Source organism: Pseudomonas mosselii (assembly GCF_005796105.1).
Classification (GTDB): Bacteria; Pseudomonadota; Gammaproteobacteria; order Pseudomonadales; family Pseudomonadaceae; genus Aquipseudomonas; species Aquipseudomonas mosselii_C.
Genome location: NZ_VAUO01000010.1, coordinates 57672 through 113923, shown reverse-complemented (window position 1 = coordinate 113923; position 56252 = coordinate 57672). Strand labels below are relative to the sequence as shown.

The 56252-nt window shown below is 63.3% G+C and carries 54 protein-coding genes (1 of these 54 only partly in view); 32 read left to right on the top strand and 22 right to left on the bottom strand.

Annotated features, from left to right (window positions below; all coding sequences use genetic code 11):
- From tusC to FEM01_RS19280, 5 genes are all read left to right on the top strand, one after another.
- A protein-coding gene (tusC, locus tag FEM01_RS19300) for a sulfurtransferase complex subunit TusC (RefSeq protein ID WP_138221073.1) crosses the window boundary here: on the top strand, positions 1-259 show its 3' portion. Its footprint begins 101 nt before the window's first position; 259 of the gene's 360 nt are visible here — the last part of the coding sequence; its start codon lies off the left edge, out of view; its stop codon occupies positions 257-259.
- Positions 259-555: a sulfurtransferase complex subunit TusB gene (tusB, locus tag FEM01_RS19295; protein ID WP_138221072.1), complete on the top strand. Its 297-nt coding sequence runs from the start codon at positions 259-261 to the stop codon at positions 553-555. Before tusC ends, tusB begins: the two co-directional genes overlap by 1 nt.
- Positions 552-887 (top strand): TusE/DsrC/DsvC family sulfur relay protein, encoded by a 336-nt coding sequence (locus FEM01_RS19290; protein ID WP_138221071.1) that lies wholly within the window; start codon positions 552-554, stop codon positions 885-887. The genes tusB and FEM01_RS19290 overlap by 4 nt, the downstream gene beginning before the upstream one ends.
- A 20-nt stretch (positions 888-907) precedes the next feature.
- Positions 908-1900 carry a glycosyl transferase family protein gene (locus FEM01_RS19285; protein ID WP_431188614.1) on the top strand — a complete coding sequence of 331 codons (993 nt, stop codon included), beginning with the start codon at positions 908-910 and terminating at the stop codon, positions 1898-1900.
- Between the two features lie 89 nt (positions 1901-1989).
- On the top strand, positions 1990-2952 hold the full coding sequence (locus FEM01_RS19280) for a glutathione S-transferase family protein (protein ID WP_138221069.1): 963 nt from the start codon (positions 1990-1992) through the stop codon (positions 2950-2952).
- Positions 2953-3021: 69 nt separating this feature from the next.
- Here the strand turns inward: FEM01_RS19280 and cysG are convergent, their stop codons facing one another.
- The 6 genes from cysG to FEM01_RS19250 form a co-directional block, all read right to left on the bottom strand.
- Positions 3022-4416, bottom strand: a complete 1395-nt coding sequence (gene cysG / locus FEM01_RS19275) for a siroheme synthase CysG (protein WP_138221068.1) — start codon at positions 4414-4416, stop codon at positions 3022-3024.
- A gap of 1 nt (position 4417) precedes the next feature.
- Positions 4418-5698 carry a serine--tRNA ligase gene (gene serS, locus FEM01_RS19270; protein WP_138221067.1) on the bottom strand — a complete coding sequence of 427 codons (1281 nt, stop codon included), beginning with the start codon at positions 5696-5698 and terminating at the stop codon, positions 4418-4420.
- A 30-nt stretch (positions 5699-5728) separates the two neighbouring features.
- Positions 5729-6103, bottom strand: a complete 375-nt coding sequence (gene crcB / locus FEM01_RS19265) for a fluoride efflux transporter CrcB (RefSeq protein WP_138221066.1) — start codon at positions 6101-6103, stop codon at positions 5729-5731.
- Complete coding sequence (locus FEM01_RS19260; RefSeq protein WP_138221065.1) at positions 6100-7425, bottom strand: replication-associated recombination protein A; 1326 nt, start codon at positions 7423-7425, stop codon at positions 6100-6102. The genes crcB and FEM01_RS19260 overlap by 4 nt, the downstream gene beginning before the upstream one ends.
- A gap of 12 nt (positions 7426-7437) precedes the next feature.
- A complete protein-coding gene (gene lolA, locus FEM01_RS19255; RefSeq protein WP_138221064.1) occupies positions 7438-8061 on the bottom strand; it encodes an outer membrane lipoprotein chaperone LolA in 624 nt (207 codons plus the stop codon).
- Positions 8062-8122: 61 nt separating this feature from the next.
- Positions 8123-10558, bottom strand: coding sequence for a DNA translocase FtsK (locus FEM01_RS19250; RefSeq protein ID WP_138221063.1), 2436 nt, complete (start codon positions 10556-10558; stop codon positions 8123-8125).
- Positions 10559-10910: 352 nt separating this feature from the next.
- Between FEM01_RS19250 and aat the strand changes: the two genes are divergently transcribed.
- The 3 genes from aat (at position 10911) to infA (ending at position 12682) form a co-directional block, all read left to right on the top strand.
- On the top strand, positions 10911-11591 hold the full coding sequence (gene aat / locus FEM01_RS19245) for a leucyl/phenylalanyl-tRNA--protein transferase (RefSeq protein ID WP_138221062.1): 681 nt from the start codon (positions 10911-10913) through the stop codon (positions 11589-11591).
- A gap of 61 nt (positions 11592-11652) precedes the next feature.
- Positions 11653-12360 (top strand): arginyltransferase, encoded by a 708-nt coding sequence (locus FEM01_RS19240; RefSeq protein WP_138221061.1) that lies wholly within the window; start codon positions 11653-11655, stop codon positions 12358-12360.
- Between the two features lie 103 nt (positions 12361-12463).
- Positions 12464-12682 (top strand): translation initiation factor IF-1, encoded by a 219-nt coding sequence (gene infA / locus FEM01_RS19235; RefSeq protein ID WP_002553999.1) that lies wholly within the window; start codon positions 12464-12466, stop codon positions 12680-12682.
- A gap of 110 nt (positions 12683-12792) precedes the next feature.
- On the opposite strand, the gene clpA is transcribed toward infA, so the two are convergent.
- The gene (gene clpA / locus FEM01_RS19230) at positions 12793-15063 is read right to left on the bottom strand and encodes an ATP-dependent Clp protease ATP-binding subunit ClpA (RefSeq protein WP_138221060.1); all 2271 of its coding nucleotides are present in this window, start codon (positions 15061-15063) and stop codon (positions 12793-12795) included.
- A gap of 30 nt (positions 15064-15093) precedes the next feature.
- On the bottom strand, positions 15094-15468 hold the full coding sequence (gene clpS / locus FEM01_RS19225) for an ATP-dependent Clp protease adapter ClpS (protein WP_138221059.1): 375 nt from the start codon (positions 15466-15468) through the stop codon (positions 15094-15096).
- A 230-nt stretch (positions 15469-15698) separates the two neighbouring features.
- Between clpS and cspD the strand changes: the two genes are divergently transcribed.
- Positions 15699-15959 carry a cold shock domain-containing protein CspD gene (cspD, locus tag FEM01_RS19220; RefSeq protein WP_138221058.1) on the top strand — a complete coding sequence of 87 codons (261 nt, stop codon included), beginning with the start codon at positions 15699-15701 and terminating at the stop codon, positions 15957-15959.
- Positions 15960-16025: 66 nt separating this feature from the next.
- Here the strand turns inward: cspD and icd are convergent, their stop codons facing one another.
- A complete protein-coding gene (icd, locus tag FEM01_RS19215; protein ID WP_138221057.1) occupies positions 16026-17282 on the bottom strand; it encodes an NADP-dependent isocitrate dehydrogenase in 1257 nt (418 codons plus the stop codon).
- Positions 17283-17822: 540 nt separating this feature from the next.
- Here icd and FEM01_RS19210 point away from each other — a divergent pair.
- The 12 genes from FEM01_RS19210 to FEM01_RS19160 all read left to right on the top strand — a co-directional run bounded on the left by FEM01_RS19210 (position 17823) and on the right by FEM01_RS19160 (position 30953).
- Entirely contained in the window at positions 17823-20048 is a 2226-nt protein-coding gene (locus FEM01_RS19210) for an NADP-dependent isocitrate dehydrogenase (RefSeq protein ID WP_138221056.1), read from the top strand.
- Between the two features lie 189 nt (positions 20049-20237).
- On the top strand, positions 20238-20678 hold the full coding sequence (locus FEM01_RS19205) for an NUDIX hydrolase (RefSeq protein ID WP_138221055.1): 441 nt from the start codon (positions 20238-20240) through the stop codon (positions 20676-20678).
- Positions 20679-20736: 58 nt separating this feature from the next.
- Positions 20737-21861: a tRNA 2-thiouridine(34) synthase MnmA gene (gene mnmA / locus FEM01_RS19200; protein WP_138221054.1), complete on the top strand. Its 1125-nt coding sequence runs from the start codon at positions 20737-20739 to the stop codon at positions 21859-21861.
- Entirely contained in the window at positions 21858-22484 is a 627-nt protein-coding gene (gene hflD, locus FEM01_RS19195) for a high frequency lysogenization protein HflD (protein WP_138221053.1), read from the top strand. Before mnmA ends, hflD begins: the two co-directional genes overlap by 4 nt.
- Positions 22485-22687: 203 nt before the next feature.
- Positions 22688-24058 carry an adenylosuccinate lyase gene (gene purB, locus FEM01_RS19190; protein WP_138221052.1) on the top strand — a complete coding sequence of 457 codons (1371 nt, stop codon included), beginning with the start codon at positions 22688-22690 and terminating at the stop codon, positions 24056-24058.
- Between the two features lie 81 nt (positions 24059-24139).
- Positions 24140-25309, top strand: coding sequence for a cupin domain-containing protein (locus FEM01_RS19185; RefSeq protein ID WP_138221051.1), 1170 nt, complete (start codon positions 24140-24142; stop codon positions 25307-25309).
- On the top strand, positions 25299-25736 hold the full coding sequence (locus FEM01_RS19180) for a GNAT family N-acetyltransferase (RefSeq protein WP_138221050.1): 438 nt from the start codon (positions 25299-25301) through the stop codon (positions 25734-25736). Before FEM01_RS19185 ends, FEM01_RS19180 begins: the two co-directional genes overlap by 11 nt.
- 202 nt (positions 25737-25938) lie before the next feature.
- Complete coding sequence (locus FEM01_RS19175; RefSeq protein ID WP_138221049.1) at positions 25939-27882, top strand: DNA topoisomerase III; 1944 nt, start codon at positions 25939-25941, stop codon at positions 27880-27882.
- A gap of 118 nt (positions 27883-28000) precedes the next feature.
- The gene (locus FEM01_RS24525) at positions 28001-28129 is read left to right on the top strand and encodes a hypothetical protein (protein WP_276610951.1); all 129 of its coding nucleotides are present in this window, start codon (positions 28001-28003) and stop codon (positions 28127-28129) included.
- Positions 28122-28682, top strand: coding sequence for a helix-turn-helix domain-containing protein (locus tag FEM01_RS19170; RefSeq protein WP_138221048.1), 561 nt, complete (start codon positions 28122-28124; stop codon positions 28680-28682). The genes FEM01_RS24525 and FEM01_RS19170 overlap by 8 nt, the downstream gene beginning before the upstream one ends.
- A gap of 10 nt (positions 28683-28692) precedes the next feature.
- On the top strand, positions 28693-30042 hold the full coding sequence (locus tag FEM01_RS19165; RefSeq protein WP_138221047.1) for a glutamine synthetase family protein: 1350 nt from the start codon (positions 28693-28695) through the stop codon (positions 30040-30042).
- A gap of 131 nt (positions 30043-30173) precedes the next feature.
- The gene (locus tag FEM01_RS19160) at positions 30174-30953 is read left to right on the top strand and encodes a TSUP family transporter (RefSeq protein WP_138221046.1); all 780 of its coding nucleotides are present in this window, start codon (positions 30174-30176) and stop codon (positions 30951-30953) included.
- On the opposite strand, the gene nudC is transcribed toward FEM01_RS19160, so the two are convergent.
- Positions 30921-31751 (bottom strand): NAD(+) diphosphatase, encoded by an 831-nt coding sequence (nudC, locus tag FEM01_RS19155; RefSeq protein WP_138221045.1) that lies wholly within the window; start codon positions 31749-31751, stop codon positions 30921-30923. The two genes, FEM01_RS19160 and nudC, sit on opposite strands and share 33 nt — an antisense overlap.
- Positions 31752-31784: 33 nt before the next feature.
- Positions 31785-32597: a crotonase/enoyl-CoA hydratase family protein gene (locus tag FEM01_RS19150; protein WP_138221044.1), complete on the bottom strand. Its 813-nt coding sequence runs from the start codon at positions 32595-32597 to the stop codon at positions 31785-31787.
- A gap of 151 nt (positions 32598-32748) precedes the next feature.
- Here FEM01_RS19150 and nhaB point away from each other — a divergent pair, with 151 nt between their 5' ends.
- Complete coding sequence (gene nhaB, locus FEM01_RS19145) at positions 32749-34251, top strand: sodium/proton antiporter NhaB (RefSeq protein ID WP_138221043.1); 1503 nt, start codon at positions 32749-32751, stop codon at positions 34249-34251.
- A 28-nt stretch (positions 34252-34279) separates the two neighbouring features.
- On the opposite strand, the gene FEM01_RS19140 is transcribed toward nhaB, so the two are convergent.
- The 7 genes from FEM01_RS19140 to glnT form a co-directional block, all read right to left on the bottom strand.
- The gene (locus FEM01_RS19140) at positions 34280-34984 is read right to left on the bottom strand and encodes an SDR family oxidoreductase (RefSeq protein ID WP_138221042.1); all 705 of its coding nucleotides are present in this window, start codon (positions 34982-34984) and stop codon (positions 34280-34282) included.
- A 91-nt stretch (positions 34985-35075) separates the two neighbouring features.
- A complete protein-coding gene (locus FEM01_RS19135) occupies positions 35076-35981 on the bottom strand; it encodes a LysR substrate-binding domain-containing protein (protein ID WP_138221084.1) in 906 nt (301 codons plus the stop codon).
- Between the two features lie 148 nt (positions 35982-36129).
- On the bottom strand, positions 36130-37431 hold the full coding sequence (locus tag FEM01_RS19130) for an ammonium transporter (protein ID WP_138221041.1): 1302 nt from the start codon (positions 37429-37431) through the stop codon (positions 36130-36132).
- Between the two features lie 442 nt (positions 37432-37873).
- Positions 37874-39199, bottom strand: a complete 1326-nt coding sequence (locus FEM01_RS19125; RefSeq protein ID WP_138221040.1) for an FMN-binding glutamate synthase family protein — start codon at positions 39197-39199, stop codon at positions 37874-37876.
- Positions 39200-39214: 15 nt separating this feature from the next.
- The gene (locus FEM01_RS19120) at positions 39215-39889 is read right to left on the bottom strand and encodes a protein glxC (protein ID WP_138221039.1); all 675 of its coding nucleotides are present in this window, start codon (positions 39887-39889) and stop codon (positions 39215-39217) included.
- A 28-nt stretch (positions 39890-39917) separates the two neighbouring features.
- Positions 39918-40823 (bottom strand): class II glutamine amidotransferase, encoded by a 906-nt coding sequence (locus FEM01_RS19115; protein ID WP_138221038.1) that lies wholly within the window; start codon positions 40821-40823, stop codon positions 39918-39920.
- Positions 40824-40950: 127 nt separating this feature from the next.
- Positions 40951-42285, bottom strand: a complete 1335-nt coding sequence (gene glnT / locus FEM01_RS19110; protein ID WP_138221037.1) for a type III glutamate--ammonia ligase — start codon at positions 42283-42285, stop codon at positions 40951-40953.
- Between the two features lie 289 nt (positions 42286-42574).
- Here glnT and FEM01_RS19105 point away from each other — a divergent pair, with 289 nt between their 5' ends.
- The 8 genes from FEM01_RS19105 (at position 42575) to yddG (ending at position 50926) form a co-directional block, all read left to right on the top strand.
- Positions 42575-43168, top strand: coding sequence for a helix-turn-helix domain-containing protein (locus FEM01_RS19105; protein ID WP_138221036.1), 594 nt, complete (start codon positions 42575-42577; stop codon positions 43166-43168).
- Between the two features lie 188 nt (positions 43169-43356).
- The gene (gene nspC / locus FEM01_RS19100; RefSeq protein ID WP_138221035.1) at positions 43357-44454 is read left to right on the top strand and encodes a carboxynorspermidine decarboxylase; all 1098 of its coding nucleotides are present in this window, start codon (positions 43357-43359) and stop codon (positions 44452-44454) included.
- A 35-nt stretch (positions 44455-44489) separates the two neighbouring features.
- Positions 44490-45734, top strand: a complete 1245-nt coding sequence (locus tag FEM01_RS19095) for a saccharopine dehydrogenase family protein (RefSeq protein WP_138221034.1) — start codon at positions 44490-44492, stop codon at positions 45732-45734.
- A gap of 158 nt (positions 45735-45892) precedes the next feature.
- Positions 45893-46381, top strand: coding sequence for a signal peptidase II (locus FEM01_RS19090; RefSeq protein ID WP_138221033.1), 489 nt, complete (start codon positions 45893-45895; stop codon positions 46379-46381).
- 127 nt (positions 46382-46508) lie between these two features.
- Positions 46509-47702 carry an MFS transporter gene (locus FEM01_RS19085; RefSeq protein WP_138221032.1) on the top strand — a complete coding sequence of 398 codons (1194 nt, stop codon included), beginning with the start codon at positions 46509-46511 and terminating at the stop codon, positions 47700-47702.
- A 158-nt stretch (positions 47703-47860) separates the two neighbouring features.
- Positions 47861-49081, top strand: coding sequence for a putative DNA modification/repair radical SAM protein (locus FEM01_RS19080; protein ID WP_138221031.1), 1221 nt, complete (start codon positions 47861-47863; stop codon positions 49079-49081).
- On the top strand, positions 49072-49929 hold the full coding sequence (locus tag FEM01_RS19075; protein ID WP_138221030.1) for a TIGR03915 family putative DNA repair protein: 858 nt from the start codon (positions 49072-49074) through the stop codon (positions 49927-49929). Before FEM01_RS19080 ends, FEM01_RS19075 begins: the two co-directional genes overlap by 10 nt.
- Positions 49930-50032: 103 nt before the next feature.
- Positions 50033-50926: an aromatic amino acid DMT transporter YddG gene (gene yddG / locus FEM01_RS19070; RefSeq protein ID WP_138221029.1), complete on the top strand. Its 894-nt coding sequence runs from the start codon at positions 50033-50035 to the stop codon at positions 50924-50926.
- Here the strand turns inward: yddG and FEM01_RS19065 are convergent.
- On the bottom strand, positions 50916-51395 hold the full coding sequence (locus FEM01_RS19065) for a VOC family protein (RefSeq protein WP_138221028.1): 480 nt from the start codon (positions 51393-51395) through the stop codon (positions 50916-50918). The genes yddG and FEM01_RS19065 overlap by 11 nt on opposite strands.
- 171 nt (positions 51396-51566) lie before the next feature.
- Between FEM01_RS19065 and FEM01_RS19060 the strand changes: the two genes are divergently transcribed.
- Positions 51567-52382, top strand: coding sequence for a protein phosphatase 2C domain-containing protein (locus tag FEM01_RS19060; RefSeq protein WP_138221027.1), 816 nt, complete (start codon positions 51567-51569; stop codon positions 52380-52382).
- 133 nt (positions 52383-52515) lie between these two features.
- Here the strand turns inward: FEM01_RS19060 and FEM01_RS19055 are convergent, their stop codons facing one another.
- Complete coding sequence (locus tag FEM01_RS19055) at positions 52516-53853, bottom strand: OprD family porin (protein ID WP_138221026.1); 1338 nt, start codon at positions 53851-53853, stop codon at positions 52516-52518.
- A 337-nt stretch (positions 53854-54190) separates the two neighbouring features.
- Here FEM01_RS19055 and FEM01_RS19050 point away from each other — a divergent pair, with 337 nt between their 5' ends.
- Positions 54191-54514 carry a DUF2790 domain-containing protein gene (locus tag FEM01_RS19050; RefSeq protein ID WP_138221025.1) on the top strand — a complete coding sequence of 108 codons (324 nt, stop codon included), beginning with the start codon at positions 54191-54193 and terminating at the stop codon, positions 54512-54514.
- Positions 54515-54520: 6 nt separating this feature from the next.
- On the opposite strand, the gene FEM01_RS19045 is transcribed toward FEM01_RS19050, so the two are convergent.
- Positions 54521-55441 (bottom strand): alpha/beta hydrolase, encoded by a 921-nt coding sequence (locus FEM01_RS19045; protein WP_138221024.1) that lies wholly within the window; start codon positions 55439-55441, stop codon positions 54521-54523.
- A gap of 74 nt (positions 55442-55515) precedes the next feature.
- Positions 55516-56244: a hypothetical protein gene (locus FEM01_RS19040; RefSeq protein ID WP_138221023.1), complete on the bottom strand. Its 729-nt coding sequence runs from the start codon at positions 56242-56244 to the stop codon at positions 55516-55518.
- Between the last annotated feature and the right edge of the window lie 8 nt (positions 56245-56252).

Genomic DNA, 56252 nt, shown 5'->3' with positions numbered 1-56252 from the left:
TCCGCTGGGCATGCTGTTCCTGGACGACGGCGTGTTCCAACTGACCGCAGCCCAGCAGCCCGATGCCCTGCAACAGAAGAATCTGACCGCCAACCTCCAGGCCCTGCCGATGTTCGGCGTCGAGGCGCTGTTCGCCTGTGGCCACAGCCTGGCCCTCAGGGGCCTCAGCGGCGAGGCACTGAGCTTGCCGGTCGAGGTGCTCGATGAGACCGCGCTCAAGGCGCTGATTGCCCGTTTCGACCAGGTGGTGACGCTCTGATGACAACCCTGCATATCATTGCCCACTCGCCTTTTGGCGACGAACGCCTGGCCAGTTGCCTGCGCCTTCTGGGACCCGATGACGCGCTGCTGTTGTGTGGTGATGCCACCTACGCGCTGCGGCCCGGCAGCGCGCCGCTGCATGCGTTGCAGGCAGCCAGGCTCGGTGATCGCCTGTACGCCCTGGACGAAGACCTGCGAGCCCGGGCCCTCGAAACGGCCCAGGTCAAGGCGCTGGACTATCCCGCATTCGTCGAACTCACCCTACACTACGACAAGGTCAACAGCTGGCTATGAACACCCTGACTGTCGGCGATCGCTCAATCGCCCTGGACAAGGACGGCTTCCTGGTCGATTTGCAGGACTGGTCCCACGAGGTCGCCGAATCCCTTGCCGCCCGCGAGCACATTGCCCTGAGCGCCGAGCATTGGGAGATTCTCGAACTGCTGCGCCAGTTTCACGCGCAGTACCAGCTGTCGCCAGCCACCCGCCCGCTGATCAAGTACACTGCGCTCAACCTGGGTGTGGAAAAGGGCAATAGCCTGCATCTGAATCGCCTGTTCAATGGCACCCCCGCCAAACTCGCCGCGAAGCTCGCGGGCCTGCCCAAACCGACCAACTGCATATGACCCAGTCACTTCCACGCCCATTGACCCTGGAAACCCCAGCCGAACACCCCTTCGCCGAATTCGTGCGCATCCTGGGCAAAGGCAAGCGCGGTGCGCGCGGCCTAACCCGCGAGGAAGCCCGCGCGGCCATGCGCCTACTGCTCGAGGGCAAGGTCGAGGACACCCAACTGGGCGCCTTCCTGATGCTGCTGCGACACAAGGAAGAGAGCGCCGACGAACTGGCCGGCTTCACCGAGGCCCTGCGTGCCCAGCTCACGGCACCGCGCATTGCGGTGGACCTCGACTGGCCGAGCTACGCCGGCAAGAAGCGCCACCTGCCCTGGTACCTGCTGGCGATCAAGTGCCTGGCCGGCAACGGCGTGCGCATTTTCATGCACGGTGGCGGCGCACACACGGCCGGGCGGATGTACACCGAGCAACTGCTGGGCCTGCTGGACATACCGGTGTGCCGCGACTGGGCCGCAGTCGAGCAAGCACTGCAGCGCGGCAACCTGGCGTTCGCCCCACTGCTGGACTGGGCACCGCAGTTGCAACGCATGATCGATCTGCGCAACACCCTGGGCCTGCGCTCTCCCATCCACTCCCTGGCTCGTGTACTCAACCCGCTGTCCGCCCGCTGCGGCCTGCAAAGCATCTTTCACCCCGGCTATCAGGCCGTACACCGCGAGGCCAGCCGCCTGCTCGGCGACCACGCCGTGGTGATCAAGGGCGACGGGGGCGAGATTGAGGTCAATCCAGATGTCATCAGCCACCTCTACGGCACCTCGCAAGGCGAGGCCTGGGACGAGGAATGGCCGGCTCTGAGCGCCCAGCGCCATGTAAAACCGGCAAGCCTCGAACCTGAGCACCTGTTGGCGGTATGGCGTGGTGAGTCCGAGGACAGCTACGGTGAACTGGCCGTGGTAGCGACCATGGCCCTGGCGCTACGCGGGCTGGGCCAGGACCGTGAGCACGCCTTCAGCAACGCGCGCGCGTACTGGGCTAATCGCCAAACCATCGAATTAAGCGATTAAAAGACCCCAGTCTTTGCGCTATTTATTCGAACGTTTTTCTCTAGACTGGGCTCCAACGACAAACAACTTTTGTTCCAAGGAGCTTCAGCATGGGCCTTTTGATCGAGGGCCACTGGCACGATCAGTGGTATGAGAACGGCAAGGACGGTGCCTTCAAGCGTGAAAACGCACAGCGTCGTAACGCACTGCCCGCCCCCGAGGCAGGTCGCTACCACCTGTACGTATCGCTGGCGTGTCCATGGGCCCACCGCACCCTGATCTTGCGCGCCATCAAGGGCCTGGAACCGCTGATCGATGTGTCGGTGGTGAGCTGGCTGATGGGCGAGCACGGCTGGACCTTCGACCGGCAGAACGGCTCCACCGGCGACCACTTGGACGCCTTGCAGTACCTGCACCAGCGCTACACCCAGGACGACCCGCACTACACCGGCCGTGTGACCGTGCCGGTGCTGTGGGACAAACAGGAAAAACGCATCGTCAACAACGAGTCGGCCGAGATCATCCGTATCTTCAACTCGGCCTTCGACGAACTGACCGGCAATACCCTGGACCTCTATCCCGCCCCGCTGCGCGCGACCATCGATGCGCTCAACGAGCGCATCTATCCGGCAGTGAACAACGGCGTGTACCGCGCCGGATTCGCCACCACGCAAGACGCCTACGAGGCGGCGTTCGACGATGTATTCAACGAACTGGATCACCTCGATGCCCTGCTCGGCCAGCAGCGTTACCTGGCCGGTGAATACCTGACCGAGGCCGACATACGCCTGTTTACCACGCTGGTGCGCTTCGATGCGGTGTACCACGGCCACTTCAAGTGCAACCTGCGCCGCCTGAGCGACTACCCGAACCTCTCCAACTGGCTGCGCGAGCTGTATCAGTGGCCAGGTGTTGCGGATACGGTGGACATGCAGCATATCCAGAAGCACTACTACATGAGCCACAAGACCATCAACCCGACCGGTATCGTGCCCAAGGGCCCGCTGCAGGACTTCAACCAGCCGCATGATCGCGAGCGGTTGCCGGGCAAGGGAATCTGGCAGGCCGACTGAGCGGCATGCACGCATCAATCGCGCCTGCCGTGCCGGGGGCGCGATGGGCCGCACAGCGGCCCATGCGGTTCAACTGTCTTGCTGCATCCCTTCGAACCACGCCAGCTTGTCACGCAATTGCACCACTTCCCCGACGATCACCAGGGTCGGCGCATGCACTTCATGCTGGGCCACCAACGCTGGCAAATCCGCCAACGTCCCGGTGAACACCCGCTGGTTGCGGGTTGTGCCCTGCTGCACCAGCGCCGCTGGCGTGCTAGCCGCGCGCCCATGGCGGATCAGCTCGGCGCAAATGGTCGGCAAGCCCACCAGGCCCATGTAGAACACCAGGGTCTGCGCAGGCGCCACCAAGTCGTTCCAAGGCAGGTTGCTGGTGCCGTCCTTCAGGTGCCCGGTTACGAAACGCACCGACTGGGCGTAGTCACGGTGGGTCAGCGGAATTCCACCATAGGCCGAGCAGCCGCTGGCGGCGGTGATGCCCGGTACGACCTGGAACGGGATACCCTGTTCGGCCAGTTCCTCGATCTCCTCGCCACCACGGCCGAAGATGAACGGATCGCCCCCCTTCAGGCGCAACACGCGCTTGCCCTGCTGGGCAAGGTCCACCAACAGGCGGTTGATCTGGTCTTGCGGTACGGCGTGGTCAGCACGGCGCTTACCGACATAGATACGCTCGGCATCACGCCGGCACATCTCGATGATGGCCGGAGCCACCAAGCGGTCATACAGCACCACGTCAGCTTGCTGCATCAAGCGCAAGGCGCGGAAGGTCAGCAGGTCAGGATCGCCCGGGCCTGCACCGACCAAGTACACCTCACCGCCTTGCTGCACAGGCGCACCGTCGACCATCGCTTGCAACAGGCGCTCGGCCTCAGCGCCCTGCCCAGCCAACTGGCGCTCGGCAATCGGGCCCTGGAACACGCTCTCCCAGAAGCCGCGACGCTGGTTGACGTCCGGGTACAGGCCCTTGACCTTTTCGCGAAAGCGCGCGGCAAGCCCCGCCAATTCTCCGTAGGCCGCAGGAATCCAGGCCTCCAATTTGGCGCGGATCAGCCGTGCCAGTACCGGCGCGTCGCCACCGCTGGACACCGCCACCACCAGAGGTGAACGGTCGACGATAGCTGGAAAGATCACCGTGCACAGGGCCGGCGCATCCACCACGTTGACCGGCACGCTCAGCGCTTGGGCGTCGGCAGAAACCAGGGCGTTGAGCGCAGGATCGTCGGTGGCCGCGATGACCAGACGGCAGCCTGCGACATCGCTGGACTGGTATCCGCGCACCAACACTTCGCCCCCAACCTCGCGGGCCAAGGCGGCGAGCTGGTCGTCGACCTGCGGCGCCACCACGCGCAGCGCAGCCCCGGCATCGGCCAGCAAGCGCGCCTTACGCAGCGCGATCTCGCCACCGCCGACGACCAGCGCGCGCGCCCCCTGCAGCTTGTGGAATAGCGGCAGGTAGTCCATATCAGCGAATCACCTCAAGGCCGCCCATGTAGGGTTTGAGCACGTCCGGCACGCGGATCGAGCCGTCGGCCTGCTGGTAGTTCTCCAGCACCGCCACCAGCGTACGCCCAACCGCCAGGCCCGAGCCGTTCAGGGTATGCACCAACTCTGGCTTGCCGGTTTCCGGGTTACGCCAGCGCGCCTGCATGCGACGGGCCTGGAAGTCGCCGCAGTTGGAGCAGGAGCTGATCTCACGGTATTTATCCTGGCTCGGGACCCACACTTCCAGGTCGTAAGTCTTCACCGCGCCAAAGCCCATGTCGCCGGTGCACAAGGCCAGCACGCGGTATGGCAGCTCCAGCAGTTGCAGTACGCGCTCGGCGTTGGCAGTGAGGCCTTCGAGGGCTTCCATGGATTTGGACGGCTCCACCACCTGAACCATCTCGACCTTGTCGAACTGGTGCTGGCGGATCATGCCCCGGGTATCTCGGCCCGAAGCACCAGCCTCACTACGGAAGCATGGGGTGTGGGCGACGTACTTGATCGGCAACTGCTTGGCGTCGAGGATCTGCTCGGCCACCAGGTTGGTCAGCGACACCTCGGCGGTCGGGATCAGGTAGAAGTCAGCTTCACCCTCACGGCTGATCTTGAACAGATCTTCCTCGAACTTCGGCAACTGGCCAGTGCCTTGCAGGGCTGGAGCTTGTACCAGGTACGGGGTATAGGCTTCCTCGTAACCGTGCTCGCCGGTGTGCAGGTTGATCATGAACTGCGCCAGTGCGCGGTGCAGGCGAGCGATAGGGCCGCGCAACACGGCAAAACGTGCGCCGGAGAGCTTGGCGGCGGCTTCGAAATCCAGTCCACCACTGATCTCGCCCAGGGCGACATGGTCCTTGATCTCGAAATCGAAAGCTTTTGGAGTGCCCCAGCGGCGCACTTCGACGTTGTCGTCTTCGCTGGCCCCCACCGGCACGCTGGCGTCCGGCAGGTTGGGAATGGTCAGCAGGATGCCGTCCAGCTCGGCCTGGATCGCGTCCAACTCGGTCTTGCCAGCAGCCAGCTCGTTGGCCATGCGCTCGACGTCAGCCATCAGCGGGACGATGTCCTCGCCCTTGGCCTTGGCCTGGCCGATGGACTTGGAGCGGGCGTTACGCTCGGCCTGCAGCTGCTCGGTGCGGGTCTGCACCGCCTTGCGGCGCTCTTCCAGTGACTCGATGCGCGCGACATCCAGGCTGAAGCCACGGGAGGCCAGGCGATCCGCCACTTCCTGAAGTTGGCCGCGTAACAGTTTGGAATCGAGCATATCGTTCTCTCGTTATGTGTAGGTGTTGGTTCAGAATCGGGTCAGCGAAAGGCCCGCCCAGGTGGCGAGCAGCCCGCCCATTACGCTGATCGCGCTATAGCCCAAGGCTAGCGGGACTTGCCCGCTTTCCAGCAAGCGCACGGTATCCAGCGAAAAGGAGGAAAACGTCGTCAGGCCGCCAAGAAAGCCCACGATCAGCCCGGCGCGCAGCTCGACCGGCACCAGGGGTTTGTGCAGGAACAGGCCGTACAGCAGGCCGATCAGTAGGCAGCCGACCAAGTTGACCGCCAGCGTACCCAGATAGAAGTGCCGTGGCCAGTGGGCGGTGACCCAATTGGCCGTGGCAAAGCGCAGCAAGGTGCCGGCGATACCGCCAGCGCTCACAGCAGCGATCAGTGCAATCACGGTTTTCTCCGCTGACGGGGGCTATTGCGGTCGAGTTCACTCAGATGGCGCAGTTTCTCGCCAATCTTCAGCTCAAGGCCACGTGGCACCGGTTGGTAATACTGGCGCGGTTCGAGCTGCTCGGGGAAATAGTCCTCGCCGGCAGCGTAGGCATCGGGTTCGTCATGGGCGTAGCGATACTCCTCGCCATAGCCCAGTTGCTTCATCAGTTTGGTCGGCGCGTTGCGCAAGTGCAGCGGCACCTCCAGCGAGCCGTGCTCGGCGGCCTCGCGCATGGCCGCCTTGAAGCCCATGTACACCGCGTTGCTCTTGGGTGCACAGGCGATATAGGTAATCGCCTGAGCCACGGCCAGCTCACCCTCGGGGCTGCCCAGGCGTTCCTGCACGTCCCAGGCCGCCAAGCACAGGCTCAGTGCGCGCGGGTCCGCGTTGCCAATATCCTCGCTGGCCATGCGTACCACCCGACGAGCGATATACAACGGGTCGCAGCCACCATCGAGCATGCGCGCGTACCAGTACAACGCGCCATCGGGGTTAGAGCCACGCACCGACTTGTGCAACGCCGAAATCTGGTCGTAGAACGCCTCGCCGCCCTTATCGAAGCGCCGACGGCTATCACCGAGCAGGCTTTGCAACAGCTCGACGCCGATATCACCGCCGTCCTCGGCCAGGTCAGAGGCGTTTTCGAGGAAGTTGAGCATGCGCCGGCCATCGCCATCGGCGGCGGCCATGAGCATCTTAAAGGCGTCATCGCCCAGTCGCAGGTTACGCTTGCCCAGGCCGCGCTCCTCGCTCAGGGCGCGCTCCACCAGCTTGCGCAGGGCCGCTTCGTCGAGGCTCTTGAGCACATAGACCCGGGCCCGCGATAGCAGTGCGTTGTTGAGTTCGAACGAAGGGTTCTCGGTGGTGGCACCGATGAAGATCAGCGTGCCGTCTTCCACATACGGCAGAAAAGCGTCCTGTTGCGACTTGTTGAAGCGATGCACCTCGTCGACGAACAGAATGGTACGCCGGCCATACTGACCGGCCTGCTGCTTGGCCACCTCGACGGCCTGGCGGATTTCCTTGACCCCCGCCAGCACCGCCGAGACCGTTTCGAAGTGCGCATCGCAAAACTGTGCCAGCAGCCGCGCCAGCGTAGTCTTGCCCACCCCTGGAGGCCCCCAGAAGATCATCGAATGCAGCGCACCCTGCTCCAGCGCCTCGCGCAGCGGCTTGCCGCGCGCCAGCAGGTGCTCCTGCCCGACGTACTCATCCAGGTTGGACGGACGCAAGCGGGCGGCCAGGGGCTGGGCGACAGGTTCGCTTCGAAACAGGTCCATCACAGGCTCCGGTTACTCCTTGATGACATCCGCACCTTTGGGAATGTCAAAGGTGAATCGGCTTTCCGGTACAGGCGCGTTGGCCTTGACGCCGTTGAACAGGATGTTGGTGCGCTGACCAACGCTATCGACCAGTTGCATCTCGTTGATCAGGCCTTTGCGGAACGACACGCGCAGCGAGTCGAACAGGGTGTCCTTGGTCTTGGGCTTCAAGGTGAAGTCCATGACCTCGCCCTGCTCCAGCGAGCTGATGTCGAAGCTCTGGCTGATCTTCGACACGTCACCGGACAGCAGCAGCGCCGGGGTCTGGTTCAGGCGCACATCGAGTTTCTTGATGGTGGCTTGTTCCAGGTCTGGGTCCCATAGGGTGACGTTCTTGCCGTCCGACACCACCACCTGCTCTTGGGGCGCGTCGGTGTGCCAGTAGAACAGGCCCGGGCGCTTGACGGTCATCTTGCCCGACGTCTCCTGCAAGCTGGTGCCGCTGGCATCGATGGTCAGCTGGGAGAAATTGGCCTCGATGGTCTGTGACTTCTCGAGCAGTTGGGTCAGGCGCTGGACATCCTTTTCCCCGGCGTGGGCCGACAGGCTGGCCGCGGCCAGGGCAGATACCAACAGCATGCGGATCATGCGCATGGAAATCCTCGTAGAACAGTGAATGGGCCGGGTGCCGTGGTTGCACCCGGCAGGGAAATAGTCAATCGCGCGGGCCGCCTGGGGCAATCACTTCCCGCGAGCCGTTGCTGTTCATGGGGGTGACTACACCGGCCATTTCCATGGCTTCGATCATGCGAGCGGCGCGGTTGTAGCCGATCTTGAGCTTGCGCTGCACCGCCGAGATCGACGCCCGGCGGCTTTCCAGTACGAACTGCACGGCTTCGTCGTACAAGGCGTCGCTTTCGGAGTCATCACCGTCACCGCCACCAGCGCCGCCCTCGAAGCCGCTACCGGCCTCCTCGACGCCATTGAGGATATCGTCGTTGTAGTCTGGGGCGCCACGCAGTTTCCAGGCTTCGACGACGCGGTGGACCTCGTCGTCGGAGACGAACGCACCGTGCACACGGATCGGCAGGCTGGTGCCCGGTGGCATGTAGAGCATGTCACCGTGGCCCAGCAACTGCTCGGCGCCGCCTTGGTCGATGATGGTCCGCGAGTCGATCTTGCTCGATACTTGGAACGCCATGCGGGTCGGAATGTTGGCCTTGATCAGGCCGGTGATCACATCCACCGACGGACGCTGGGTAGCCAGGATCAAGTGGATACCGGCGGCACGGGCCTTTTGTGCGATACGTGCGATCAGCTCTTCGACCTTCTTGCCGACGATCATCATCATGTCGGCGAATTCGTCCACCACCACCACGATGGTCGGCAGGGTCTTCAGGGTGGGCGGCTCGTCGTCCATGCTCTCGCGACGGTACAGCGGATCGTGAATGACCTCGCCAGCCTCCTGGGCGTCCTTGATCTTGCGGTTGAAGCCGGCCAGGTTACGCACACCCATGGCCGCCATCAGCTTGTAGCGCCGCTCCATCTCGGCAACGCTCCAGCGCAGGGCGTTGGCCGCGTCCTTCATGTCAGTGACCACCGGGCACAGCAGGTGCGGGATGCCTTCGTAGATCGACAGTTCGAGCATCTTCGGATCGATCATGATCAACCGAGCGTCTTCCGGGCCGGATTTGAACAGGATCGACAGGATCATGGCGTTCACGCCCACCGACTTACCGGAACCGGTGGTACCGGCCACCAGCAGGTGCGGCATTTTCGCCAGGTCGGTGATCACCGGCTTGCCGCCGATGTCGTGGCCCAAGGCGAGCGTGACCGGGGACTTCTGCTCATCGTACTGCGGAGTGGACAGCACTTCGGAGAAACGCACCATCTGGCGGTTCTCGTTGGGAATCTCGATCCCCACGGTGGTCTTGCCGGGGATCACCTCGACCACTCGCACGCTGGTCACGGCCAGGGAACGGGCCAAGTCCTTGGCCAGGTTGGCGATACGGCTGACCTTGACGCCTGCGGCGGGCTGGATCTCATAACGGGTGATCACAGGGCCCGGGTGGATAGAGTCCACCGACACCTCGACACCAAACTCCTTGAGTTTGATTTCCAGCAGTTGACCGACGCCTGCGAGCGACTCGGGCGAGTACTCGATCTTCTTCTGCTCGGCAGGATCGAGGATAGAAATCGACGGCAGGGTGCCCTCGACGGCGCTGTCGACGAACAATGGCGCCTGTTTTTCCTTCATCACCCGCTTGCTCGGCTCAACCACGGCAGCCGGGGTCGGCGGCACGATGGCCGGTGCAGCCGGCTGCACCCGAGGTACGACGGGCTCGCGCGGCGCCACGGGCCGAACCGGTGGTTCGTCCCGCTCGACGGCGCGTTCGCGTGCTTGCGGCTTGATCGGCTCGCGTTTCTCGGCGGCCATGGGCGCTACGTCCAGCATCGGCTCGTCCACTTCACGCAGCTGTGCCACCAGGCGTTTGCGCTCGTTGCGCGCCTCCCACCAGCGATTGGCCGCACCTTGCACCAGCTCGAACAAGTCGAGGGTGATCTTGCCGGTCAGGTCCATCACCTTGAACCAGGACAGATCGGTGAACACCGTCAGGCCGAACAGGAACAGGGCGATGAACATCAGGGTACTACCCTGCACATTCAGCAGGCTACGTGCCAGATCGCCAAGACTCTCGCCCAACGCCCCGCCAGCGGAAAACGGCATGCTCGCGGGCGGATGGAAGTGAATGTGCGCCAGCGCAGCCCCCGACAACACCAGGAACACAAGGCCGATCAGCCGCCAGGAAAACAGCCAGCCGCTCCACTGCCAGGGTTGATGCCGCTCGCGAAAAATCTGCCAGGTCTTGATGGCCAGCAGCAGCGGGAAGATGTAGGCGAAATAGCCGAGCACCATGAACAGGATGTCGGCGAAGTAGGCCCCGGCACGCCCCGCGGCGTTCTGTACCTGCTCGACGTTGCTCGTGTGGCTGAAGCCTGGGTCGGAGGTATCGTAGGTGACCAGTGCCATCCACAGGTACAGGCACAGCGCACCAACGGCGATCAGCGCGCCTTCCTTGAGGCGATAATGCAGCTGCTGCCGCCACAGGGGCACAGGCAAGGGAGCTGGAGTTGCGGTGGATTTCTTCAAAACGCGTCTATTCCTGCGCGAATAGTGATTGACCGGTGACTGGCCAACAAATCACTACTTTTAACATTACTGCCCGCCAGCCGCCATGGCGGCACGCCGTCAGGGGCGTGAACGGGGGCTACTTTCATATAGCTGCAATTTGAGCACGCATTTTCTTTCGTGACAAAGGCTTATGCTGTATTTTTGCACAGGTGTGACAGCAAATCCGGCAGATGGTGCCTGGCGATTGATCAATACACCGGCACAGCGGATGCCTTCGCAGGCCAACCTGCAACCGATCCTGCTGGCGATTGACCCTGAAATGCGCACGCGCCATGCTGGTCGCCCTCCCCTCCCCCACCGCTTAAGACCCATGCTGACCTGGCTGACCCGCGACTCACTGACCTTCCCACCATTGGCAAAGGCCTTGCACGACCCCAACGGCCTGCTTGCCGTCGGCGGCGACCTGACGCCCGAGCGCCTCATCGCCGCGTATCGGCATGGCTGCTTCCCGTGGTATCAGGACGGTCAACCGATCCTCTGGTGGTCGCCAGACCCGCGCACCGTGCTGCTGCCCCACGAGCTGCACGTCTCACGCTCGCTGGCCAAGCTGATGCGCCAGGGCCGCTACCAGGTCAGTTTCGACCGCGACTTTGCCGCCGTCATCGACGCCTGCGCTGCGCCGCGCACCTACGCCGACGGCACCTGGATCACTGACGATATGCGCGCCGCTTACTGCGAGCTGCACCGTCGCGGCATCGCTCATTCAGTGGAAGTGCGCCAGGACGGCGAGCTGGTCGGCGGCTTGTATGGCCTGGCCATGGGCCAGCTGTTCTTCGGGGAATCGATGTTCAGTCGCGCCGACAACGCCTCCAAGGTGGGCTTCGCGACCCTGGTCGAGCATCTCAAGCAAGCAGGCTTCGTGCTGATCGACTGCCAGATGCCCACCGATCACCTGCACAGCCTGGGTGCCCGAGCCATCAGCCGGGCAGACTTCGCCGAATACCTGGCGCAGCACCTGGACAAGCCCAACACCGCCACCTGGGTTGCCTAGGCGAGTTTTTCGGAGCTGGCTTACACTTAGAGACAAAGTCCCACCCAAAAAGGGGTTGATCATGACAGAGCTGGCGCGGTTGAAGTTTTATGCCACTCAACCCCACTCCTGCAGCTACTTGCCGAACGAGCAGGCCACCACGCTGTTTCTCGACCCGAGCCAGCCGATGGACGTGCACGTCTATGCTGACCTCTCGGAAATGGGTTTCCGGCGCAGCGGCGATCACCTCTATCGCCCACACTGCCAGCACTGCAACGCCTGTGTGCCAGCACGCATTCCCGCCGCGCGCTTCATCCCCAATCGCCAGCAGCGGCGCATCCTCAAGCGCAATGCCGATATCAGCGTCACCGCAGCGCGCCCCGTCTTCACAGAAGAATACTTCGACCTGTACCGGCGCTACATCGAACAGCGCCACGCCGATGGTGACATGTACCCACCCAGCCGCGACCAGTTTTCGACGTTCCTGGTGCGCGACTTGCCGTTCTGCTGGTTCTACGAATTCCGCCTGGAAGGCCACCTGATGGCCGTAGCGGTGTGCGACCTGCTGCCCAACGGCCTGTCGGCGGTCTACACCTTCTACGATCCTGATCAAGAGCGCCGAAGCCTGGGTCGTTTCGCCATCTTGTGGCAAATCACCGAAGCGTTGCGCCAGGATCTGGAGGCGGTCTACCTGGGCTACTGGATCAAGAACTGCAAGAAAATGAACTACAAGACTCAGTACCGCCCCATCGAACTGCTGATCAACCAACGCTGGGTCAGCCTCAACTGAAAGCATTGGCTTGAAACACAATTTTCGGGCATAATTCACGCCACTTTTTTTGCCCGGTGCAGTCACGCGTCGGGCCAACACTGGATACCGAGGGCTTTACTGCATGTCGAAAGAAGACAGCTTCGAAATGGAAGGCACTGTCGTCGACACCCTGCCCAACACCATGTTCCGCGTGGAGTTGGAAAACGGGCACGTCGTTACCGCGCACATCTCCGGCAAGATGCGCAAGAACTACATCCGAATTCTGACTGGCGACAAGGTCCGCGTCGAACTGACGCCGTACGACCTGAGCAAGGGCCGCATCACCTACCGTGCGCGCTAAGCTCCAGCCATGAAAAAGCCCGGCCAAGTGCCGGGCTTTTTCATGGCTGGACGAAACAGCGCCGCAGGCGCCCGCCCCCAACCTGGAAGCAGGCACCCCGACCCTGGGCCTTACGCCACCTCAGCGGTGGTTTCGTAGTCGAACACCAGCTCGCCGTCGTGCAGGTCGATGTGCACCACACCGCCATGCTCGGCCAACTCGCCGAACAGGATCTCCTCGGCCAACGGCCGCTTGATCTTGTCCTGGATCAACCGCGCCATAGGCCGCGCGCCCATCGCCACGTCGTAGCCGGTGGTCGCCAGCCAGCCACGGGCAGCGTCGGAAACCTCCAGTAGCACACGTTTGTCCTCCAACTGCGCCTGCAGCTCGATGAGGAACTTATCGACGATGCTCTTGATCGTCTCATGGGACAGACGACCAAACTGGATAATGGTGTCCAGACGGTTGCGGAACTCCGGCGTGAAGCTCTTGCGAATGACTTCCATCGCATCGGAGGAGTGGTCCTGATGCGTGAAGCCGATCGAGGCCCGCGCGGCGGTTTCAGCACCGGCGTTGGTGGTCATGATCAGGATCACGTTACGGAAGTCGGCCTTGCGCCCGTTGTTGTCGGTCAGGGTCCCGTGGTCCATCACCTGCAACAGCAAGTTGAAGACTTCCGGGTGGGCCTTCTCGATTTCATCGAGTAGCAATACGCAGTGCGGTTGCTTGGTGATCGCCTCGGTCAGCAGACCGCCCTGATCGAACCCTACATAGCCAGGCGGTGCACCGATCAAGCGCGAAACGGTGTGGCGCTCCATGTACTCGGACATGTCGAAGCGAACCAACTCCACCCCCAGCGCCTTGGCCAACTGACGGGCAACCTCGGTCTTGCCCACCCCGGTAGGGCCGGCGAACAAGAACGAGCCGACTGGTTTGTCCGGCGCCTTGAGCCCGGCACGGGACAACTTGATGGCGGTGGATAGCGAGTCGATTGCCGCGTCCTGACCGAATACGGTCAGCTTCAGGTCACGCTCCAGGTTACGCAGCAGCTCTTTATCGGAACTGGTGACATGCTTGGGCGGAATCCGCGCGATTTTGGCGACAATATCTTCGACCTGCGGCACATCAATGCGCTTGACGCGACTGGCTTCGGGCTGCAAACGCTGATAGGCGCCGGCCTCATCAATCACGTCGATGGCCTTGTCCGGCATATGCCGGTCGTTGATGTAGCGCGAGGCCAGTTCGGCAGCGGCGCGCAGGGCTTCGTCGCTGTACTCGATGTTGTGATGGCTCTCGAAACGCCCTTTCAGTCCACGCAGGATGCCCACGGTATCTTCCACCGACGGCTCGGTGACGTCGACCTTCTGGAAACGCCGCGCCAACGCCCGGTCCTTCTCGAAGATGCCACGGAACTCCTGGAAGGTGGTCGAGCCAATGCAGCGAATATCGCCGGACGACAGCAACGGCTTGAGCAGGTTGGAAGCATCCATCACGCCCCCGGACGCAGCACCGGCACCGATGATGGTATGGATCTCGTCAATGAACAGGATCGCCTGCGGGCGCTTACGCAACTCGCCGAGCAGCGCCTTGAAGCGCTTCTCGAAGTCGCCACGGTATTTGGTACCGGCCAGCAGCGCGCCAAGGTCGAGCGAGTAGACCACACTCTGCGCCAACAAATCAGGCACTTGCCCGTCGACGATGCGCTTGGCCAGGCCTTCGGCGATGGCGGTCTTGCCGACACCAGCCTCGCCCACCAGCAGTGGGTTGTTTTTGCGGCGGCGCGCCAGGATCTGCGCGACCCGCTCGACCTCCTGCTCACGCCCCACCAGTGGGTCGATACGTCCGGCACGGGCCAGTTCGTTAAGGTTGCTGGCGTAGGCATCCAGCGGATTGCTCGACGAAGACGACTCACCGCCCTCCTCGTCCTGCATGTCCTGGTCGTTTTCGGTATGCGGGCCATGGCCAGGCACCTTGCTGATGCCATGAGCGATGTAGTTGACCACATCGATACGGGCCACGCTCTGCTGCTTGAGCAGGAACACGGCCTGGCTTTCCTGTTCGCTGAAAATGGCCACCAGCACATTCGCCCCAGTGACTTCGCGCTTGCCGGAACTCTGCACGTGGAACACGGCACGCTGCAGCACCCGCTGGAAACCAAGCGTCGGCTGCGTCTCGCGATCCTCGTCATGCACGGGAATCAGCGGCGTGGTGGAGTCGATGAACTCTTGCAGGTCGTGCTTGAGCTTGTCGAGGTTGGCGCCACAGGCGCGCAGAACGGTCGCGGCGGCTTCATTGTCAAGGAGTGCCAGCAACAGGTGTTCGACGGTCATGAACTCATGACGCTTAGAACGGGCCTCCTTGAAGGCCAGATTGAGGGTGACTTCGAGCTCGCGGTTTAACATAGCTTCACCTCATACCCAAGTGGTCGGCGATTAACCGTCCTTCTCGATTTCACAGAGTAGCGGATGCTGGCTTTCCCTGGCGTATTGGTTGACCTGCATGGCCTTTGTTTCGGCGATGTCCCGGGTAAACAATCCGCATACTGCCCGCCCTTCGGTATGGACGGTCAGCATGATCTTCGTTGCCAGCTCGCGGTTCAGATTGAAGAACGTCTCGAGCACTTCGACGACGAAATCCATCGGTGTGTAGTCATCGTTGAACAAAACCACCTTATACATCGGTGGCGCCTGCAGAAGCGGCTTGGCCTCCTGTACCGCAAGGCCCGCGCCGTCATCCTCATGCCCGTCCTCATGCGACTGCGGGCGATCCTGATTGAATGTTAGTCGAATCTTACTGAGTACATGCATGGAAAGAATTTCATCATGATCGACACGTTAAGGTTGTGGGTTGACCGCTCAGGCCTTGTACGGCGTGGGCGCCGGGTGACCTTGACTATCGGCAAAACGGTGTTACAACCAATAAGAACCCACCGTGGGCGATAAAGATCCGCGCAGTCAACCAGATTTTCTCGCATGGTTCGTATGCGGATGACGTGGATGATACTCCAGTGATGGAGTCCTTGCAGAGGGACATAGGGATGGCAAGCGGCAAAGTCAAGTGGTTCAACAATGCCAAGGGTTACGGATTCATCAACGAGGAGGGCAAGACAGACGACTTGTTTGCCCACTTCTCGGAGATTCAAATGGAGGGCTACAAGTCGCTCAAAGCCGGCCAGACCGTCACCTTCAGCATCGTCCAGGGACCCAAGGGGCTGCACGCAGTAGGCATTACGGTCGGCATCACGGAAGTCGCCAAGTCGGCAGCCGACATTTGCCCGCGCGACACCGTCAAAGCCTGACACCTCTGCGCTGAAAGAAAACAACCGGTCGCCAACGGCGCAGCCAGCGACCGGTTTTTTCGTGCACTACATGTGCTTGATCATTGCATCACCAAAGCCTGAACTGCCGACCAACGTGGCACCCTCCATAAGGCGCTCGAAATCGTAGGTCACCGTCTTGGCTGCAATTGCCCCGTTGGTCCCCTTGATGATCAGGTCGGCCGCCTCGGTCCAGCCCATATGCCGCAGCATCATCTCCGCCGACAGGATCACCGAGCCCGGATTGACCTTGTCCTGCCCGGCATATTTGGGCGCCGTGCCGTGGGTGGCTTCGAACATCGCCACGCTGTCGGAGAGATTGGCACCCGGCGCGATACCGATACCCCCCACCTCCGCCGCCAGCGCGTCAGACAGATAGTCGCCGTTGAGGTTGAGCGTGGCGATGACATCGTACTCAGCCGGACGCAGCAAGATTTGCTGAAGCATCGCATCGGCGATGGCGTCCTTGACGATCACTTCACGGCCGGTTTTCGGATTCTTGAACCTCATCCATGGGCCTGCGTCGAGCAATTGGGCGCCGAACTCATCCCTGGCCACCTCGTAGCCCCAGTCCTTGAAGGCTCCCTCAGTGAACTTCATGATGTTGCCCTTGTGCACCAGGGTCAGCGATTCGCGGTCGTTGTCGACGACGTACTGCAAGGCCTTGCGCACCAGGCGCTGGGTACCCTCCTTCGAAACGGGCTTGATACCGATGCCGCAATCCTGGTCGAAACGGATCTTGGTGACGCCCATTTCCTCCTTGAGGAATTTGATCACCTTGTTCGCCTCGGCAGAACCGGCCTTCCACTCGATCCCGGCATAGATATCCTCCGAGTTCTCGCGAAAGATCACCATGTCGACATCGCCCGGTTGCTTGACCGGGCTCGGCACGCCCTGAAACCACACGACCGGGCGCAGGCACACATAGAGATCCAGTTGCTGGCGCAGGGCAACGTTGAGCGAGCGGATACCGCCGCCGACCGGCGTGGTCAGCGGACCTTTGATCGACACCACGTACTCCTTGACCGCATCGAGGGTTTCCTGGGGTAGCCAGGTGTCCTGGTCATAGACTTGGGTGGCTTTCTCGCCGGCGTACACCTCCATCCAGGCGATCTTGCGCTTGCCGCCATAAGCCTTGTGCACGGCAGCGTCCACCACCTTGATCATCACGGGCGAGACATCCACGCCGATGCCATCGCCCTCGATGTAGGGAATGATCGGGTTGTCGGGAACATTGAGCGAATGGTCCGCATTGACGGTGATCTTGCTGCCGTCGGTCGGAACCTTGATCTTCTGGTATCCCATGCTGCACTACTCCGCTTTTCCTGGTGTGAGTGGAAATCGAGCGCTGCAATGAGCCTAAACCAGCTTTTCCGAGCTGCAAGCTTGAGGCGGCAAGCGGCAAGCAGCTCGCAAGCCTCTCAAGCGACTGCACTGACCCGAAACTCGCAGGACCAACGGACCCGCAGCCCATGCTGCTTGCCGCTCGTAGCTCGAAGCTTGCCGCCGCCCCTGTGCGACAACCCGCCACATTGTCGCTACGTCTTTGGTCTTATAAATGGCGTGATCGCACTTGACCTTGCTGAATAGGCCATTTGGTTTGATATACTGCGCCGCGACCATAGGGTCACTGGGGCGAACCCTTGGAAAATGCGGCTCGCCCTTGGTCATGAACGACCAGAAGCCTGGGTTGTTACCGTAGCCCAGCACTTGACGCTCGACTGATGCATCCACCATCACCGCTCGCAGCCTCTCGACTATCCGCTCATGGCGTCGCCAGGGCGAAGCGCCTACCCTGCGCACCTCGAGACTCGAGTACGCTCAGCACATAGAGAGTTAACCCGCATGCCCACCCGTTCCAAGATCATCTACACCTTCACCGACGAAGCCCCCGCCCTCGCCACCTACTCGCTGCTGCCGATCATCGAAGCCTTCACCGCTTCGGCTGACATCGCCGTAGAAACCCGCGACATCTCCCTGGCTGGCCGTATCCTCGCGGCGTTCCCGGAGCATCTGGGCGCAGAGAAGCAGGTAGGCGATCACCTGGCGGAACTGGGCCAACTGGCCACCACTCCAGAAGCCAACATCATCAAGCTGCCGAACATCTCCGCTTCGGTTCCGCAGCTCAAAGCCGCGATCAAGGAACTGCAAGCCAAAGGCTTCAACATCCCTGACTATGCCGACGAACCGGCCAGCGCCGAAGAGAAAGAATCCCGCGCGCGCTACGACCGCATCAAGGGCAGCGCCGTGAACCCGGTCCTGCGCGAAGGTAACTCCGACCGCCGCGCCCCCCTGTCGGTCAAGAACTACGCACGCAAGCACCCACATAAAATGGGCGCCTGGGCTGCCGACTCCAAATCCCATGTTGCCCACATGACCCAGGGCGACTTCTACGGCAGCGAGAAAGCCGCACTGATCGAGGCTGACGACAGCCTGCGCATCGAGCTGGTCGGCAAGGACGGTTCCACCACCGTCCTGAAAGAAAAAACCGCCGTCAAGGCCGCCGAAGTCGTCGACTGCGCCACCATGAGCCGCAAAGCCCTGAAAGCCTTCATCGCCGAGCAGATCGCCGATGCCAAAGCCTCCGGCGTACTGCTGTCGGTACACCTGAAAGCCACCATGATGAAGGTCTCCGACCCGATCATGTTCGGCGTGATCGTCGAAGCGTTCTACGGCGAAGTGCTGGCCAAGCACGCAGACGCCCTGAGCGAAGTCGGCTTCAACGCCAACAACGGTATCGGCGACCTGTACGCCCGTATCAAAGACCTGCCCGCTGAAAAGCAAGCCGAAATCGAAGCCGACATCCAGGCCCTGTACGCCGTACGCCCGGCGCTGGCCATGGTCAACTCCGACAAAGGCATCACCAACCTGCACGTACCGAGCGACGTCATCGTCGACGCCTCGATGCCGGCCATGATTCGCGACTCGGGCAAAATGTGGAACACCGCAGGTGAGCTGCAAGACGCCAAGGCGGTCATCCCAGATCGCTGCTACGCCGGCATCTACCAGGCCACCATCGAAGACTGCAAGCAGCATGGCGCCTTCGACCCGACCACCATGGGCAGCGTACCGAACGTCGGCCTGATGGCGCAGAAAGCCGAAGAGTACGGCTCCCACGACAAGACCTTCCAGGTCAAGGCCGACGGCGTCGTACGCGTGGTCGACAGCAAGGGCAACGTCGTGCTGGAGCAGAACGTCGAAGCTGGCGACATCTTCCGCATGTGCCAGACCAAGGACGCGCCGATCCAGGATTGGGTCAAGCTGGCCGTCAACCGCGCCCGCCTGAGCAACACGCCTGCGGTGTTCTGGCTGGACCCGGCTCGTGCCCACGACGGCGTGATGATCGAGAAAGTGCAGAAGTACCTGAAAGATCACGACACCACTGGCCTGGACATCCGTGTTCTGGCGCCGGTCGACGCCATCAAGTTCTCCCTGGCCCGCATCCGCGAAGGCAAGGACACCATCTCGGTGACCGGCAACGTGCTGCGCGACTACCTGACCGACCTGTTCCCGATCATGGAACTGGGCACCAGCGCCAAGATGCTGTCGATCGTGCCGCTGATGAACGGCGGCGGCTTGTTCGAAACCGGTGCTGGCGGCTCGGCACCGAAGCACGTACAGCAGCTGGTCGAAGAGAACTTCCTGCGCTGGGACTCGCTGGGTGAATTCCTGGCTCTGGCCGCCTCGCTCGAGCACCTGGGCAACACCTACGACAACCCACGTGCCAAAGTTCTGGCCAACACCCTGGACCAGGCGACCGGCAAGTTCCTCGACACCAACAAGTCGCCTTCGCGCAAAGTCGGTGGTATCGACAACCGCGGCAGCCACTTCTACCTGACCCTGTACTGGGCCCAAGCCCTGGCTGCTCAGAGCGACGACGTCGCACTGCAGGCACGCTTCGCACCGCTGGCCAAGACCCTGACCGAGAACGAAGCGACCATCGTCGCCGAACTCAACGCCGTTCAGGGCAAACCGGCCGATATCGGCGGCTACTACGCCCCGGACGCCGAGCTGACAGCCAAGGTGATGCGTCCAAGCCAGACCCTGAACAGCGCCATCGCAGCACTGTAAGGTTCGCTTGAAGTAACAACACAAACCCCGGCCACGCACCGGGGTTTGTGCTTTCTGGATCACTGATTTCCGGCAGCGAGCGCCCCCTGTGGGAGCGGGTTCACCCGCGAAAGCGTCAGTGGCTGCACCTACGCATTCGCGGGTGAACCCGCCCCCACAGTGTCCGCATCCGCCCTGAAGGAGCTGTTAATGACCTGGCAACCCCACATCACCGTCGCCACGATCGTCGAGCACGACGGCAAGTTTCTGTTCGTCGAAGAATTCAAGGCCGGCCAGCATGTCTTCAATCAGCCGGCCGGGCACCTCGAAGCGAACGAAACCCTGGCCCAGGCCGCCCTGCGCGAAACCCTGGAAGAAACCGCCTGGGAAGTCGAACTGACCGGCGTGGTCGGCATCTACCTCTATACAGCCCCCAGCAACGGCGTGACCTACCAGCGCATCTGCTTCGCCGCCCGCCCGCTGCGCCATCACCCGGACCTGGCCCTGGATAGCGACATCGTGCGCTCCGTCTGGCTGACCCGCGACGAACTGCTGGCCGAGCCCACGCGCTGGCGCAGCGAGCTGGTGCCACGTTGCCTGGACGATTACCTGGCAGGTCCGCTGCACAGCCTCACACTGCTACGCGACTGACGCCACGCTGCGGGTTTGCTAGAATCCGCGCTTTTCCCCCTGATACACACCGGTAACCATGACCAGCCCAGCACTCAAAGACCCCGCCAAGACCCGCGTCATCGTCGGCATGTCCGGCGGCGTGGACTCTTCCGTCTCCGCCCTTCTGCTCATGGAGCAGGGCTACCAGGTGGAAGGGCTGTTCATGAAGAACTGGGAAGAGGACGACGGCACCGAATACTGCACCGCCCGCGAAGACCTGGCCGACGCTCAGGCCGTGTGCGACCGTATCGGCATCAAGCTGCACACCGCCAACTTCGCCGCAGAATACTGGGATAACGTGTTCGAGCATTTCCTCGAAGAGTACAAAGCCGGCCGCACGCCCAACCCGGACATCCTCTGCAACCGCGAAATCAAGTTCAAGGCGTTCCTCGACTACGCCATGTCGCTGGGCGCCGACCTGATCGCCACTGGCCATTACGTACGCCGCCGCGACACCGGCGCACTCACCGAACTGCTCAAGGGCCTGGACCCGAACAAGGACCAGAGCTACTTCCTGCACGCCGTTGGCGGCAAGGAAATCGCCCGTACCCTGTTCCCGGTAGGTGAGCTGGAAAAACCCGAGGTCCGCGCCATCGCCGAAAAACACGGCCTGGCCACCGCCAAGAAGAAAGACTCCACCGGGATTTGCTTCATCGGCGAGCGCCGCTTCAGTGACTTCCTCAAGCAGTACCTGCCCGCCCAGCCTGGCAACATCGAAACCACCGACGGAGAGGTAATCGGCCGCCACCATGGCCTGATGTACCACACCATCGGTCAGCGCCAGGGCCTGGGCATCGGCGGCCTCAAGGACGCCAGCGACGAGCCGTGGTACGTGCTGCACAAAGACCTGACCCGCAACGTGCTGGTGGTCGGCCAGGGTAACGAGCACCCGTGGCTGTTCTCCCGCGCCCTGCTGGCCTCGGAGATTTTCTGGGTCAACCCGATTGACCTGTCCAGCCCGCGCCGACTCACGGCCAAGGTGCGCTACCGCCAAGGCGACCAGCACTGCACCCTGGAGCAAACCGACAGCGGCTACCGCGCGGTGTTCGACGAGCCGCAGCGCGCGGTCACGCCCGGCCAGTCCGTGGTGTTCTACCACGGCGAAGTGTGCCTGGGCGGCGGTGTAATCGAAGTCGCCGAGCCGTGGAGCCCGCGCCCATGAATACCGTGCAGGAGCAACTGATCGCCCTGGGCGGCGTGTTCCAGGCTGCCGTGCTGGTGGACCGTATCGCCCGCACCGGCCAGGCCAGCGAGGCCAACATTGGCTGCATGCTCGGCAGCCTGCTGGTGCGCGACCCCAAGGATACCCTCGAGGTATTCGGCGGCGACGACCTCAACCTGCGCGACGGCTACCGCGCGCTGGTCGGCGCCTTAGAGCGCGACCCCAGCAGCCTGCAACGCGAGCCGCTGCGCTACGCGCTGTCGATGCTGGGCCTGGAGCGCCAGCTGAACAAGCGCGGCGACCTGCTCGACACCATCGGCAACCGCCTGCCGCAGATCCAGTCCCAGGCCGAGCACTTCGGCCTGGTTCACGATAATGTCATCGCTTCCAGTGGAGCCTTGTACCAGGACACCCTGAGCACCCTGCGCCAGCGTATCCAGGTGCACGGCGACATGCGCTTCCTGCAACAGGCCAGCAACGCCTCGAAAATCCGCGCCCTGCTGCTCGCCGGTATTCGCGCCGCGCGCCTCTGGCGGCAACTGGGCGGACACCGCTGGCAGTTGGTGTTCAACCGACGCAAGCTGCTCAAAGAACTGTACGGCATGATGCGCACAGCTGATTGACGCAAAACCTGTAGGAGCGGCCTTGTGCCGCGAAAGGCGCGCGAAGCGGTCCCGACCATAGATGCCGCGACCAAGATCCTGGGCCCTTTCGCCACGCGAGACCGCTCCTGCACGGGCTGACCTTTGGTCAGCCACCCGACTCCGGCGCATTTTTCATGTATGATATGCGCCCTTCCAAAAGCCTGACTGTCCGAGAACACCCCATGCAGCTTTCTTCGCTCACTGCGGTTTCCCCTGTAGACGGCCGTTACGCCGGCAAAACCCAGGCCCTGCGCCCCATTTTCAGCGAATTCGGTCTGATCCGTTTCCGCGCCCTGGTCGAAGTACGCTGGCTGCAGCGCCTGGCCGCCCACCCGCAAATCGGCGAAGTGCCGGCCTTCAGCGCCGAAGCCAACGCCGTGCTGGACAGCCTGGCCACTGACTTCAAGCTCGAGCACGCCGAACGCGTCAAAGAGATCGAGCGCACCACCAACCACGACGTCAAGGCCATCGAGTACCTGCTCAAGGAGCAGGCTGCGCAACTGCCTGAGCTGGCCAAGGTCAGCGAGTTCATCCACTTCGCCTGCACCAGCGAGGACATCAACAACCTGTCCCACGCCCTGATGCTGCGCGCTGGCCGTGACGACGTGCTGCTGCCGCTGATGCGCCAGATCGCCGAGTCCATCCGCGCCCTGGCTCACCAGCATGCCGACGTGCCAATGCTGTCGCGCACCCACGGCCAACCGGCTTCGCCGACCACCCTGGGTAAAGAGCTGGCCAACGTGGTCTATCGCCTGGAGCGCCAGATCGCCCAAGTGGCCGCCGTGCCGCTGCTGGGCAAGATCAACGGTGCCGTCGGTAACTACAACGCCCACCTGTCGGCCTACTCGCAGATCGACTGGGAAGCCAACGCACGTGCCTTCATCGAGGACGAGCTGGGCCTGCAATTCAACCCGTACACCACCCAGATCGAGCCGCACGACTACATCGCCGAGCTGTTCGATGCGATCGCCCGCTTCAACACCATCCTCATCGACTTCGACCGCGATGTCTGGGGCTACATCTCGCTGGGCTACTTCAAACAGAAGACCGTTGCCGGCGAAATCGGCTCCTCGACCATGCCGCACAAGGTCAACCCGATCGACTTCGAGAACTCCGAAGGCAACTTAGGCATCGCCAACGCACTGTTCCAGCACCTTGCCAGCAAGCTGCCAATCTCCCGCTGGCAGCGTGACCTGACCGACTCCACCGTGCTGCGTAACCTGGGCGTGGGCTTCGCTCACAGCGTCATTGCCTACGAAGCCAGCCTCAAGGGCATCGGCAAGCTGGAAGTCAACGCCGCCCGTATCGCCGCCGACCTGGACGCTTGCTGGGAAGTCCTCGCAGAGCCGATCCAGACGGTAATGCGCCGCTTCAACATCGAGAACCCCTACGAGAAGCTCAAGGAGCTGACCCGTGGCAAGGGCATCACCCCTGAAGCGCTGCTGACCTTCATCGACGGCCTGGACATACCGGCCGAGGCCAAGGCAGAACTCAAGCAATTGACGCCTGCGACCTACATCGGCAACGCAGTGGCTCAGGCCAAACGCATCTAAGCGATCCGTCGCGTACAACGCCCGGCCTCGCCGGGCGTTTTTATTCCCGTACGAAAACTAAGTTTTTTCAATAGGTTGAACATGAATTCTGATACTCCACTGCAACTGCTGGGCGGCCTGACGGCCCGTGAATTCCTGCGCGACTACTGGCAGAAAAAGCCGCTGCTGGTACGCCAAGCGTTCCCCGACTTCGTCAGCCCCATCGATGCCGACGAGCTGGCAGGCCTGGCGCTGGAGGAAGAGGTCGAATCGCGCCTGGTGCTCGAACACGGCGAGCGTCCGTGGGAACTGCGTCGCGGTCCGTTCGCCGAAGATGCCTTTGCCGACCTGCCCGAACGTGACTGGACCCTGCTGGTCCAGGCGGTGGATCAGTTCGTCCCGGAAGTGGCCGAACTGCTCGAAGAGTTCCGCTTCCTGCCCAGCTGGCGTATCGACGACGTGATGATCAGCTACGCCGCCCCCGGTGGCAGCGTCGGCCCGCACTTCGACAACTACGACGTGTTCCTGCTGCAAGGCGACGGCACGCGTACCTGGAAAGTCGGTCAGATGTGCGACAGCGACAGCGCCCTGATCGACCACGCCGACCTGCGCATCCTGGCCGACTTCCAACAGAGCGAAGAGTGGACCTTGGAGCCAGGCGACATGCTCTACCTGCCACCGCGCCTGGCCCACTACGGTATCGCCGAAGACGAGTGCCTGACCTATTCGGTCGGCTTCCGCGCTCCGAGTGCTGCCGAGGTACTGACCCACTTCACCGACTTCCTCAGCCAGTTCCTGCCCGACGAAGAGCGCTACAGCGACGCCGACGCCACGCCTGCGGCCGATCCGCACCAGATCCAGCACGATGCCCTGGACCGCCTCAAGGCGCTGATCGACAAGCACATGAACGACAAGGACCTGCTGCTGACCTGGTTCGGCCAGTTCATGACTGAGCCGCGCTACCCTGAGCTGGTAACCGGCGAAGCCCTGAGCGAAGAAGAGCTGCGCGACAGCCTTGAGCAAGGCGCCATCCTGATCCGCAATCCAAGCGCGCGCATGGCTTGGTCGGAGGTCGAAGATGACCTGTTGTTGTTCGCCAGCGGCCAGAGCCGCCTGCTGTCGGGTCACCTGCGCCCGCTGCTGAAGCTGATCTGCGCCGCTGACGCCCTGCACATCGAAAACCTGAGCAAGTGGATAGCCGATGAAGAAGGTCTGACGCTGATCTGCCAGCTCATCAAGCAAGGAAGCCTGGGGTTTGCCAATGACGAATAAGATCAGCGTTCGCCTGGCGGACTGGCACAAGGACAACGCCGACATCCACCGTATCCGCAGCGCTGTGTTCGTTGCCGAGCAGCACGTGCCGCCGGAGCTTGAGTTCGACGCCGAAGACCCCACCGCCGTGCACTTCCTGGCAATGGAAGGCGACTACCCCATCGGCACCGCGCGCCTGCTGCCCGACGGTACTATTGGCCGGGTGTCGGTCCTCAAGGACTGGCGCGGCCTGCACGTGGGCGATGCGCTGATGCGCGCGGCCATCAGCGAGGCGCAACATCGCGACCTCAAGCAGCAGATGCTCAGCGCCCAAGTCCATGCCACGCCGTTCTACGAGCGCCTGGGTTTCCGGGTGGTCAGCGAGGAGTTCCTCGAAGCTGGCATCCCGCATGTCGACATGGTGCGCGATTCCCGCGAGGTCATCTGACCGGCTGAATCCGCCGCTCCCCCGCCCGAGACGCGAGGGAGCGGCAGCTGCCCCCCCCAGCACGCTAGTGTTTCCCCAGCCCGAGCGGCCCCTGTCAGAAACGCTGACAAAAAACCTGTACATACATACAGATAAAGCTTGCCTGCACGTCTTCGGTTGCGCATCCTAGTGCGCACCTCAAAGAATGAATCCTCTTCGCGCCATGCGCCTTTTTCTCTGCGAAAAGCCTTCCCAGGCCAAAGACATCGCCAAGGTACTCGGCGCCAACCGCCGAGGTGACGGCTGCTGGCAAGGCCCGGACCTCTGCGTTACCTGGTGCATCGGCCACCTGCTCGAAACCGCCCCGCCCGATAGCTATGACGAGCGCTACAAGCGCTGGACCCTCGAAGACCTGCCGATCATCCCCGATAAATGGAAGATGACCGTCAAGCCCAAGACCGCCAGCCAATACAAGGCGGTCAAGCGTCTGCTGGGTGAGGCGCGAGAACTGGTGATCGCCACCGACGCCGACCGCGAAGGCGAGATGATCGCCCGCGAACTGGTTGAACATTGTCGCTACCGCGGCCCGATCCAGCGCCTGTGGCTCTCGGCCCTGGACGACGCCTCGATCCGCAAGGCGCTTGCCCGCCTGCTACCCGGGCAGGAAACCTTCAACCTTTATCACTCGGCACTGGGCCGCTCGCGCGCCGACTGGCTGATCGGCATGAACATGAGCCGGTTGTTCACCCTGCTGGGCCGCCAATCCGGCTATCAGGGCGTGCTGCCGGTAGGCCGGGTACAAACCCCCACGCTGCGCCTGGTGGTCGACCGCGACCGCAGCATCGCCGACTTCGTGCCGGTGCCGTTCTGGGCCATCGAGGTCCAGTTGCACAGCGCGGGGCACATGTTCTGTGCCCAATGGCACGCACCACAAGACACCTGCGATGACCAAGGCCGCTGCCTGAACCAGGCCCAAGCCCAACAGGCCGCCCAAGACATGCAGAGGGCGGGCAGCGCGCAGGTGAGCCAGGTGGCCACTGAACGTGTACGCGAGGCTGCGCCACTGCCTTTCGACCTTGGCACGCTACAAGAGGTGTGTTCGAAGAAGCTCGGCCTGGGCGCCCAGGAAACCCTCGATATCGCCCAGGCGCTGTACGAGACTCACAAGCTCATCACCTACCCGCGCAGCGACAGCGGCTACCTGCCCTTGAGCCAGCACGGCGAGGCGCCCGGTATTCTCAACGCCTTGCAGCGAGCCGACGCCAGCCTTGCGCCGTTGCAACCTTACCTGCAACCCGAGCGCCGCTCGCGGGCCTGGAACGATCAGAAAGTCAGTGCCCACCACGGCATCATCCCCACCGCCGCCGCCAGCGACCCAGCACGCCTGCCGCCTAAGTACAAGGCGGTGTATACCCTGATCCGTGCGCGCTACCTGGCGCAGTTTCTGCCCAACCACGAGTACGACCGCACCCAGGCCGACTTCGATTGCGCCGGGCATGCCCTGCGCGCGGTAGGCAAGCAGATCGTCGAGCCCGGCTGGCGTCGCGCCCTGCCCGAGGCGCTGACACCGGCCAAAGGCCGCGAAGCCCCCGCGCCTCAGGTCCTGCCTGAGCTACGCCAGGGGCAAGACTGCGCGGTGCACGGATTGCAACTCAAGGACCTGTGGACCCAGCCACCCAAGCCGTTTACCGAAGGTGACCTGATCAAGGCCATGAAAAACGTCGCCAAACTGGTCGACGACCCACGACTCAAGCAGAAGCTCAAGGAAACCACCGGCATCGGCACCGAAGCCACCCGCGCCAGCATCATTCAAGGCCTGCTCGACCGGGGTTACCTGGTCAAGCAGGGCAAGGCCCTGAGCGCGACCCCAGCGGCTTTCGGCCTGATCGACGCGGTGCCTCGGGCCATCGCCGATCCGGGCACTACCGCGATCTGGGAGCAGGCACTGGACATGGTGCAAAGCGGCGACATGAGTCTTGATGAATTCGTCACCCGGCAATCGGCGTGGATGGGCAAGCTGGTGCAACGCTGCGCCGGCATGCGCCTGACCATCACCGGGCAGGTGCTGGGCAAGGCCGCCGCGCCATGGAAGAAAAAGCGCAAAGCCGCCGCCAAAGGCAAGCCAACGGGCAAACCGAAACAACCCAGGCGCAAGGCCGCCAGTTGAGCTGAATGCTGCGCCAGATCAAATCGTGATAGGCCGCAAACCGACCGCGACTGGCGCAATGAAATTCTTCTGCTAATTTTCATGAAAATAGGCAGAGCGAATTTCACGAGGCTTCGACATGTCCAAGCAGTCTGCCCAACACGTCGCCAGCTACGGCGTCCAGGCGTTACCGGCCGGCCGCAACTTGCTAGCCGCACCCTGGGAGGCGGCGGCCAAGGCCTGGTGCAGGATTCGCGAGCATGTCTGATCCGAGCAAGGACGCACAACTGCTGGCCCGGCTGGTACGCGATCTGCGCAAGCATCGCGGCCTGACCCTGGACGAGCTGGCCGGGCGGGTCAACCGCTCGCTGGGTTTTCTGTCGCAGGTCGAGCGCGGCCTGTCGCGCCCCACCGTGGCCGATCTCACCGCCATCAGCGAAGCGCTGCACGTTCCCACCACCTATTTCTATCAGGCGACTACGCCCCACGCCCTCGACTGGGTCACCCGCCCCGGCGAACGACGCACCCTGTACTACGCCGCCGGCGTGACCGACGTGCTGGTCTCGCCCACCCTCAATGGCCGCTTCGCCATGCTCGAAAGCCACCTGGCGCCCGGCGCCAGCAGCGGCGAAGGGCATTTGGACGACAGCTCCGAACAGGGTGGTTTCGTACTGGAAGGCGAGTTGACCCTGTGGCGCGAAGGCCATGAGGGCGCCGTCACCCTGCGCGCCAATGACAGTTTCCAGCTACCGCCGCACAGCCAGTTCCGCTATGCCAACCTGACCGACCAGGCGACCCGGGTTCTCTGGGTCTTCCGCTAAGAGCATTGCAATGACACAGACAACGAACGCCACCTTGCTCGACGAAGTCCGCGCCTTTCGCTTGCAGCATCCCGCTGTGCGCTATGTCGACCTGATCAGCCTGGATATCCCCGGGCATTTCTACGGTAAGCGCTACCCCATCGACATGCTCGAGAAAGTCGCCGCTGGCAGCCCCCTGAAACTGCCGCAGAACTGCGTGCTGCTGGGCACCCAGGGCGGGTTGTTTCCGATTGGCGACTACTGCTTCGGCGACGGCGACCCGGACGCCCCACGGCGTCTGGTGCCCGGCACCCTGAAACCGGTGACCTGGGAGCGCGAGCCGCTGGGGCAGATGCTGATCAGCTCCGACGGCACTGCCGCCCCCATTGAGTTCGAGCCCCGCGAGGTCCTGGCCCGGGTACTGCAACGCCTGGAACAACGCGGCATCCGCCCGGTGGTAGCCTTCGAACTGGAGTTCTACCTGTTCGACCGCGCCCTGAAAGACGGCCTGCCGCAGTTCCCCCGCGATCCGTTCAGCCACGACCCGGATGATCAGCCGAACATGCACATCGAGCGCCTGTCGCGCTTCTCGGACGTGCTGCACGACATGGTCAGCAGCGCCAACGCCCAGGGGGTGGATGCCAACGTGATCACCGCCGAGCTGGGTCCAGGGCAGTTCGAGATCAACTTCAACCATTGCGACGACGGCCTGCGCGCCGCCGACTGGGCGGCGATGTTCTGCCGCAGCACCCGTGGTGTCGCGCTCAAGCACGGCCTGCGCGCTTCGTTCATGAGCAAACCTTACCTGGACGCCCCCGGCAGCGGCATGCATGTGCACGTCAGCCTGTTCGATGCGCCCGGCAACAACCTGCTGGCCGCCGACCAACAGCGCCCCTTGCGTCACGCCGTGGCCGGCTGCCTGGCACTGCTACCGCACTGCATGCCGATCTTCGCGCCCAACCACAACGCATTTCGCCGCTACGGCGCCATGGTCAACGCCGCCAGCCGCGCCAGCTGGGGTTTCGAGGACCGCGATGCGTGCATCCGCATCCCCGAGTCCGATGCACGCAACCTGCGCATCGAGCACCGCCTGGCCGGCGCCGACGCCAACCCCTATCTGGTGCTGGCGGCGATTCTGTGCGGCATGGAGCACGGCCTTGACGCGGCGCAGGAACCCATCGCGCCGCTCAACCAGGACCGCACCAGCGGCATCGACTTTCCCAAGGACATGCCCGGCGCCGTGGCGGCCATGTGCGGTCATCCGGCAGTCAACCAGGGGTTGGGCAAGGAGTTCGTGATGGTGTACTGCGAAAACAAGCGCCAGGACCACCTGGCGTTCCTGCATGAAGTCAGTGCACGGGAGTATCGCTGGTTCCTCTAGCCGCAGCGCCGGCCGCTTCGCAGCGCCACCCGCCAGGCACCGGCACTGGCAACCCGCACGCGCCAGGATTACCATGTCTGCCTTCGCGCGCGGCCATTGCCGCCCCCTGCCGTCCTGCCTGCCTGAACCCCATGCCTTTCGAACTCACCGTAGAACCTCTCACCCTGCTGATCCTCGCCTTGGTCGCCTTCGTCGCCGGTTTCATCGATGCCATCGCCGGCGGTGGCGGGCTGTTGACCACCCCCGCCCTGCTCACCGCCGGCATGCCGCCGCATCTGGTACTGGGGACCAACAAGCTCAGTTCCACCTTCGGCTCAGCCACCGCTGGCTTCACCTACTACCGGCGCAAGCTGTTCGATCCAGCGCAGTGGCGCCCGGCGCTGTTCGCCACACTGGTGGGGGCGCTGCTGGGTGCGGTGATCGCCCACTACATGCCGGCCGAGTGGCTGAACAAGATGCTGCCGGTCATTGTCTTCGCCTGTGGCATCTACTTGCTGTTCGGCGGCACGCCCAAGGCGCCGCTGGACGCCGATGCTCCGATCAAGAAGAAATGGCAGGCCCCGCAAGGCTTCACCCTGGGCTTCTACGACGGCGTCGCCGGCCCAGGCACCGGCGCGTTCTGGACCGTCAGCACACTGCTGCTCTATCCCATCGACCTGGTACGCGCCAGCGGCGTGGCGCGCAGCATGAACTTCGTCAGCAACATCGCGGCGCTGACGGTGTTCATCATTTCCGGGCAGGTCGACTACATCGTTGGCCTGTGCATGGGCCTGTCGGTAATGGTCGGTGCGTTCTTCGGCGCACGCACGGCGATCAGCGGCGGCAGCAAGTTCATCCGCCCGGTGTTCATCACCGTGGTGCTGGCCCTGACCGTACGCCTAGCGTGGCAGCACTGGTTCGGGCAGGCCTAAGCGCCGCGCCACATACAGGTCGATCAGGTAACGGGCGATGGAGCGCCCGGCCGGCAGCGGCGGCAGGTCGTGCACGTTGAACCATTGCGCGTCCTCGATCTCGTCCGGCTGCATCACGATGTCACCGCCAGCGTATTCGGCATGGAAGCCCAGCATCATCGAGTGCGGGAATGGCCAGCACTGGCTGCCAACGTACTGGATGTTCTTCACCTGCACCGCCACCTCTTCGCGCACCTCGCGCACCAGGCAATCCTCGGCCGACTCGCCTGGCTCGGCAAAGCCCGCCAGGGTGCTGTAGACGCCAGTGACAAAACGCGGCGAGCGGGCCAGCAGCACCTCGTCGCCACGGGTGACCAGCACGATCATGCTCGGCGAAATGCGCGGGTAGCTGCGCAGGTCGCAGCGCTGGCAGTGCATGGCCCGCTCCCACTGAATCTGACTCATCGGCTGGCCGCAACTGCCACAAAACCGGTGCTCGCGGGCCCAGGTGCCGATTTGCGCGGCGTAGCCGAGCACTTTGTAGGTATCGAAATCGCCTTCGAGCATGAAACGCCTCAGCCCTTGCCAGGCACAGCCCGGCACCTCAGCGGCGCTGCGCAGTTCGAGCAGGAACACCGCCTCACCCTCGAAGTGGCCGATACCGTGCTCGCAGAGCACGTCCAGGCCCTGGCGCTTGAGCCAATCGCGGGGGAACAACGCACCGTTGGCGTCGAACAGAAACCCCTCCGGGCTACGGGCCACGGCAAGCCCTCCGGCGATCTGCGGGTCGAGTACTGCGGTTGTCCAGCGTGCTGACATGGTGCTGCCCCTAAAGGACGCCCGCCGCAGCGGTCAGTCGGCGAACGTCGGTTGCTGTTTGCTCATGTGGGCGGCCACGGCCACCCGCAAGTCTTCGGACTGCAACATGGCGGCGTTCCAAGTGGCGATGTACTCCAGGCCATCGTCGATACGATGGTCGCGCATGTAGCTGAGCATCTGCTTGGTGCCGGCCACGGCGACCGGTGATTTTGCGGCAATTTCGCGGGCAATGGCAAAGACCCCGTCCAGCAGCGCCGCCGAGTCATCGTAAACCCGGTTGACCAGGCCGATGCGCAGCGCTTCTTCGGCCTGGACCGTACGGCCGGTGTAAGCCAGCTCGCGCAGAATGCCGTCGCCGATGATACGCGGCAAACGTTGCAGGGTGCCGACATCGGCGGCCATGCCCATGTCGATTTCCTTGATCGAGAACTGCGCGTCGCGCGCGCAGTAACGCATGTCGCAGGCTGAGACCAGGTCGATGGCACCGCCGATGCAATAGCCTTGAATCGCCGCCAGTACCGGCTTGCGGCAGTTGTCCACGGCATTGAACGAGCCTTGCAGGCGCAAGATGGTGCTGCGCAGCAGGCGAGCGTTACGTCCCACGTCCTTGCCCATCTGCCCGGCAAGCGAGGCCAGCATCATCAGGTCGATGCCGGAGGAGAAGTGTTTGCCAGCGCCGCTGATCACCACCGCCCGCACCGCGTCGGTGTCGTCGATCCAACGGAAGATATCGATGATTTCGCTCCAGAACGCGGCGTTCATCGCGTTGATCTTTTCCGGGCGGTTGATCTGAACGTGAGCAATGTTATCGGTCAGTTCCACCTTGAATGCGGTGTATTCGGTCACGGGCGACACTCCTGTGGCGAGAAGGGTTCTTCGGCTGAATGTTAGCGCACCGTCAAGGCCGTACGTCTGCCAAAAACGGGACTGCACCGGTTGCACCGCGACGCCGCTTGCGGCACCGTGCGGCACTGCTGAATCAAAAGGATACATTTTCATGCCCCGCTCCCTGACCGGCGCCCTCGCCCACAGTTTCCTGGGCCAATCCCCGGGTTGGTACAAGACCGTCATCGCCCTGTTCCTGGTGCTCAACCCGCTACTGCTGGCGACCCTCGGACCGGTGGCCACCGGCTGGGTACTGGTGGTGCAGTTCATCTTTACCTTGGGGATGGCACTCAAGTGCTATCCGCTAATGCCCGGCGGGCTGCTGCTGGTCGAGGCGCTACTGCTGCGCATGACCACCCCCGAGACGCTGTACGAGGAGCTGCAACACAATTTTCCGGTCATCCTGCTGCTGATGTTCATGGTCGCGGGCATTCACTTCATGAAGGAGCTGCTGCTGTTCCTGTTCACCCGCATCCTGCTGGGGGTGCGCAGCAAGGCGCTGCTGGCCCTGCTGTTCTGCGTGCTGTCGGCGTTTCTGTCGGCATTTCTCGACGCCCTGACCGTGACCGCGGTGATCATCGGCGCAGCCGTGGGTTTCTATGCCATCTACCACCGGGTCGCCTCTGGCAACGACCCTCGCGCAGACTCGGCGCTCGACAGCGACCATCAGCTCGGCGCACTGCACCGCGAAGACCTCGAGCAGTTCCGAGCCTTCCTGCGCAGCTTGCTGATGCACGGCGCAGTGGGCACCGCCCTGGGCGGGGTGTGCACCCTGGTGGGCGAGCCACAGAACCTGCTGATCGGCCACGAGATGGGCTGGCACTTTGCCGAGTTTTTCTCGAAGGTCGCGCCCGTGTCGATGCCAGTGCTGGCCGCAGGCCTGGTGACCTGCGTGCTGCTGGAAAAGCTGCGCCTGTTCGGCTATGGCACACTGATGCCTGAACGCGTGCGCCAGGTCTTGAGCGCGTGCGCTGCCGAAGACGATGCCGCACGTACCGCCGCGCAGCGCCTGGCCCTGCTGGTGCAGGGGCTGGCGGCACTGATCCTGATCGTCTGCCTGGGCCTGCACCTGGCCGAGGTGGGGCTGATCGGCCTGCTGGTGATCGTGCTGATCACCGCGTTCACCGGCATCACCGATGAGCACCGCCTGGGCCGCGCCTTCCAGGACGCCATGCCGTTCACCGCGCTGTTGGTGGTGTTCTTCGCGGTGGTCGCGGTGATTCACCAACAGCAGTTGTTCAGCCCCCTGATCGCCTGGGTGCTGGCGCTGCCGGGCGATCAGCAACCGGGCATGCTGTACCTGGCCAACGGCCTGTTGTCGGCGATCAGCGACAACGTGTTCGTCGCGACCATCTACATCACCGAGGTCAAGCAGGCGTTTCTCGACGGCGCCATGAGCCGCGAGCACTTCGAGACCCTGGCGGTGGCCATCAACACCGGCACCAACCTGCCCAGCGTTGCGACACCTAATGGGCAGGCAGCGTTCCTGTTCCTGCTGACCTCGGCGATTGCCCCGCTGGTGCGCTTGTCATACGGGCGCATGGTATGGATGGCACTACCGTACACCGTGGTGATGGGTGGCCTGGGCTGGTGGGCAGTGACCCACTGGCTGTAAGCCCTCCACAGCGGCGCTCGCGGTGCAGTCAGACACCGCGGGTCAGCCCTCCGTCGACCTTGATGTTTTGCCCGGTGATGTAGGCCGCGCCTTCGCTGGCCAGGAAGGCGATGGTCGCGGCGACCTCCTCGCCAGTGCCGTAGCGCTTGAGCGGCACACTGTCGCGGCGTTGCTCGGTGGCCGGTAGGCTGTCGATCCAGCCAGGCAGCACGTTGTTGATGCGCACGTTGTCGGCAGCATACGTGTCAGCGAAGATCTTGCTGAACGCCGCCAGGCCCGAGCGAAACACCGCCGAAGTGGGGAACAGGTCGCTGGGCTCGAAGGCCCAGGCGGTGGAGATATTGATGATCACACCGCCCTTTTGCTGCTGCATGATCGGCGTCACCAGGCGCGCCGGGCGGATCACGTTGAGCAGATAGACCTCCATGCCCGTGTGCCAGTCTGCGTCGCTGATTTCCAGGATCGGCGCACGCGGCCCGTGGCCGGCACTGTTGACCAGCACATCGATCCGGCCCCACCTGGCCATGACCGCCTCCACCAGGCGCTGCAAGTCCTCCACCACCTGGTTGCTGCCGGTCACCCCGATACCGCCGAGCTCGCCGGCCAGCGCTTCGCCTTTGCCCGAAGATGACAGGATACCGACCTTGAAACCCTCCGCTGCCAGACGTCGCGCTGCCGCTGCGCCCATACCACTGCCGCCAGCGGTGATGATTGCCACTTTTTGTACTGACATGCTGCCTCCCGATAAACCGTGTAGGAATGTACCCATCCGAGAGAAGAAACTAGCAGCCGCAGCAAGGGCGAGGGAGCCAGCCGAGCTTTCCTCAGCCAGTAGTTTGACTATCGGCTGCCTGCTGCTTGAGCCAATCCCGGACCACCTGCAACGTGGCGGTCTGCTGCGCCTTGCGTGGCCACACCAGGTAGAACGCCTTGTCCAATTGCAGTTGCAGGGGAAACACCTGCACCAGCCGGCCGGCGTCAAGATCGGCCTTTACGAACGCCAGGCTCGCCAGGGTGATGCCCTGCCCGGCCACGGCTGCCTCTATGGCCAGCGAAGTCTGATTGAAGCGCAGATTGCGGGCAGTAGGCTGCGCATGTCCCGGAAACAGGGCCGCGCTAAACGCCGGCCAGAAGTCATGGGCATCGTGCAACGCGACGAACCCTTGCAGTGCTTCGAAGGTAGTGGGCCGTCCCTTGTCGGCCAGCAGCGTTGGGCTGGCCACCGCAATCACGCGCTGCTGCATCAACGGTTCGGCATTCAGCCCAGCGCCGAAAGGTGGCTCGCCGTAGCGCACCGCCAGGTCAACGGCATCGGTATGAAAGTGGGACAAGCGGTCGGTAGCCAGCAAGCGCAGATCGATGTCCGGGTTGGTGTCGGCGAAATCCCCAAGCCGCGGGATCAGCCATTTCGAGGCAAAGGTAGGCGTGACGCTGACGGTAAGGTGCCCAGGCATCGGGCGCAACCGGCGGGTGGCATCATCGATGATCGCCAGGGCACCGCGCACGCTCGTACTATAGCTACGCCCCGCATCGGTCAGCGCCAGACCACGGGCCAGGCGCTCGAACAGACGGATCTCAAGACTCGCCTCCAGCCCGCGAATCTGCTGAGCCACGGCGGCTTGGGTAACGCCCAGTTCGTCGGCCGCGAGGCGAAAATTCAGGTGCCGTGCCACTACCTCGAACATGCGCAGGGCATTGAGCGAGGGCAGCGAGGAAAAACCTTCGGGCATGGCGATGGGAATACGCTTGGCCAATGATCAGGCGAGGCTACCCCTTGATGGCCCCAGAAGAAAGCCTCAGGCATGCTCGGCAGGCCTCGCAGGCCATCGACTAAGCCGGCAAGCCTTGGCTTGCGCGGGCCAGAAGTGGGTGGCTGAATCACAGGTTATAGGCACGTTCGTTGTGCTCCGCCAGGTCCAACCCCTGCTCTTCATCCTCGCGCGAGGCGCGCAGGCCGATGACCAACTTGATCGCCCCAAGGATCGCCCAGCTCACCACGAAGCAATACACGAAGGTGGACGCCACGCCCTTGAGCTGAACCAGCAACTGAGCCAGCGGCCTCACGCCCTCCACATAGCCACCCAGCGCAGGCGCTGCAAATACGCCAGTGAGCAAGGCGCCGACGATACCGCCAACCCCGTGCAAGCCGAACACATCGAGGCTGTCGTCATACCCCAGCGCCTGCTTGAGGCGGGTCACAGCGAAAAAGCACGCGGCCCCAGTCAGCAAACCGATCGCCAGCGCCCCCAAAGGTCCGACGAACGCACATGCCGGGGTGATGCCCACCAGCCCGGCGAGTGCGCCGGATGCCGCGCCCAGCGCGGTGGGTCGGCCAAGCATGACGGTTTCGCTGAGCAGCCAGCCGACGATACCGGCGCAGGCGGCGATCATGGTCGCCAGCATCACCACGCCGGCGCCCTGGTTGGCGGCAAGGCCCGAGCCGACGTTGAAGCCGAACCAGCCCACCCACAACAGCCCCGCCCCCACCAGGGTGAACCCCAGGTTATGCGGCGGCATCGCCACGTGTGGGTAGCCTTTGCGCTTGCCCAGCATCAGCGCCGCCGCCAGGGCCGCGACACCTGAGTTGATGTGCACGGCGGTGCCGCCAGCGAAGTCGAGCACGCCCCAATTGACCATCAACGCCCCCGGCCCGCCCCACACCATATGCGCGATGGGCGCATACACCAGCACGAACCAGGTGCCCATGAACAGCAACGAGGCGCTGAACTTCATGCGCTCGGCAAACCCGCCAGCGATCAGCGCGGGCGTGATGATGGCAAACGTCAGCTGGAACACCGCGAACACCCCTTCGGGAATGCTGCCCACCAGGCTGTCGTGGCCGATGTCGAGCATCAGCGCCTTGTCCAGCCCACCGACGAAACTGTTGAGGGTCAATTGCCCCTCGAACATGCCCGCAGTGCTCACCACCAGGCTGTAGCCGAACAGCACCCAGAGGATACCGATGACCCCGGCCACGGCGAACAGCTGGGTGAACACCGAGAGGAAGTTCTTGACCCGCACCATGCCGCCATAAAACAGTGCCAGGCCCGGAATACACATCATCAGCACGAACATCGCAGCGCAGATCATCCAGGCGGTATTGCCGGTGTCGAGGGTGGCCTCGGCGGCGTGGACCTGGGTGGCGAGCAAGCACGACACAACAGCAAGAAACAGCTTCATGCGGGGCACTCCTGTGTGATCGAGATGAACCTTTGAGGTGGCGTTGCAGCGCTTTGCGAGCGGCCCGGCAATGCCGCGCCTAGCGGGGGTCGCGGCGCCTGGCACGGGCAAGCCCGTTCCTATAGAACTACACATAACTTGTTGATAGCAGGGNCGTTCCTATAGAACTACACATAACTTGTTGATAGCAGGGACCTGTGGGAGCGGGTTTACCGGAGTGCCGGACCACCGCGAAACAGGCAACTCGGTGTATGGCACCGGCTTGGCCGGTGTTCGCGGCTAAAGCCCCCACAGGGTACGTGGCGCGCTTGCGAAATCAGTTCTCTGCGCGACAGCGCAGCCCTAAGGGCTGGGTGATCTCCCACAGGATCTCGTGTGAATCAAGCACTGCACCGACAGGACTGGCTGCAAAGGGCCGCAAAGCGGCCCGATCAGCGATGCGCTAGTACTGCGCCTGCCCCGGCACCCAAGCCGTCCCTGCCAGCGGCACCCGCGCCATGGCCGCCGCCTCGACGGTCAGCGCGACCAAATCCTCTGGGTCAAGGTTGTGCAGGTGCGACTTGCCGCAGGCGCGCGCCATGGTCTGCGCCTCCAGCACCAGCACGCGCAGGTAGTTGGCCAGGCGCCGGCCAGCCTCTTCGGGGTTCAGGCGCTTGGCCAGCTCTGGGTCCTGAGTCGTGATGCCGGCCGGGTCGCGGCCGTTCTGCCAGTCATCATAGAAGCCTGCGGCCGAGCCGATCTCCTTGAGTTGGGCATCCAGACGCGGGTGGTTGTCACCGAGGGCGATCAGCGCCGCAGTGCCGATGGCCACCGCATCCGCGCCCAGGGCCATGGCCTTGGCCACGTCAGCGCCATTGCGAATCCCGCCGGAGACGATCAGTTGCACCTTGCGGTGCATGCCCATCTCCTGCAGGGCCTGCACGGCCTGCGGGATGGCGGGCAGGATCGGAATGCCGACGTGCTCGATGAACACTTCCTGAGTCGCCGCAGTACCGCCCTGCATGCCGTCGAGCACGATCACATCGGCGCCAGCCTTCACCGCTAGTTTGACGTCGTAATACGGGCGGCTGGCGCCGATCTTCACGTAGATCGGTTTTTCCCAGTCGGTGATCTCGCGCAGCTCGGCGATCTTGATTGCCAGGTCGTCCGGGCCGGTCCAGTCCGGGTGACGGCAGGCGCTGCGCTGGTCGACACCAATCGGCAAGGTGCGCATACCGGCGACACGCTCGGTGACCTTCATGCCCAGCAACATGCCGCCACCGCCAGGCTTGGCGCCCTGGCCGAGGACGATCTCGATGGCGTCGGCCTTGCGCAGGTCGTCGGGGTTCATCCCGTAGCGCGACGGCAGGTACTGGTACACCAGATGCTGCGACTGACCACGCTCCTCCGGGGTCATGCCGCCGTCGCCGGTGGTGGTGCTGGTGCCGGCGATGCTGGCACCACGGCCCAGGGCCTCCTTGGCATTGGCCGACAGCGCGCCGAAGCTCATGCCGGCGATGGTCACCGGGATCTTCAGGTGGATCGGCTTCTTCGCGAAGCGATTGCCCAGCACCACGTCGGTGCCGCACTTTTCACGGTAGCCTTCCAGCGGGTAGCGCGACACGCTGGCGCCGAGCAGCAGCAGGTCGTCGAAATGCGGGACTCGGCGCTTGGTGCCGCCGCCGCGGATGTCGTAGATGCCGGTTTCGGCGGCGCGCTGGATCTCTTGAATGGTCAAGCGATCGAAGGTGGCCGACTCACGCAGTACCGGGGGGAATTTTTCGCTCATGGGGTTGCTCCTGGATCAGTACGCGCTGGCGTTGTCGACTTTGAAGTTGTACAGCTGACGGGCCGAGCCGTAGCGCTTGAAGTCAGCCGCCTTGTGCGCGAGGCCGGCCGTGTTCAGCAGCGCTTGCAGCTCTTGCAGGTGTTCGGCACGCATCTCTTTTTCGATGCAGTCCGAGCCCAGCGACTTGACCGTGCCCTTGACGTAGATACGCACCTCGTACAGCGAGTCGCCCAAGGCATCGCCGGCATCGCCGCACACCACCAGGCGCCCGGCCTGCCCCATGAAGCAGCTCATGTGGCCAATGCTGCCGCCGACCACGATGTCCACGCCCTTCATCGAAATGCCGCAACGCGCGCCCGCATCACCCTCGATCACCAGCAAGCCGCCATGGGCGGTGGCGCCAGCGGCCTGGGAAGCACTGCCCTTGATGCGCACCGAGCCGGACATCATGTTCTCGGCCACGCCCACACCGACATTGCCGTGCACGGTAATGCTGGCCTGCTGGTTCATGCCGGCGCAGTAGTAGCCAGCATGCCCGTCGATATCCACCGACACCGGTGCGTTGATGCCCACCGCCAAGTTGTGCTTGCCGTCGGGGTGGGTCACCTGCCACTCGCTGTCTTGCACGTCGCCGTGCAGGGACTGGTTGAGGACACGCACCGAAGTGCTGGAAAGGTCGATCGTCTTCATAAGATTCTCCAGTGGATTCGGTGGCAGCTCAGGCGCTTTCGCGCTCCCAGACGTACAGGGTGGCCGGAGCCGGTTCCCAGACCTTGGCCTTGTCGATACCCGGCAGACTGGCCAAGGCCTGGTATTCCGAGGCCATGGCCACGTAGTCGTCGGTTTCGGCCAGCACGGCCGGCTTGCAGGCAATCGGGTCGCGGATCACGGCAAAGCCATTGCGGGTGCCGATGGCGAAGGTGAAGAAGCCGTCCAGGTCTTCAAGCGCACCGTCCAGGGCCTGGGCCAGGCTGTCGCCCTGCTGCAGGCGCCAGGTGAGGTAGCCGGCGGCCACTTCGGTGTCGTTGTCAGTCTCGAAGCTGATGCCTTCGCGCTTGAGTTCCTGACGCAGGCGAAAGTGGTTGGACAACGAGCCGTTGTGCACCAGGCACAGGTCGGCACCCGTCGAGAACGGGTGGCTGCCTTCCATGGTCACTGCACTTTCGGTGGCCATGCGGGTATGCCCGATGATGTGGCTGCCTTTCATGCCGGCCAGGCCGAAGCGGCTGGAAATCTCCGACGGCAGGCCCATGCCCTTGAGGATCTCGATGCTCTGCCCAGCGCTCATGATGCGCACCTGCGGGGCGAGTTCGGCCAGTGCCTCGCGGGCAGCGGCCTCGCTGGTGTGCAGCTTGAGCACGGCGGCGCTGGCGTTCTGGAACCAGTCCAGCGAGCACGCCAGGCGGCCTTCGAGCTGGCCCATCAGCTCGGCCCACGGGTAATCGGCATGCGTGGCCTGTAGGGTCAGTTTGACCCAGTCAGCGGCGACCTCGTCACCGTAGATGGCAAAGCCTGCGCTGTCGGGACCACGGTCGGTCATGGCTTGGAGCATGGGTTCGAAGAGCTTGCCGAGCTGGGATTCCAGCTCGGGTTTCTTCAGGTACAGACCTACGATTCCACACATATAAGGGCCTCACTACGTTCGGCAGCAAGCGGTATGCGGCAAGCTGCATGTTGTCGGTGTTGAACGGGATATTGGTGTTCGCCGCACACTGCCCTGCTCTTGCAGCTTGCGGCTTGAAGCTTGCTGCTCAGAAAAACTCGGTGTACCGCTGGATTTCCCAGTCCGAGACGTGGCGGCTGTACTCCACCCACTCCATGCGCTTGAGCGTGATGAACTCATCGACGATCTCGGCGCCAAGCACCTCGCGGAACAACGGGTCGGCCTCCAGCGCGTCGGCGGCTTCCTTGAGCGACTGCGGCAGGGTCTTGATGCCACGCGCAGCGATTTCTTCGAGGCTCAGGGTGTAGAGGTTCTCGTTGCACATCTCGCCCGGCTCCAACTGGCGATCGATGCCATCCAGGCCGGCTGCGATGATCGCGGCGGTGACCAGGTAGGGGTTGCAGCCGGCATCGGGCAGGCGGAACTCCAGACGCCCATAAGGGATGCGCACCATCGCCGAGCGGTTGTTGGCGCCGTAGGTGACGAAGGCCGGCGCCCAGGTCGCACCGGACAGCGACCGCCCTACCACCAGTCGCTTGTAGGAGTTGACCGTGGGCGCGGCAAAGGCACACAGGGCTGGGCCGTGGGCCAGCAGGCCCGCGGCGAAGTGATAGGCGAGCTTGGACAGGCCCATGCCGCTGCTGTCGGCCGGGTCGTGGAACAGGTTCTTGTTGGTGCTGCTGGCCAGCGACAAGTGGAAGTGCATGCCATTGCCTGCACGCTTGGGATCGGGCTTGGGCATGAACGAGCAGATCATCCCCAGGTCGTTGGCGATCTCGCCGGCAGCCATGCGGAAGAAGGTGAAGCGGTCAGCGGACTCCAGCGCATCGCTGTAGGTGTAGTTGATCTCGAACTGGCCGTTGGCGTCCTCGTGGTCGATCTGATAGATGTCGAAACCGACCGGTTGCAGGGCCTCGGTGAGGCGTTCGAGGAACAGCCGCGAACGCGACAGGCCCTTGTAGTCGTAGCAGGGCTTGTCGAGGTTGTCCGAGGCGTCCACCAGTTGCAGCTTGCCGGCCTCGTCGCGGCGGAACAGGCTGAATTCCGGTTCAAGGCCGGTGTTCAGCGTCCAGCCCTTGTCGGCCAGGCGCTGCACCTGCTGCTGCAACACGTGGCGGCTGTCGTAGGGCCAGGGCTTGCCGCCCACATGGCCAACGCACACCACCCGGCCGTAGCCCGGCTGCCACGGCACCGGGATCAGCGTACCGAGATCGCCCCGGGCCATGAAATCCGGCCCATGGGGCTGCATGCCCATGCCGCAGATGGCGAAGCCGGCAAAGCCTGCGCCCTCCTCGGCCACCATCTTCAGGCCCGAGACCGGCACCGACTTGGTCTTCGCCGAACCGTGGATATCGACGAACTGCGCCAGCACGTACTTGATGCCGAACTGGTCGATGATGCGCTGGGTTTCTGCTGGCAACATGGGGTGATCACTCCTGGGTAAGGGCACAGCAAGGTTGGGCCGGTGTTAATTTCCATTAAGGAAACTTACTTTCATCACAGGAATGCAATGGGCTTGCCAACTTTGCGCATCGCACCGCAGGCCTCCCCCCCAGAGGCGCTCTGGCCTAGGTGGGAGCTGGCTTGCATGGCAATAACGTCCAAGAGTTTTTCTGCTGTATTTGTGGGAAACTCCTTTTCACACGAGGAAACCCGCGCACTTTCCCAGTGCGAAAACTATATTCTTGAACTGAAACCGTGCAGGACACCGAATGTCGACCGAGACCGAACCACGTCTACGCCTGGAGCAATACCTGGGCATGCAGATCAAGCGCCAGCGTCAGGCGCAGTCACTCAAGCTCGCCGACGTGGCGCGCATTGCCGGCATCAGCCAGGGCATGCTCAGCAAGATCGAGAACGCCCAGGTGTCCACCAGCCTCGACACCCTGAGCCGCCTGTGCGATGTACTCGGCATGCCGATGGCCAAGCTGTTCAGCCAGTACGACCAGCCCGACGGCAACGCCCTGTTGGTCAAGGCCGGTGAAGGCCTGGAGGTGGTGCGCCGCGGCACCGAGAAAGGCCACACCTACCACCTGCTCAACCACGCCCGAGGCCCGAAGAAGCACTTCGAGGCCTACATGGTGAGCATGGATGACGCCAGCGAGGAATTCCCGACCTTCGCCCACCCCGGCACCGAGTTCCTGCACCTGCTGGAGGGCGAGTTGGTGTATCGCCACGGCAACCAGCTGTATCCGATGCAGGCCGGCGACAGCCTGACCTTCGACGGCGAGACGCCGCATGGGCCGGAGAAGCTGGTGCAGGTGCCGATCCGGCTGTTGTCGATCATGAACTACGGCAATGAGTGAACGCGTTCATCAGGTTCTCCCTAACCGCTTGAACGGTCACATTACCCTGTTCAAATGACCCCGCCGGCCACCACCGGGCCTGAGCACGCCGCAACTCAGACGAAAAGCGCCCCGCGCCCTTTCGCAGTGCGGCAAGTGAAGGCACAATGCGTGTCCTTTTTTTGGCCGGCCTGGCCGGGGGCCTTTAAATGATCAAGACGCCGTACTACCTCATCGATAAACAAAAGCTGCTGGGCAACATGGAAAAGATTGCCTATGTGCGCCAGCAGTCCGGGGCCAAGGCCCTGCTCGCCCTCAAGTGCTTCGCCACCTGGTCGGTGTTCGACCTGATGCAGCAGTACATGGACGGCACCACTTCGTCTTCGCTGTTCGAACTCAAGCTTGGCCGCCAGAAGTTCGCCGGCGAAACCCATGCCTACAGCGTTGCCTGGGCCGACGATGAAGTCGAAGAGATGCTCGAGAACTGCGACAAGATCATCTTCAACTCCATCGGCCAACTGCAACGCTTCGCCGAGCAGTCCGAGGGCAAAGTGCGCGGCCTGCGCGTCAACCCGCAGGTGAGCAGTTCCGACTACCTGCTGGCCGACCCTGCGCGTCCGTTCAGCCGCCTGGGCGAATGGGACCCTGCAAAGATCGAGCAGGTGATCGAGCAGATCTCCGGCTTCATGTTCCACAACAACTGCGAGAACGGCGACTTCGGCCTGTTCGACAAGATGCTGTCGCACATTGAAGAGCGCTTCGGCCACCTGCTGCACAAGGTCCAGTGGGTCAGCCTGGGTGGCGGCATCCACTTCACCGGCGAAGGCTACGATGTCGATGCCTTCTGCGCACGCCTCAAGGGCTTTGCCGAGAAGTACGGCGTGCAGGTGTACCTGGAGCCGGGTGAAGCGGCCATCACTAACAGCGCCTCGCTGGAAGTGACCGTACTCGACACCCTGTACAACGGCAAACACCTGGCCGTGGTCGACAGCTCGATCGAAGCGCACCTGCTCGATCTGCTGATCTACCGCCTAAACGCAAAGATGGCCCCCAACGCTGGCGAGCACACCTACATGGTCTGCGGCAAGTCGTGCCTGGCTGGCGATATCTTCGGTGAGTACCAGTTCGACAAACCGTTGGCCATTGGCGATCGCCTGTCGTTCATCGACACCGCCGGTTACACCATGGTCAAGAAGAACTGGTTCAACGGCCTGAAAATGCCCGCCATCGCGGTCAAGCAGCTCGACGGCAGCGTCGAAGTGGTGCGCGAGTTCGGTTTCGAAGACTACGTTTCCAGCCTGTCCTGACGGACAGGTCTTTTAAGTAAGGAGCAACAGGTAAATTGAAGAAGAACGTTCTTATCATTGGTGCAGGAGGTGTCGCCAAGGTGGTGGCCCACAAGTGCGCACAGCATAACGACGAACTCGGTCGTATTGCCATTGCGTCACGGAACATCTCCAAATGCCAGGCCATCATCGACAGCGTCAAGGCCAAGGGTAGCCTCAAGGTACCCGCCGACATCCAGGCCTTCTCGCTCAATGCCCTCGATGTCGAGGCGACCAAGGCACTGATCCGCGAGACCGAATCGCAGATCGTGATCAACGTCGGGTCCGCCTTCCTCAACATGTCGGTGCTGCGTGCCTGCATCGATACCGGTGTCGCTTATCTCGATACCGCCATCCACGAAGAGCCGGGCAAGATCTGCGAGACCCCGCCGTGGTACGGCAACTACGAGTGGAAACACCTCGAAGAGTGCCAACACAAGAACATTACCGCCATTCTCGGCGTCGGTTTCGACCCGGGTGTGGTGAACAGCTACGCGAAACTCGCGCAGCAACAGTACTTCGACCAGATTGACTCGATCGACATCCTCGACGTCAATGCCGGCTCCCACGGCAAGTACTTCGCCACCAACTTCGACCCGGAAATCAACTTCCGTGAGTTCACCGGGCAAGTGTGGAGCTGGCAGAACAGCCAGTGGACCAGTAACACCATGTTCGAGGTCAAGCGTACCGACGACCTGCCGGTGGTAGGTTCGCAGAACCTCTACCTGACCGGTCACGATGAAGTGCACTCGATCTCGAAGAACCTGAACGTGCCGAACGTGCGTTTCTGGATGAGCTTCGGCGAGCACTACATCAATGTGTTCACCGTACTGAAGAACCTCGGCCTGCTTTCCGAGCAGCCGGTGAAGACTGCCGAAGGTCTGGAAGTGGTCCCGCTGAAAGTGGTCAAGGCCGTGCTGCCCGATCCCGCCTCGCTGGCCCCGGGCTACACCGGCAAGACCTGCATCGGCGACCTGGTCAAGGGCACCAAGGATGGCCAGCCGCGCGAAGTGTTCATCTACAACGTGGCTGACCACGAAGAGGCCTACGCCGAGACCGACAGCCAGGGCATCTCCTACACCGCAGGTGTGCCGCCCGTCGCCGCCGCGCTGCTGGTGGCGCGTGGAGAATGGGACGCTGGGCGCATGGTCAACGTCGAAGAACTGCCGGCCGAGCCGTTCCTCAAGGCGCTGGACGTGATGGGCCTGCCAACCCGCGTCAAGGATGAAAAAGGCGATCGTCCGTGGGACGCTAAAGCCTGAGTCACTGCCGTATGCACAAGGGGCGCCTGAGGGCGCCCCTTGTGCTTTCCAGGCCCGCTCCAGACCCGAGCGGTGGCCCAGGTGCCGGGCTTTAAGTCTCAACTCGCCTGCGCTATCTTCGCCGCGCTGCCATACCGGCCACGCCAAGGAACCGCCGCATGCTCTCCAGCCGTACCCTCACCCTGATGCTGGGTGTCGCTTTCATTCTGCTCGACCAGTGGGTCAAGCTCATCGCCCTGGTGGCCCTGAAAAGCCACAGCTACGCCTTCGGCAACCAGCACCTGTGGCTGGACGTGACGCTGAGCCTGAACCCTGGTGCGTTCCTCAGCCTGGGCGCGAGCCTGTCGCCGGGCCTCAAGCAACTGATCTTCGTGGTCGCCGTGGGTGTGGTGTGCGTGTGGGCCATCGTCTGGGCCTTGCGCCACTGGCAGGCGATCCCGCTCAAGGCCGGCGCGGCCTATTTCATCGCGATGGGCGGGTTGTCCAACCTGATCGACCGGGTCAGCCGCGACGGCCATGTGGTCGATTACCTGGTACTCAACGTCGGCCCCCTGCATACCGGTGTGTTCAACCTGGCCGACATTGCCATCATGGCCGGTGCCGGGGTGCTGCTGTGGACCGGTATGAAGAAGTCCGAGCAGCGCTAAGTTGACTGGCAGCCAACCTCAGGTCGTTGATCTTCATACGTAACCGGTTTCTCGCTCTGGTATAGGTGGCACTACCCTGATGCCACCGGGGCCGCTGTGCGGCCCCATCGACAACAAGAGAACCCCCATGCCCGCCCCTGCCCCTGGCCGTCTGTTCGTCCTGTTCTGCCTCGCCAGCTTCTTGTTGTCGCTGTCATACGGCTCCACTTTCCTGCTGGCGAAGATGCTCACGCTGCATGGCGGCAGCGAGTCCGACGCTGGCCTGGTGATATCCAGCGCGATGCTCAGCACCTTCGCCGCCGTGATTTTCTGCGGCCACCTGAGCGACAAGATAGGTGCAGCGCGCAGCATCGCCGCCGCCGCCCTGCTGCTGGCGGTCGCCTGCCTGGGCTTTGCCTGGGCACCGCCCCAAGGCCACGCCCTGCTGCTGTTCGGCCTGTTACTGGGCTTGGGCTGGGGTACGTTCTACACCCTCGGGCCGATTGTGGTGGCGATGACCATCGCGCCCGCTCGGCGCATGCACCACTTCGCCCTGCTGTCGGGCAGCATGATGACCGGCATAGGCAGCGCCCCCCTCAGTGGGCGCGGCTTCGAAGCCCTGGGCCTGCCCGTGGAGACGGCATTTTTCAGCGCAGCAGTGGCTAGCCTTTTAGGTGCGCTGCTGTTCTGGTCGATAGCCCCGGCGCTGGGCCGGGCAGACTCAGGTACGCAGAGCGCCAGCCGCCTGAGCCTGCCTGCCGTGCGGCGGGTGCTGGGCTCAGCGGCCGTGTTCCCAATCATCATGGTCGGCCTCGGAGGCGCGATCTTTGGCGGGCTGTCGAGCTTCCAGACCAGCTACGCGGCGCTCAGGCAACTGGACTATTCGTTGTTTTTCCTGGGCTTCACCTGCGCGGCCATCGGCTGCCGCTTGCTGGTGGCGGGGCTGATCGTCAAACGCGATCCCTATCGCTGCGCCTGCGTGCTGAGCGGGTTGATGGTCATAGCGGTGCTGATGCTCGGCCACAGCGTACGCAGCAGCGCAAGCTACCTGCTGGCAGCGGTGGTGCTCGGGGTCGGCTATGGCCTGACCTATTCGGTGATCAACGGCCAGGCCGCCAACCAGGCGCCCGCCGGGCACATGGCCCAGGCGCTGGTGCTGTTCAGCCTGGCGTATTTCGTGGGGGTGTTCGGTTTTCCCTGGCTGGCCGGGCGCGTGATCGTCGAGGCCGGCATGCCGGCGCTGCTGCAACTGATCCTGCTGTTGGCCTTGACCAACTGGGGGATCAGCCTGGCAAGGCTGGGCTGGCGCTGGCTGGCCCGACAGCAGGCTTGTGCACGGTAAGCCGTCAGCACAAACCGCCGCCAGGGTGGAACTCATGATGCCGCCGCCCGCCAGCAGTACATCGACCTTCTTGGTTCAAGCATTGCTGACGACAGGCGCTTGCCATCGGCGCATTCTCGAAATACTGTATGAATATTCAGTATTCCCGGATAACACCCATGCAGCTGATCGCCAAGCTCGGCATCCTTGCCGACGCAGCTAAATACGACGCCTCCTGTGCCAGCAGTGGCGCGCCCAAGCGCAGTTCACGCGGGCGCGATGGGCTAGGCGCTACCGATGGCATGGGCATCTGCCACAGCTACACCCCGGACGGGCGCTGCGTGTCGCTGCTCAAGATTCTGCTGACCAACTTCTGCCTGTACGACTGCCAATATTGCGTCAACCGCCGCTCCAGCAATGTGCCCCGGGCACGCTTTAGCCCCGAGGAAGTGGTGCGTCTGACCCTCGATTTCTACCGACGCAACTGCATCAGCGGGCTGTTCTTGAGTTCAGGCATCATCCGCTCAGCTGACTACACCATGGAACAGTTGATCCGCGTGGCCCGCCTGCTGCGCGAAGAGCATGGTTTCAGAGGCTACATCCACCTCAAGACCATCCCGGATGCCGACCCGCTGCTGATCGAGGAAGCCGGGCGCTTGGCTGACCGGCTGAGCGTGAATATCGAGCTGCCGACCGACGCCAGCCTCAAGCGCCTGGCCCCGGAAAAACAAGCCAGCACCATCCGCCAGGCCATGGGCGTGATTCACCAAGGCCAGCAGGCTGTGGCAAACGAGCCACGGGCACCGCGCTTCACCCCCGCTGGCCAGAGCACCCAGGTGATCGTCGGTGCCGACGCCACCGACGACAGCACCCTGCTGCACAATGCCGAGTCGCTGTACCAGGGCTACGGCCTCAAACGGGTGTACTACTCAGCCTTCAGCCCGATCCCCGACAGCCCCGGCAGCGTACCGTTGGCTGCACCGCCGCTGCTGCGCGAACACCGTCTGTACCAGGCTGATTTCCTGTTGCGCGGCTACGGCTACAAAGCCGGCGAACTGCTCGGCAAAGCCGGCAACCTGGCTCTGGACATCGACCCCAAGCTGGCCTGGGCCTTGGCCAACCGCGAGGTGTTTCCACTGGATGTGAACCGCGCAGAGCCTGCGTTGCTGGCACGCATTCCCGGTATTGGGCTACGCAGTGTGCAACGCCTGGTGGCCCTGCGCCGCGAACGGCGCATCCGCTACGATGACTTGATCCAGCTGCGCTGTGTGCTGGAGAAGGCCCGTCCGTTCATCGTCACCAGTGATTATCGCCCCGCCCAGGCAGAACTTCGCAGCGGCCTGCTGCGTGCACGTCTGCGCGAGCCTCAGGCACCGGTGCAAATGGGGCTGTGGGGATGATCGCACTCGACTGCGCAGACTGCTTCGCCACCTGGCGCGCCCAGGCGCGTACCCTGCTCGGCCACGGCATCGACCCGGCAGAAGTGACCTGGGGCCAGGGACCGATGGACGATCTGCTGGCCGTACCCACGCCACTGCCTGAAGGCCCCGGTCCCTTCCACGCGCGCATACCGGCGGCATTACTGGCCCAGCTAGAACAGGCCGGGCGCTACCGTGGCGAGCAACGCTGGAATGTGTTGTACGAGGTGCTATGGCGTGTCGCCCATGGCGATCGCACGGCCATGCTGGCGGGCGACCGCCTGGGCAGCGAGTTGCAACGGCGGCTCAAGCAGGTGAGCCGCGAAGCGCATCATCTACATGCCTTCGTGCGTTTCGTGCCTCTGGCACCGGAGCTGGCGCAATCGCTGCAACTGGACCTGATCGCCTACCACGAGCCGGCCCACGACATCCTGCAAAGCGCCAGCCAGCATTTTGCCGATCGTCTGGGGCGCCAACGCTGGTTGATCGCGACCCCGCATGACGGCATCCGCTACGACGGGCGCGCCATCGACTATCGCCGCCAGTGCCCCGCCGACTGGCTGGCATGGGCGCGCAACGCCGAAGACCCAGGGGCTGAGCTGTGGCTGACCTACTACCGACACACCTTCAACCCCGCGCGGCTCAATCCTGATGCCTTGCGCCAGCACCTGCCTGGACGTTTCTGGCGAAACCTGCCAGAGGGCCCGTTGATTCCGCAACTGGTGGGCCAGGCGCGCCAGGGTAAGCAACGTGACGGACAAGCCCTGGAAGTCGGACGACAACCCGGCAAGCGCATTACCGGCACGCCAGGGCAGGTAGAAAAACGCTGACATGAAGGCGAATCGCCAAAGAGGCCTCTCGCCCCAAAAACCAATTTGTATACAAACTGTATAAAGCGCTAGACTCCGCGCTTTTTTGCACGCGAAGTCCACCATGGCCAGCATCAACGGGCGTAATGCCACCCTCTGCGGCCTTGCCGCCATCCTGCTCTGGAGCACCGCCTCAGGCCTGATCCGGGGCGTGAGTCAGTATTTCGGAGCCATCGGTGACGCCGCATTGATCTATACCCTCGGTGCCGCGTTGCTGGTGGCCTTGTTGGGCAAGCCGCGCCTGCGCAAGGCCACGCCGTTTTATCTGGTCACAGGCTCGGCCCTGTTCGTGGCCTACGAGATCTGCCTGTCCCTGGCGCTGGGCTATGCACTGGACAGCACCCAGGCGATCCAACTGGTGGTGGTCAACTACCTGTGGCCAAGCCTGACCGTGCTGCTGGCAATCGTGATGAACCGCCAGGCAGCGCGTTGGTACATCATGCCGGGTACGGCGCTGGCTCTGCTGGGGATTTTCTGGGTGGTCAGTACCGATGGCCTGTCGCTGCACAGCCTGCTGACCAATGTCCGCTCCAACCCGCTGGGCTACAGCTTGGCGGCGGCGTGCGCGGTGACGTTCGCGCTGTACTGCAACATCACCCGACGCTACGCCGACGGGCAAAACCATGTGGTGCTGTTCTTCGTGCTGACTGCCGTGGTGTTGTGGCTCAAGTACGCTTTCAGCCAGGAAGTGCTGCCGGCCCCGCGCCTGGGCGCCAGCCTCGAACTGCTCGGGGCGGGCCTGTCGATTGCCGGCGGCTATGCGCTGTGGAACATCGGCATCCTGCGCGGCAACCTGACACTGCTGGCCACCGCCTCGTACTTCGCCCCGGTATTGTCATCGGCATTCGCGGCGCTGTGGCTAGGGGCGCACCTGACCTTGCAGTTCTGGCAAGGCGCATTGGTGGTGACCCTGGGGTCGCTGCTGTGCTGGCAAGCGACCCGCCAAGTCAAGCCTTGAGCGCCTGCTCGATGATGGCGATGTCGATCTTGCGCATGTTCATCATCGCATCGAAGGCACGCTTGGCGGCGGCGCGGTCGGGGTTGGCCACCGCGTCGATCAATACTCGCGGGCTGATCTGCCAAGACACGCCCCACTTGTCCTTGCACCAGCCGCACACGCTCTCCTGACCGCCATTACCGACAATGGCGTCCCAGTAGCGGTCGGTCTCGGCCTGATCATCAGTGGCGACCTGGAACGAAAATGCCTCGTTATGGATGAAAGCCTTGCCGCCGTTCAGGCCGATGCACGGGATTCCCATCACGGTGAACTGGACCGTGATCACGTCACCGGCCTTGCCCGAGGGGTAGTCGCCGGGAGCGTGGTGCACGGCGATCACCTGACTGTCTGGGAACAGGCCGGCGTAGAAATGGGCCGCCTCTTCGGCATCGTGGTCATACCACAGACATATGCTGTTCTTCGGGGTCATGGGCAATGCTCAACGGCGCTCATAGAGGTTAAATGAGTCTAGCCGCCCTGCCCGGCAACGCGTTGCGCAGCGATCAGCGGCCTGAACGCGACGCGGATTTGACGCACGCCGCGCCAGCGTTCAAGGTCAACGCTTCATGCTGGACTCCAGCCCCACGATATGGAGAGCGACATGCATTTCGACCTGATCCAGAGCCTAAGCCTGGCCGGCAAACCCGATGTGCCCAATGACGACCGTATCGGGTGTGCCGAACGCCATGCGTGGGTCATCGACGGCGCCACCGACCTGGGCGAACCAGGCCTGCTCGGGACGCGCGGCGGTGCGGCCTGGCTGGCCAGTGCGGCCCAGCGCGCCTTCGCTGAAGCAGCCGGCCCCTTGCAGGGTATTTGCGAAAGCGTGTTCGAGCGCTTGGCATGCGACTACCAACGCGACCGCCAGCGCGAGCCATTGGCGCTGTGGGAGTTGCCACGCGCCGCGTTTGCGGCGGTGGCGCTGGAAGACGACGAACTGGTCTGCGCGCACCTGGCAGACTGCGTGGTGCTGCACCGCAGCGCCCAAGGCATCGCGTTCCTCACCCCCGAACCTGACCGCGAGGCGGAACGCGCCGAAGCGGCGTCGCTCGGCCCTGGCACCGGCGCGCATGGCGTGCGCAGCGCCGCCGTACTGGCTGACCGCCGCACCGCACGTGAACGCCCACGCGCGGTACTCGGGGTAGATCCACAGCTGTCGCGCGACGGCACCTGCTACACCCGCGTCCCGGCAGCGCGCGGCGATGACGTGTTGCTGATGAGCGATGGTTTCGCCGCGCTATTCGACACCTACCAGGCCTGTGACCCTGACGGGTTCATCACGCGCCTGCACAGCCACGGCCTGGCCGACCTGGCGCACACCCTGCGCGGCATCGAGCAGGACGATGCCGCCTGCCTACGCTACCCACGCTTCAAGATGAGTGACGATGCTTCGGCGATCTGGTTGCGGGTGGGCTGAAATCCGATAGCGGTAATGGTTTTCTGCAACAGCGGCGACTGACGCCCCACACAAAAAAAGCGCCTCATCGAGGCGCCAAAGTATCCACCTGTAACCAAAGGAGCACAGAGCTTCTCAAGGTGAATAAGAGCGATCAGAGGATCGACAGCGGGTACTCGACAATCACCCGAACTTCATCCAGGTCCGACTCGAATGCGGTAGCCCGTGTCGTGGCCTGGCGCACACGCAGCGACAAATCCTTGGCAGCGCCAGTCTGCACCACGTACTTGACCTCGATGTCCCGCTCCCAGCGCTTTTGCTCGGTGAGCGGGTCACCATTGCTGTCGCGGCGCATATAGAAAGCGTTGGCGTGGCTGTAGTCGGCGTCGCTGCCGCGACCGTAGCGGGTCATGAACGACAACCCCGGCACGCCGTAGGCAGCCATGTTCAGGTCGTAGCGCAACATCCACGAGCGCTCTTTGGGCGAGTTGAAGTCGCTGTACTGGATGGAGTTGTCGAGGAAGATCGAGTCGGACTGGCGCAGGTAGTCGAAGTCGTCGTCGCCATTGTTGCGTTGGTGGGTCAACGCTACAGTGTGCGCGCCATAGCGCACGCCTAGCTTGGCACTCCAGATGTCGTTGTCGAACTGGCCCAGGCGCTGGCGGCCTTCGTCGCGGGCGTTGTAGAAGTTGAAACCACCGATCAGTGCCAACTCGTCGCTGAGCGGCCAGGTAACGCTGGTGCCGAGGTAGTACTGGTTCCACACATCCTTCAGGCGGCTGCCGAACAGGCTGACGCTGACATGCTCGCTCACGGCGTAGTCGCCGCCGCCATAAGCGACCCACGGCGAATCGACCGCGCCGCCGTAGAACGTCACGAAGTTGTCGCGCAGGTTACTCGACACCGGCTGGCTCATCGCATGCAGGCGCCCGGCCTGCAAGGTCAAGCCGGTCAAGCTGGTGTTTTCCACGGTCACACCGCGAAAGCTTTCCGGCAGCAGGCGCGAGTCACCGGCTGCTACCACAGGGGTGGCTGGGAACACATCGCCCACACGCACCACGGTATCGAACAGGCGCACCTTCGCCGCGCCGCCGACCTTGCTGTATTCGTCGCGGGCCTGGCCATCGCGGCCGACCGGCATCACGTCGAACGAACTACGCCCGCCGTTGCGTCCACCGCCAGTATCGAGCTTGAGCCCAAGCATGGCAAAAGCATCTACCCCCACGCCCACGGTGCCCGGTGTGTAGCCAGACTCCCAGCGCGCGATGATGGCGTGGGCCCAGGCTTCGGAGTAGCCATTGTCGGCAGCCTTGTTGCTATTGAAGCTGGGCGCGGGCCCATCGCGGTGATCGCGGTTGAAGTAGAAGTTGCGGTTGAGCACGTTCAGGCGGCTGCCCTCGATGAAGCCCTCCTGCTGCGCGTCCTCGGCCCACGTGACAGGGCTGGCCAGCGCCACCAGGGCGGCCAGGGAAAGTGTTGGCGTGTGTCTCATCCGGTGCTCCTTCGATACGTTGCGGCAGTTGTTCTTGTAAAGGGCCGCGCCGCTATGGCGTCGCTGACCTGGCCTGCTTGGGGCCGTGGTCGATGCTCGCCGTTGGCGGATAACACCAAGGTGATCGCCCGATTACAATCGCGTCATGCAGACGGATCGGTGCGCACGTTCCCGCACGCCCTGGGCCTTGGTGTGTCTGAGGAAACCTGTGTGCGGGCAGTGCATGGCCCACGCGATGGCTTGATCGCCTTGCAGATCTGTAACCCCGGCGTCATGCCCTTGTTGGTCGCGCCTGGCTAGGGTGGCCTCCGTCATCCATGAGTATTCGGAGGTCCACATGCTACGTCTGAGCTTGAGCGCCACGCTGCTGGCGCTGTCTTTTTCCGCCCAATCCGCAGGTTTTGACGATGCGCGCAGCACGCAGCTACTCGAAGAACACCAGCAGGCCGTGGCGGCCTATGCCGCCAAGCGCGACAAACCCGTGCCGCAGATCGTCGACTACCGCTACGGCATGCCGCTGGACGTCGCCCAGTTGGTGCGCCAGTCCGCCGACCCACGCACCTGCACGGTAGTGCCTCGACTGATGACGTTCGAGGACAGCCAAGGCACCTTGCGCACCGTACGCTATGTGGTGCAATCGCAGTGCCTCAACAACAAGTAGCGCCTTTCAGATCCGCGCCGTGAGCCACGCCGCCAGACGCGCGTAGAGGTCCTCGACCACCGGCACGCCGAAGGCGCGCAAGCCACCATGCACCAGCCCCTCGACCACCAGCAGTTGGCTCTCGCTGCCCGCCTCCTTGAGTGCCGCGTGGTAGGCCACCCCCTGGTCGCGCAGCGGATCGATCTCGGCCATGGCGATGAAAGCCGGGGCCAGCCCGCTGAAATCGTCGGCTTCCAGCGGCATCGCGCAGGGGTCACGGCGCTCGCAGCCGGGAGGAAGATAGCCAGCCAGGCACTGCTCGAACCCGTCGATGCTCATCATCGGCACGCTGGGGTGCTCGTGCATCGACGGCAGATCGGTGCGTGAGCTGAGCACCGGGTACAACAGCGCCTGGCCCAAGGGTTGGCGCTGAGCGTCGCGGCGCAGGGCCATGCACAGGCCGGCAGCCAGGTTGCCGCCAGCACTGTCGCCAACGACCGCAAGGCGCTCAGTGCTCAGGTCAGGGCCAAGTAGCCCCTGGTTCAGCGCCGCCCATACCGTGCGCACATCTTCCAACGGCGCGGGGTAGTGATATTCCGGTGCCAGCCGATAGGCGACTGCGACAATGGCCATGCGCACATGACGGGCCAGGCCGTGAACAAACCAGTCATGGGTGTCCAGTTCACCCAGATCCCAGCCGCCACCGTGCACGTAAAGCAGCGTTGGCCAGCCGCCTTCGGGGGCGGGATCGGCAGGTTGATAGCGGCGCAGACGCAGGTGGTCGAGGGTCAGGTCGGTGCTCTGCCAGTCCGGTGCCAAAGCAGGGGTACAGGCGCGGCACAGAGCCAGAAACGCATCGCGACGGCCTTGCAGGCTGTCGTCGTCAGTATCGAAGGTGGCGCTTAAATCAAGGTAGGCTTGCAGACCTGGGGCCAGGGTATAGGGCATTGTTGGGTTCCATGCAGAAAGGGCAGTTCCGTTGCAGGAGCCCTTGTCTCATCTGCTAGCGCCGCTGGCAAGCGTTAGCGCACCGGCGCGGGTCGCGGCATCAGGCTGCGATAACCCAGCACCAGCACCGCCAACCCCAGCAGCACCAGCAACCCGATCAGCGGCCGGCTGTAGCGCGCGGCCCAGGCCGGCACCCCCACCACCTCGCGGTAGACCTCGATATCGGCGCTGCCGTCAGCATGACGAATGGTGATGCCGCCTTGGCGGATCTGCGAGTAGTCAGCATCGAAATACACCCAGATTGTGCTCGTCCCACCTGGCTCGATGGCCGCAATCTCCAGGGTAGCGGTCGGTGCCTGAATCAATCTGTCATCGCCGGACTCATTGCGGATCTGCACCAGCCCCTTGGCCGGCAGGCGCACCTGCATTGCCGTGACCGGGGCCTGGCGATGGTTGGTCAGCTCGATCAGTAGCCCGGTACGGTGATCCACCAATCCGGCCTCGAACGGCCGCGCGAACAACTGCAGGTAAGGCGCCTGGGCCAGTTCGACCAGCTTGTCGAGCTGCACATGGCCCAGCGCGCTGCCACCGATATCGCTGATGCGCGCCTGCAATCGCTCGTACTTGAGCAACTCGTTGGCCTGACTGATGCGCTCGTTGAACTGGCCTGGGTAGGTCAAATGGGAGTACGTCAAGCGCGCCACGAGGGTGTCGTCCTTGCGCAGGACCGCGTGGAGCGCGGCGGCGCACGCCATCATCACCAGCAGGCCTACCAGTACTTTACCGACCTTTTCCCAGCTCACCGTGAGGG

What these genes read in the sequence shown, in the direction of transcription:
- tusB (WP_138221072.1), top strand. Translation starts at nt 259, where the DNA reads ATGACAACCCTGCATATCATTGCCCACTCGCCTTTTGGCGACGAACGC.
- FEM01_RS19290 (WP_138221071.1), top strand. Translation starts at nt 552, where the DNA reads ATGAACACCCTGACTGTCGGCGATCGCTCAATCGCCCTGGACAAGGAC.
- FEM01_RS19280 (WP_138221069.1), top strand. Translation starts at nt 1,990, where the DNA reads ATGGGCCTTTTGATCGAGGGCCACTGGCACGATCAGTGGTATGAGAAC.
- cysG (WP_138221068.1), bottom strand. Translation starts at nt 4,416, where the DNA reads ATGGACTACCTGCCGCTATTCCACAAGCTGCAGGGGGCGCGCGCGCTG.
- serS (WP_138221067.1), bottom strand. Translation starts at nt 5,698, where the DNA reads ATGCTCGATTCCAAACTGTTACGCGGCCAACTTCAGGAAGTGGCGGAT.
- FEM01_RS19260 (WP_138221065.1), bottom strand. Translation starts at nt 7,425, where the DNA reads ATGGACCTGTTTCGAAGCGAACCTGTCGCCCAGCCCCTGGCCGCCCGC.
- lolA (WP_138221064.1), bottom strand. Translation starts at nt 8,061, where the DNA reads ATGCGCATGATCCGCATGCTGTTGGTATCTGCCCTGGCCGCGGCCAGC.
- aat (WP_138221062.1), top strand. Translation starts at nt 10,911, where the DNA reads ATGCTGACCTGGCTGACCCGCGACTCACTGACCTTCCCACCATTGGCA.
- FEM01_RS19240 (WP_138221061.1), top strand. Translation starts at nt 11,653, where the DNA reads ATGACAGAGCTGGCGCGGTTGAAGTTTTATGCCACTCAACCCCACTCC.
- infA (WP_002553999.1), top strand. Translation starts at nt 12,464, where the DNA reads ATGTCGAAAGAAGACAGCTTCGAAATGGAAGGCACTGTCGTCGACACC.
- clpA (WP_138221060.1), bottom strand. Translation starts at nt 15,063, where the DNA reads ATGTTAAACCGCGAGCTCGAAGTCACCCTCAATCTGGCCTTCAAGGAG.
- clpS (WP_138221059.1), bottom strand. Translation starts at nt 15,468, where the DNA reads ATGCATGTACTCAGTAAGATTCGACTAACATTCAATCAGGATCGCCCG.
- cspD (WP_138221058.1), top strand. Translation starts at nt 15,699, where the DNA reads ATGGCAAGCGGCAAAGTCAAGTGGTTCAACAATGCCAAGGGTTACGGA.
- icd (WP_138221057.1), bottom strand. Translation starts at nt 17,282, where the DNA reads ATGGGATACCAGAAGATCAAGGTTCCGACCGACGGCAGCAAGATCACC.
- FEM01_RS19210 (WP_138221056.1), top strand. Translation starts at nt 17,823, where the DNA reads ATGCCCACCCGTTCCAAGATCATCTACACCTTCACCGACGAAGCCCCC.
- FEM01_RS19205 (WP_138221055.1), top strand. Translation starts at nt 20,238, where the DNA reads ATGACCTGGCAACCCCACATCACCGTCGCCACGATCGTCGAGCACGAC.
- mnmA (WP_138221054.1), top strand. Translation starts at nt 20,737, where the DNA reads ATGACCAGCCCAGCACTCAAAGACCCCGCCAAGACCCGCGTCATCGTC.
- hflD (WP_138221053.1), top strand. Translation starts at nt 21,858, where the DNA reads ATGAATACCGTGCAGGAGCAACTGATCGCCCTGGGCGGCGTGTTCCAG.
- purB (WP_138221052.1), top strand. Translation starts at nt 22,688, where the DNA reads ATGCAGCTTTCTTCGCTCACTGCGGTTTCCCCTGTAGACGGCCGTTAC.
- FEM01_RS19185 (WP_138221051.1), top strand. Translation starts at nt 24,140, where the DNA reads ATGAATTCTGATACTCCACTGCAACTGCTGGGCGGCCTGACGGCCCGT.
- FEM01_RS19180 (WP_138221050.1), top strand. Translation starts at nt 25,299, where the DNA reads ATGACGAATAAGATCAGCGTTCGCCTGGCGGACTGGCACAAGGACAAC.
- FEM01_RS19175 (WP_138221049.1), top strand. Translation starts at nt 25,939, where the DNA reads ATGCGCCTTTTTCTCTGCGAAAAGCCTTCCCAGGCCAAAGACATCGCC.
- FEM01_RS24525 (WP_276610951.1), top strand. Translation starts at nt 28,001, where the DNA reads ATGTCCAAGCAGTCTGCCCAACACGTCGCCAGCTACGGCGTCCAGGCG.
- FEM01_RS19170 (WP_138221048.1), top strand. Translation starts at nt 28,122, where the DNA reads ATGTCTGATCCGAGCAAGGACGCACAACTGCTGGCCCGGCTGGTACGC.
- FEM01_RS19165 (WP_138221047.1), top strand. Translation starts at nt 28,693, where the DNA reads ATGACACAGACAACGAACGCCACCTTGCTCGACGAAGTCCGCGCCTTT.
- FEM01_RS19160 (WP_138221046.1), top strand. Translation starts at nt 30,174, where the DNA reads ATGCCTTTCGAACTCACCGTAGAACCTCTCACCCTGCTGATCCTCGCC.
- nudC (WP_138221045.1), bottom strand. Translation starts at nt 31,751, where the DNA reads ATGTCAGCACGCTGGACAACCGCAGTACTCGACCCGCAGATCGCCGGA.
- nhaB (WP_138221043.1), top strand. Translation starts at nt 32,749, where the DNA reads ATGCCCCGCTCCCTGACCGGCGCCCTCGCCCACAGTTTCCTGGGCCAA.
- FEM01_RS19140 (WP_138221042.1), bottom strand. Translation starts at nt 34,984, where the DNA reads ATGTCAGTACAAAAAGTGGCAATCATCACCGCTGGCGGCAGTGGTATG.
- FEM01_RS19135 (WP_138221084.1), bottom strand. Translation starts at nt 35,981, where the DNA reads ATGCCCGAAGGTTTTTCCTCGCTGCCCTCGCTCAATGCCCTGCGCATG.
- FEM01_RS19130 (WP_138221041.1), bottom strand. Translation starts at nt 37,431, where the DNA reads ATGAAGCTGTTTCTTGCTGTTGTGTCGTGCTTGCTCGCCACCCAGGTC.
- FEM01_RS19125 (WP_138221040.1), bottom strand. Translation starts at nt 39,199, where the DNA reads ATGAGCGAAAAATTCCCCCCGGTACTGCGTGAGTCGGCCACCTTCGAT.
- FEM01_RS19120 (WP_138221039.1), bottom strand. Translation starts at nt 39,889, where the DNA reads ATGAAGACGATCGACCTTTCCAGCACTTCGGTGCGTGTCCTCAACCAG.
- FEM01_RS19115 (WP_138221038.1), bottom strand. Translation starts at nt 40,823, where the DNA reads ATGTGTGGAATCGTAGGTCTGTACCTGAAGAAACCCGAGCTGGAATCC.
- glnT (WP_138221037.1), bottom strand. Translation starts at nt 42,285, where the DNA reads ATGTTGCCAGCAGAAACCCAGCGCATCATCGACCAGTTCGGCATCAAG.
- FEM01_RS19105 (WP_138221036.1), top strand. Translation starts at nt 42,575, where the DNA reads ATGTCGACCGAGACCGAACCACGTCTACGCCTGGAGCAATACCTGGGC.
- nspC (WP_138221035.1), top strand. Translation starts at nt 43,357, where the DNA reads ATGATCAAGACGCCGTACTACCTCATCGATAAACAAAAGCTGCTGGGC.
- FEM01_RS19090 (WP_138221033.1), top strand. Translation starts at nt 45,893, where the DNA reads ATGCTCTCCAGCCGTACCCTCACCCTGATGCTGGGTGTCGCTTTCATT.
- FEM01_RS19085 (WP_138221032.1), top strand. Translation starts at nt 46,509, where the DNA reads ATGCCCGCCCCTGCCCCTGGCCGTCTGTTCGTCCTGTTCTGCCTCGCC.
- FEM01_RS19080 (WP_138221031.1), top strand. Translation starts at nt 47,861, where the DNA reads ATGCAGCTGATCGCCAAGCTCGGCATCCTTGCCGACGCAGCTAAATAC.
- yddG (WP_138221029.1), top strand. Translation starts at nt 50,033, where the DNA reads ATGGCCAGCATCAACGGGCGTAATGCCACCCTCTGCGGCCTTGCCGCC.
- FEM01_RS19065 (WP_138221028.1), bottom strand. Translation starts at nt 51,395, where the DNA reads ATGACCCCGAAGAACAGCATATGTCTGTGGTATGACCACGATGCCGAA.
- FEM01_RS19060 (WP_138221027.1), top strand. Translation starts at nt 51,567, where the DNA reads ATGCATTTCGACCTGATCCAGAGCCTAAGCCTGGCCGGCAAACCCGAT.
- FEM01_RS19055 (WP_138221026.1), bottom strand. Translation starts at nt 53,853, where the DNA reads ATGAGACACACGCCAACACTTTCCCTGGCCGCCCTGGTGGCGCTGGCC.
- FEM01_RS19050 (WP_138221025.1), top strand. Translation starts at nt 54,191, where the DNA reads ATGCTACGTCTGAGCTTGAGCGCCACGCTGCTGGCGCTGTCTTTTTCC.
- FEM01_RS19045 (WP_138221024.1), bottom strand. Translation starts at nt 55,441, where the DNA reads ATGCCCTATACCCTGGCCCCAGGTCTGCAAGCCTACCTTGATTTAAGC.